Origin of the sequence: Pseudomonas sp. URIL14HWK12:I5 (genome assembly GCF_900176445.1) — a bacterium.
In the GTDB taxonomy this organism is placed as follows: domain Bacteria; phylum Pseudomonadota; class Gammaproteobacteria; order Pseudomonadales; family Pseudomonadaceae; genus Aquipseudomonas; species Aquipseudomonas monteilii.
Genome location: NZ_FWXQ01000012.1, coordinates 170,193 through 227,808, shown reverse-complemented (window position 1 = coordinate 227,808; position 57,616 = coordinate 170,193). Strand labels below are relative to the sequence as shown.

The following is a 57,616-nucleotide window of genomic DNA, read 5'->3' as shown; positions in this document are numbered from 1 at the left end:
TTGAGGAAGGACGAAGGAATGTCGTGGTTTTCATTCACGCATTTTTCGGGCAGTGATGCGGGGAGGCCCTCCGACGGCTCGTAGGGGTTGAAGCGGCGCAGGTGGCCCTGCTCGCTCACTTCGTAGGCATGCCAGACCTGCTGGTCGAGCAGCACGTACAGGTAGCCCATGCGCAAGGTGCGCACCCCTAGCTTCGCCGAGACATGCAGGCTGCCGGCCACGGTGCTGAGGCCCTGCGGGCGTGTGTCCGGCACCAGGGCGCGGCGCAGGGGCAGGATCGGCAGGCCTTGGCGTTCACAGGCCATGCACTGGTCGGAAGGGAGCCCGGCTTCGGCTGTCGCAATGGCAATTCGCTGGCTGATTGTCAAAAACGACCTCGCAATGAAAGGGACCGTGATGGTCCCTGAACACTAACGAGGAATCGCTTGCCGGAGGTTCATGGGGCGTCCTAATTCCTTGTAGGAAACGTCTGGGATTGAGCTTTTGGGCGATCAAAAACACAGCGCGGGCATGGCTCCGGCTTCGTCGGTGTTCGTGGGTGAACCCGCTCCTACAGGGTGCGCACCCGGCTATCGCGCAGCAGCCACTCGGATTGGCGCCACCGGCCACCGTGCACTAGCGTTGTGCTACCAGCCAGCCCCAACGTTCATGCGGAGCCCTTACCCATCATGCCGGACCTGCGCCCGAACCCGACGCTGTGCCTGGAGTACCGTGCCGAGCAGCCCATTCACCACGCCTTCCTCGAACAGGCCGGTCGCTGCCCGGATGCCATCGCCATTCATGCCCAGCACACCATCTGCAGCTATGCCCAGCTCGCGCAGATCAGTCAGGGCATTGCCGCCTATCTGGTAGAAAACGCTGCCAGCGGCACCGATCGTGTGGTCATCGTCGCCAGCCGCTGCGCCGCCCTGGTCTACGCCATGCTCGGCTGCCTGCGCGCAGGCCTGGCCTTTACCGTGGCCGACGCCGCCTACCCGCCTGCGCGCATTGCGCAGATCGTCCGCACATTGGGGCCGGCCGTGGTCCTGCGCTGTGACGAGGCAACTGTCGACACCGACTGCCCGCTTGTCGTTACGGTGCCGCAAGCCCCCGCTGACGCACTGCAAGCCTTCCCCAACCTGCCTGTGGCGCTGCCCGCCGTAACCCCCGAACACCCCGCCTACATCACCTTCACCTCGGGCAGCACCGGTGAACCCAAGGGCATCGTCACCCACCACGCGCCGCTGGTGCACTTCATCGACTGGCATGTAAGCCAGCATGGCTTCAGCCAGGCCGACACCTTCTCCCTGCTTTCCGGCCTGGGCCACGACCCGGTGTACCGCGACGTGTTCACGCCTCTGTCGATCGGCGCGACCATCGCCTGCCCTGCCCAGCCAACCCTGACCGACCCGTCCCGGCTGGCCAGCTGGATTCATCAGCACAACGTGAGCGTGATCCACCTCACCCCGCCACTGGGCAAGCTGATCGAAACCGGCGCACACCTGAATGGCCAGGTGCTCGACCGGCTGCGCTACCTGTTCTGGGGCGGCGATGCGCTCAGCCCGGCGCTGTACCAGCAGTTGCGTGCCATTGCGCCCAACGCCGTCAGTGTGAACTTCTATGGCACCACCGAAACACCACAAGCAATGGCCTTCCATACGCTTGACCCGCACGCCGACAATGCGCGTGTCCCGTTGGGCAAGGGCATCGCCAATGCACAGTTGCTGGTGGTCAACCCGGCCAACCAGTTGGTCAGCGAAGGGGAAACGGGCGAAATCCTGATCCGCAGCCCCTACCTGTCCCAAGGCTACTGGGGCGACCCGGCACTGACCGAGGCCAAGTTCGTCGCCAACCCGTTCACCGGCGACCCAAGCGACCGCTGCTACCGCACGGGTGACCTGGGCACCTACCTGGTCGATGGCAGCGCCCGTTTTCTGGGACGCGGCGACAGCCAGGTGAAAATCCGCGGCCATCGCATCGAGCTGGCGGAAATCGAAAACGCCATCACCCGCCACCCGCACATCGGGCAATGCGTGGTCGTGGCTAACCACGACAGCGCCTCGACCCGGCTGGTTGCCTATTGCGTCAGCCGCAAGCCCACCATCGCCGATGAACTGCGCCAGGCGCTCAGGGGCCAACTGCCAGACTACATGGTGCCGGCGCTTTTCGTGTTCCTCGATGCCCTGCCGCTCACCCCAAACGGCAAGCTCGACAAACGTGCACTGCCTGCGCCCTTTGACGACAGTGCCAACGTGCTCCTGTCCCCACTGGCGGAAAAGCTGAGCACCGCCTGGGCGCGCATCCTCCAGGTGCCACGCCTGGACGCCAGGTTGAGTTTCGTCGAACTGGGCGGCGATTCACTGTCGTTCGTGCAGGCTTCACGCGTGCTGGAGGAGCTGATCGGTCACCTCCCTGAACGTTGGGAAACCCTGCCGGTGAACCAGCTGGCCGAGCTGAGCGCACCGCCCAAGGGCCCTTGGCGGGTGATGGAAATGCCGGTGTTCGTGCGCATGCTCGCCATCATCCTGATCGTGGTCGGCCACCTGAGCGCGTTCGACCACTGGCTGATCGTGGGCGAAACGTCGGTGCTGTTCCTGGTTTCCGGCATCAGCCTGGCGCGATTCCAGCTCAAGGCCATCGAAGAACGTGGCGATGCGCGCACACTGCTCAGGTCGCTGGCAGCCATCGTGGTGCCAACGGTGCTGTACACCGCGCTGATCCAGCTGCTATTCGACCACCTGCACTGGCAATCGCTGCTGTTGGTTTCCAACTGGTTCCCGGCCAGCGAGGTCAGTGTGTTCAATTACTGGTACATCGAAGTGCTGGTGCAGATGATCCTGATCATCGGCCTGGTGTTGTCGATCCGGCGTGTGCGCCAGGTGGTCCTCGCCGACCCGTTCCGCTGCCTGATCATTGCGACCTGTGCGCTGGTGGCAGTGGATGTGCTGGTCAGCCGCTTCGTGTTCGACGCCGGTGCGCTGTTCAACCGGGTACCACAGCATTTCCTGGCCGTCATGGTGTTGGGCATGGCTGTGCACCATGCCGACACTACCGCGCGTAAATGGGTGGCCAGCGCGGTAGCGGTGCTGGTGGTCGGCGAGCTGGACCTGATGGCGATTGCCGGCGTGGGCTGGCAGGCATTCTCGCGCTATATCGATATCGCGCTGCCGGCGATGCTGGCCCTGATCTGGGTGCGCTCGGTGCCAGTGCCTGCCCTGGTGGCACGGGCAGGTGCGGTGATTGCCTCGTCAACCTTGTATATCTACCTGACACATTTCCAGTTCCTGTCGCTGGCAGACCGTATTTTCAATCACCCGCTGTTCGAGGTAACCCTGGCACTGGCCGGCGGGGTGCTGGTGGCCTACTGCTGGAACACCCTGTTGCGCCTTCTATTCAACCGCAAGAACAGGCAGAACCCGGCGCGCGGAGCAGATGCAGCCGAGCGCGCCACCTCCGCTTGAGGCTGGGCAATTTCGATACCACGTACTGTAGCGGGCGCTGTAGTCGACGTTGCCATCCTGCAACTTCACAGGTTTGGGAATCGCCAGCACATTGACCTGGCCCGGGAGCTCGAGGCGCCAGATGACGGCCAAGTGACTACATGCGTCAGGTCTGTCCGGCCAGTTCGGCCAGTACCTCTACCGAGGTAGTGACTTGACGGAAGTGATGCTGCCACAACGCGATGCCCAGCTTGCCAGAACGGTCCAGCGAAGAGCCTACGGTCATGTCCGTCACCAGGGTAGGCGTCAGCCCCGCATCGAACAGGGCAAAGCCAGCGGCCAGCACGCAGGTTTCGGTCTGCAGCCCGCACACCAGCACCCGCTCTACACCCAGCTGCCGAATGTACTCGATAGCTTCGACGCTCTGCCCGTAGCCATGCTTGATAAAGACCTGGTCGGCCTCGACCAGGCTCTCGTCCTCAGCCGCCGGGTGCCAGCCGAGTTGCCGCTCGAACGGTGTGACCTGTTCGTCATGCAACTCGACCGAAGCAATGGTAGGGATATTCGCTGACAACCGCCGCAAACCATCGACCAGCCACTCGGGCGGGCTAAAGGTGGACTGGACATCGACGATGAGCAAAACCTGGCGCATAGCGTACTCCGGCCATTGGCAAAATGGCGCGGAGTATAACGCGTGGCCAGGTCGGAAACCCTAGGCCACAATACTTCTGTTCATGCCCTGGGCCCACGCAGCAGCCATCTTCTCCCCTATGCGCTCAAATGCCGAATGGCTGTTGCGATAATCTGATAACTCCGCCATCGCACGGTTGATGCCGACTTCGACTCTGTTGAGCAACTCATCGCAGCGCGATTGCGTAAGGTTGCAGGCGGTGCGCCCGAACTGCACCAGCATCTTGCGTTTGGGCCAGGCCTTGGAGCCACCCAGCAACAGCCCCATGATATCGTGGCTGTTGTACACCGTCGTGGTCACCAAATCGTAAGCGGGTGCAAGCCGGATGTCGGCATCTTCCGCACAGTTCTCGTACAGCAGGCCGAAGTTCTTCAAGTGAGCATCGCCGTTCTGAATGCCCGCACAAAGCGCTACCAGCGTAAAGAAGCTTTCCAGCGCGTCCGGTACCCGGCCGGGGGTGACATAAAGTTTGATCAGTTGCGCGCAGCCTTGGTAACTGCCGTCGTACTTCTTGCGCGTCCCCCACCCGGAAAGCACACACATGTCTTCAAACCCGAGGTAGCTGTCGCTGCCGATGTCGAAGCGTCTCACAACCAGAAACTGCCCATGCTGGCTCAGTTGAAATTCCGGTACCTCAAGGCCACAGTGAAGGGCCGCCCGCATGCAGAAAAACTCGTTGGCGGCCAACTGCGGGAACTCTGCTTCATTGAATGCCTTCACCAAGTGCGTAGCACCTCGATGGGTGAACCGGCCAACTTCGGCTCCAACTTCATCGGTATCACGCACCAGCACCTTGGGTTGAACACCTGATACCCCTGAATAGGTCGCGTAAGTGCTCAAGAGGTCATTGAACAGGTCTGTGGCTCCGTCGTGAATCAGCAGGTTGGCGAGCTTGATGCCCGGTAGCGACTGGTCGCTGGCATGCTGGGCAATGCTGATGCGGCCTAGCTGGTGTGGACCGACGATACCCAGCAGCGCAAAGTCGTCAAAACCGCGCACCGACTTGCTGAAGCGGCGCATCAATTCCTCTTTGAGGTGCCCTTCCGGGATATGCATTTCGAACAGTGGGTGTATGCCGTACTCCCACTTGTAGCTTTCGAGGCGCACCGGCATGGTCAGGGAAACAGCCTGTTCCTCAGTGACCGCCGCGTTGTAAACAAAGACCGAATCACGCAGGTTATCCTCGCTGCGGCCAAGTGTTCCGACAGCCTCACCGCTGGCGCCAATGTACAAACGATCACGCTGACTGGTCATGGATACCCCCGGCCTTCAACTCGTCAAGGGTCTTGCGCCGACGCTTGGGCGTTGCCGTCAACTCGTAACCCAGGCCCTCAAGGATTGCGGCGACCTTGCGGATCCCGACTTCGGGAATCGTGTTGTTCTCGATGCCAGAGATGGTCGCCCGGCTCATACCATGCCGCTGGGCAAGTTGCGCCTGTGACAGGCCGGCCTCCTTGCGCAGTTTTTTTATCAGATTGCCTAATTCATTCATACTTGAGTGCATCGAATACAGTGCAAAAATAGAAAAACCTTAAAAATGCATCGTATTCGATTCATAAAACCTTGTATACCTCGTACCCCTCACGTCTTGCTGTGTTGATCATTACCGAAGCCGTGAGCTACACCGCTGGCGTGCACACCCACGTGTCCGGCAACAACCGGACCGACAACACCTTGATGGTGCGCGGGCAATGCGCCGGTACGTGTGTCGCGCCACCTGGCCTCGGTGTGCGTCGACTACACCCTGCAAGGCGGGCCACTGGCCGGACTGGGCGGCGGCCGGGGTGTGCGCTACATTGGTGGTACGTATTGGCGATGCACAGAACACCTTCGAAGTGCCGGGCGAGCGCGCCGTTTTTCTCTGTGCCAAAGCGCAGCGTGCGGCGGCGCTACTGCCACGCCGACTGGCTGTCGCCCTGTCGGAAGAACTGCCGCAAATGCTCGACAAAACACGACACCTTCGCCGACAGGTTCAAGCGCTCCAGATACACCGCATAGATGTCCGCAGGCGGCGTGTGGTAATCGCCCAGCACCTCCACCAGGCGCCCGCTGCGCAGGTGATCGGCCAGGTTCCACTCGGCCCGCAGCAGGATGCCCTGCCCGTCCAGCGCCCAGTTCAGCGCCACTTCGCCATCGTTGGTGCTGAGACTGCCATGCACCTTCACCGACTCGCCATGCTTCCCACGGCTGAGCCGCCAGATCCCGAACGCGGCATCGTTCTGGCGCAACACGATGCAGTTGTGGCTGGCCAGGTCCTTGGGGGCTTGCGGGGTGCCGTGAGCTTCCAGATAGCTGGGTGCAGCGCACAACCTGCGGCGGTTGGCAGCGATCTTGCGGGCGATCAGGCGTGAGTCGGGCAGTTCACCAAAGCGGATGGCCACATCGATGGCGTCGTTCGGCAACGCGATGGGACGGTCGGTCAGGTGCAGTTGCACCTCCACCTCCGGGAAACGTTTGGCAAACGATGAGACTGCCGGCCCTACATGGGTACGCCCGAACCCCAACGGCGCATTGACACGCAACAGCCCCTTCGGCTCGGCACGGCTGCTGGACACCTGCCGCTCCATTTCCTCGATTTCACCCAATATCCGCCGGGCATTCACCAGGTAGGTCTCGCCTTCGGCGGTAAGGCTGATGCTGCGCGTGGTGCGGTTGAGCAAGCGCACACCCAGGCGCTGCTCCAGTTGCGCCAGGCGCTTGGAGACGGCTGGCGGGGTCAGGTTCAGTTCGCGCGCGGTGCCCGCCAGGCTGCCCACCCTGATCAGTTGGGTGAAGAACGCCAGCTCCGATACCGGATTCATAATTAACCTGAGGGAAACAATGAGTTGAATTTCATTGTATTACAGCATTTCTGAAAAACCATTACCTTTTGCCCTGCGTGATTAACCACAAAAACGCTGGGCTCTTCGGCCGCCAAGGCCAGGTGTGACCTGCACCCCACGATCAGCCCGGCCGCCAGATAAATCCGACTCACAACAATAATTCGGAGACGGCAATGGCCAAGCGATTGTTCGGCAAGCTTTATGTACAGGTATTGATCGGCGTAACCCTCGGGGTGCTGATCGGGGTGTTCTGGCCACAGGTTGGCGCGGACTTGAAGCCCATCGGTGACGCCTTCATCAAACTGATCAAGATGGTCTTCGCCCCGATCATCTTCGCCACGGTGGTGCTGGGCATCGCCAAGATGGAAAACATGAAGGAACTCGGCCGCGTGGGTGTACGTGCGCTGATCTACTTCGAAGTGCTGTCCACCTTCGCCCTGGTGCTTGGGCTGGTGGTGGTCAACATCGTGCAGCCCGGCCAAGGCATGAACGTCGACCCTGCCACCCTCGACGCCAAGAGCATCTCCACTTACACCGCTGCGGCGGCCGGCAACAGTGGCGGCTTCATCGACTTCATGCTGCATGTGATCCCGGGCAGCGTGACCGACGCCTTCGCCAAGAACGAGATCCTGCCGATCCTGCTGTTCAGCACCCTGTTCGGCATCGCCCTTTCCCACCTCGGCCCGCGCGGCAAACCGATGGTGGATGTGCTGGAAGCCTTTTCCCACGGCATGTTCTTCATCGTCGGCATGATCATGCGTGTGGCCCCGCTGGCCGCCTGCGGCGCCATGGCCTTCACCGTCGGCAAGTACGGCCTGGGCTCGATCGTCTCGCTGGGCAAGCTGATGGCGACCATGTACCTGACCTGCTTCCTGTTCGTGGTGATCGTGCTCGGCGCCATTGCCCGGCTGTGCGGTTTCAACCTGTGGAGGTTCCTCAAGTACCTGAAGGAAGAGCTGTTCACGGTACTGGGCACCAGCTCGTCCGAGTCGGTGGTGCCGCAACTGATGAACAAGCTGGAAAAGGTCGGCGTGTCCAAACCGGTGGTCGGCCTGGTGATCCCCTCGGGCCTTACCTTCAACCCGGACGGCCAGTGCATCTACTACACCATGGCCGCCATCTTCATCGCCCAGGCCACCAACACACCATTGACCTTGATGGACCAACTGATCGTGCTGGGCGTGCTGCTGCTCACCTCCAAAGGCTCGGCAGGTGTGACCGGTTCGGGCTTCATCACCCTGGCCGCCACACTGGCGACCATGGACAACATCCCCGTGGCCGGCATGGTGCTGCTGTTGGGCGTGGACCGCTTCATGTCCGAGGCCCGCGCCATCACCAACACCATCGGCAACGCCGTCGGCACGGTGGCCATCGCCCACTGGGTGGGCGCGCTGGACAAGCAGCGCATGGCGCAGGCCCTGGACGGCCAGCTGCCGGCAGAACCGCAAGCCGCTACGCCGCACCCTGCCCTTGCACGCATGGAGGCCGACACACCCATACCCTGACCTTTCGATAACAGCAAGAACGAATCCGCCTTGTGATGCAGTGAGGAAATAATCATGGACAAAGAAACCGCCGTGTCATCGCTTACCGACGTGATGGCCAAGTTCACCGCCTATATCGGCAAGCGCCTGCCCAAAGACGTCAAGGAAAAGACCGCCAAGTTACGTGCTGCCGAAACCAACCCGCTGGCCATTGCCGTGTACGACTCGATGGCCGACAACCAGGAATACGCCGACAAACTCAACCGCCCCAGCTGCCAGGACACCGGCGTGATCCAGTACTTCGTCTCGGCCGGCGCACGCTTCCCGCTGCTGGGTGAGATGGAAGGCATCCTTGAGAACGCCACCAAGGAAGCCACCATCCAGGGGCCGCTGCGCCACAACGCAGTGGAAACGTTCATCGAGAAAAACACCGGCACCAATACCGGCTCGAAAATCCCGTGGCTGGACTGGGAAATCATCCCCGATGCCGATCACTGCATCGTCGATGTGTACATGGCAGGTGGCGGCTGCACCTTGCCAGGTTCGGCCAAGGTGCTGATGCCGGGTCAAGGCTATGAAGGGGTGACCGAGTTCGTCTTCGATGTGATCACCTCACGCGGGGTCAATGCCTGCCCGCCGTTGCTGGTGGGGGTTGGGGTTTCAACCTCGGTAGAAACAGCAGCACGCCTGTCGAAGAAAGCCATTCTGCGTGAAGTGGATTCCTGCCACCCCAACGAAAGCGCGGCCATGATGGAAAAGCTGCTGGAAGACGGCCTGAACGAAATCGGCATCGGCCCGCAAGGCCTGACCGGTAACAGCAGCGTGATGGGCGTGAACATCGAGTCCTCGGCCCGTCACCCCTCCACCATCGGCGTGGCTGTGTCCACCGGTTGCTGGGCCCACCGACGCGGCAAGATCCGCATCAACGCCGACCTGACCTACGACATCCTCTCCCACGAAGGGGTAGTACTGTGAAAAAGATCCTCAGCACCCCGATCAGCGACGAAGACCTGGCCAGCCTCAACGTGGGCGATGTGGTCTACCTCACCGGCCAACTGGTGACCTGCCGTGACGTGGCACACCGGCGTCTCATCGAGCTGGGTCGCGAGCTTCCGGTTGACTTGCGTGGCGGCGCCATTTTCCACGCCGGTCCCATTGTCAGGAAGAAAGACGATGGCAGCTTCGAGATGGTGTCCATTGGCCCGACCACCAGCATGCGCATGGAAAAGTTCGAGAAGCAGTTCATCGAGCAGACCGGCGTCAAGCTGATTGTCGGCAAGGGCGGTATGGGCCCGGAGACCACCACCGGGTGTCTGGAGAACAAGGCCGTACATGCGGTGTTTCCAGGCGGCTGCGCAGTGTTGGCAGCCACTCAGGTGGAAGAGATCGAGCGGGCAGAATGGCAGGACCTGGGCATGCCGGAAACGCTGTGGGTGAACCGCGTGCGTGAGTTCGGGCCGCTGATCATTTCGATCGATACCAAGGGCAACAACCTGTTCGAACAGAACAAGGCACGCTTCAACGAACGCAAGGGGGCCGTGATCGAGAAGATCAACAGCCAGGTGCGCTTTATCAAGTAAGCGGGCGATGGTCGGGCTGCAATGTGGCCCGACCTGTCAATTGTGCGCAAGCGCCTGGGCTGCTTTAGATTCAAGCCCATACAACGACTCTACGCCGAGACAGGCGGTGACAGGTCCTAAGGGCACATAATCTTTAACGCGAGGTGCGCATCATGGGAAACGACAACACCCCAAAACAGAGCGGTGTCATCATGTTCTGGCAAGAGAACAACGGTACCGGACCAAGCCAGGGTCTTAATTTACCAGCAGAGGGAAGTGGCGAGAGGGCAAGTAAAACGGTTGTCGCCAGCTACAGCAAAATTGCGATGAGCGACATCCCTTCAGCCTCGACCATCACCCTGAATTACAGGACGGCCCCAGACGACTGGACTGTGCGTTCCTCCATTAAATTCAGGACAACCCATAAGCCAGCTTCACTCAACCGCACCGAGTACAGCTATCTGCTCAATACCTACTCGGTTGGTGACTTCATCAGTGAGGGTCTGGGCCTGAAAGTGATTGCCAAGCAAGCGGGGCCTTCCCCTCAAGCTGATGTAAAGGCGGCCCACCAGATAGATTGCTACGTTCATCTTTCCGACTCGATACCTACAGACTGAACAGCTTTCACGCTTTTGTCAGCTCCCCGATCTTTTCCAGGCGCGCCCTGACAATGTTGCGACTGATGTTCAACAGCCTGCCGGTCTGCAGCTGGTTCCCATGGCAGTACCGATACGCGGCACGAAACACCGTCTCCTCTATGTGTTCGTACAGGTTCGGGACATTCTGCTCGAACAATGCCAGCAACGCACTCTCCAGGTCCGGTGGCGGCGCAAGTGCCACCGGAACATGGCTTTGGATTGCAGCCGGGCTCGTCGGCCTCATGTCCACCAAGTGCAGGTCCGCCGGCGCCACCACCTGATAGCGACACACCAGCAACGCATGGTGAATGGCGTTCTCCAGCTCGCGAATGTTGCCCGGCCAGCTATGCGCCAGCAGTTTGCGCTCGGCCTCCGGACTCAGCGAGGCGCGCTCGTAACCCAACCGTCGGCAATGCTCTTCGATGAAAAACTCCGCCAACGGCAGGATGTCCCCCGGCCGCTCGCGCAGCGGCGGCAGCCGGATTGTCGCGACGTGCAGGCGGTAGAACAGGTCCTCGCGAAAATGCCCCGCCACCACCGCATCGGCCAGGTTGACGTTGGTTGCCGCCACCAGCCGCACGTTGATCGGGATTGGCGTGCGTGAGCCCAGGCGCACCACTTCACGCTCCTGCAGCACCCGCAGCAACTTCACCTGCATGTTCAATGGCAGGTCACCGATTTCGTCGAGAAACAACGTGCCGCCATTGGCCGCCTCGAACCAGCCGGCCTTGTTGCTGGTGGCGCCGGTGAACGCGCCCTTCTCATGGCCGAACAGTTCGCTCTCCACCAGGGTTTCGGCAAAAGCACCGCAGTTCACCGCCACGAATGGCTCACGCCCACGGCGGCTGAGGTGATGGATATGGCGGGCGACCAGCTCCTTGCCGGTGCCGGTTTCGCCGATGATCAGGGTATTGGCCTCGCTGGGCGCCAGGCGCTCGATACGGCTGAGCAGTTCCTGGGAGCGCGGGTCCTTGAACACGAGCACGGTGGCACGTACCGACTTGGTCAGCTCGCGGGCATTGGGGTGGGTGATCAGCGACATGGGGCATTCCTGGCAGTTGACGCGCAGGCCCATAGTGCATGAAACAAATTAGATCAAAAAATTATTAATTAATATTTACATATACGAATAAGGAATATTCGATTTTCCAGCGGCCGACTGCTGCTGCAGCAGCAACCCGCCAGCACTCTCCTGCCCGCCGATCAGCAGGCCAAGCCCTTCACCGACAGGCAATCCCTCCCCGAAAGCCCCGCCAATCAAGCCCTGCAGGCCATTTTCAACTGGCTGGCATGCATTTCGCTCCAGGCCTGAGGAACCTTTGCCTGGAGCTGCACATGAACAATCCCTCGCGTCATGCCCTCAGCTTGGCGCCGCTGCCATGTCAGCCGGCAAAGTGGATGCCGCCGTGCTGCTCAACGAAACCGGCGCCCTAATAGGCGAACGCGGGGTGCACATCCTCTGGGCGACCAAGCAAGCCGCCAACGACTGGCCGTCCTCAAACGCTCAACTCAGCCATCAACCTTGAGACCCTGACTCATGAAACTGCCTGCTTCCCTCATCTTCGCCCTCAGCGCCCTGGCCCTGTCCGTGAGTGCGGTGGCCGCCGAAACCTACGCACCCAAGCCCGACCCGCAACAGGGCGATGGCCGCGTGTCGGCCTTCTACACCTGGACCAAGATCATCCCCGCCACGCCCGGCAAACTGCTGCGCAGCGAACCGCTGGAACAAGCCCTGAGCTTGCCCAGTGCGGCCAGTGCGCAACGCATCCTCTACACCTCGCTGGACGGTATCGACGGCAAGACCCCGGTTGTGGTTTCCGGCGCGCTGTTCATCCCGAAAGGCAAGGCACCGGCAGGCGGTTGGCCGGTTGCCAGCTGGGGCCATGGCACGGTCGGCGTGGCCGACATCTGCGCGCCATCCTGGGCCGGGCGCAGCTACCGCGACGTGCAATACCTCAACCGTTGGCTCGAAGAGGGCTACGCCATCGTTGCCACCGACTACCAAGGCCTGGGCGTCCCCGGCGGCCACCCGTTGCTGAACAACCGCATGGCCGCCTACGGCATTCTCGATGCGGCCAAGGCTGTGGTGGCCGGCGTACCGGGGCTGGCCGACAAGGTGCTGATCATCGGCCAGTCCCAGGGCGGTGCCGGAGCGTTTGCCGCTGGCGCCTACGCGGCCACTTATGCGCCCAAGCTAGGGGTCAAGGGCAGTATCGGCACTGGCGTGATCTATACCGTGGGCCCGAAAAACGTTGGCGAGCAGGACCAGGACAAAGTCGACCCGGCATTGGCTTACGGCTTCTACACCCTGCTGGCTGCGCAACAGTATGACCCGAGCATCGACCCGCGCGACTTCTATACCGACAAGGCCCTGCCGCTGTTCGAGCAGGCACGTACCAGCTGCCTGTCATCGCTGGTCAGTGATGTGGTCGGCACCGGCCTGACCCCGGCCAATGCCAAGAAAGACTACAAGGGCGACAAGCTCAAACCATGGCTGGCACAGGTGTCGTACCCGACCCTGAAACTGGCCCAGCCGATCTTCATCGGCACCGGTGCCGAGGACAAGACCCCCGCCGCCGCTACCCAGGTAGCGCTGATGCAGGACGCCTGCAAGGCCGGCTCTGTGGTGCAGGGCCACTTGTACAAGGGCCTGGGCCACAGCGAAACGGTGAATGCCTCGCTGAAGGACTCGATCCCCTTCGCCCGCCAGGTCATCAGCGGCCAGCCAGTCACCCCCAATTGCAGCCCAAGCGTCCAGTAAGGAGGCCGCCCCATGAGCATCGAATTCTTCACCCGCCTGCCCTTGCACGGCGAAACCCAGTTCCTGCCCGGCGACCCGCGCAACCGCGGCGACTGGCATGCGGGCGGGGCGAGTACCGGGGCGGTGTCGGGGTTTGCCGTAGGTGATCACTTCACCTATATCGACTACCTCGGCCAGATCGCCCGCGCGGCGGAAATCAACGGCTTCGGCGGCGCGCTGATGGTCAACGCGCCGACCGGAGAAGAACCGTGGACGGTGTGCTCACTGCTGGCCCGGGAAACGCGCACGCTGAAGTTCGTCACCGCGTTCCAGCCCTACCACTACACCCCGTGGGTGGCCGTGCAGCAGGCCGCGACCTACCAGCGCGCTACCGGCAACCGCCTGGTGTGGAACATCATCAACGGCGGCTCGGATGCCATCCAGCGTCAGGTCGGCGACTTCGAGGGCCATGACGAACGCTACGCTCGCGCCACCGAATTCATGGACGTGGTGCGCGGCTATTGGCACAACGAGCAGTTCCACTACGAAGGCACCTATTACCGTGCCGAAGGCGGCGGCCTTCGCGGCCCATTGAAAAAGGCCGAACTGCCGCTGATCTGCACGGCCGGCTCGTCGGTGGCAGCGCGGGAATTTGCCGCCAAGCACGCCGACTTCTACCTGATGCGCGCCGAGCACCCGGACGAGATCGCTGCGCTGATCGACGACATTCGCGCCCGCGCGTTGAAGTGGGGGCGCACCGATATCCGTTTTGGCCTGTCCATTGACGTGATCACCCGCGACACTGAAGCGGCAGCGCTGGCCGAAGCCAAACGCTTCTTCGACGAAGGCTTGGCCAAAGGCACGGTCAAGGCCCGCGCGGCCCACGCAGGCCTGCGCACGGCACGCAAGCTGAGCTACGAACATGGCTACAACGACAAGGACGAGCAACAGGCCTTCGACGACTTCTTCATCCACCCCAATGTGTGGACCGGCTTCGGCTACATCGGTATCCCGCCGGGCTGCGCGCTGGTAGGCAGCTACGCCAACGTGGTAGCGCGCATCCACGAGTACCACGGCATCGGCATCGACCTGTTCTTCCTGGCCGGCTACCCGCACCTGGAAGAGGCCTACCGCATCGGCGAGCACATCCTGCCGCACTTCCGTGCGCAGCGCGCAGCCCTTGCCCGCCCGGCAACCGAACCCGTGCAGCTGCACGCCAGCAACGGAGCCTGACGCCATGGCCAGGGACGGTTACCCATTGAGCCGGCGCAGCTTCCTTGGCCACGCTGGCGTGCTGGCCGGTGGTTTGCTGGCCGGCTGCGGCCCCGCCGACAGCCCAAGCCATGCCGTAGCCGACCAGCCGCGCCATGGCGGGCGCCTGCGTTTAGGCATCATCGACGGCAACCAAAGCGGCAACCTCGACGCCCACAAGCCCATCGGCAGCGGCATCGTGCGTGGCTTTGCGCTGTACAGCAAGCTGTGGGAATGGGACGAGCAGATGCAGCCGCGCCTGGCCCTGGCCGAGTTCGCCGAGCCCAACGCCGATGCCAGCAGCTGGACCCTGCGCCTCAAGCCCGGGCTGGAGTTCCACCATGGCAAGACCATCGACGCCGAGGACCTGATTTTTTCCATCCGCCGCCTCACCGACCCGCAGCTGGCCTCGCCCTATGCGGCGCTGCTGCACTGGGTGGACCGCGACAACCTGGTCAAGCTTGACGAGCGCACCGTACGCCTGAGCTTTCGCGACGGCCGCAGCTACCTGCCGCTGCCGGAGACCTGGGTCAACTTCGGCGGCATCGTGCCGGTGGACTACCACCCGGTCACCAACCCGGTCGGCGCCGGGCCTTACAAACTGAAAAGCTTCACCCCGGGCCAGCGCTCGCTGTTCACCCGCTTCGACAACTACTACAAACCCGGCAAGCCCTACGCCGATGAACTGGAGATCATCGACTTCAAGGACCAGACCGGCCGCCTGGCGGCACTGCGGGCCGGGCAGATCGACATGGCCAACGTGATGTCCACCGAGCACCTGCAGGTGCTGCAGGCCGACCCACGGTTGCGCCTGCTGAAGTCGGTGAGCGGCAACTGGCTGTCGTTCGACATGAACACCGCCAAGGCGCCGTTCAACGACCCGCGAGTACGCGAGGCATTCCGCCTGCTGGCCGACCGTGACGAGCTGGTGCGCCGTGCGCTGAATGGTCAGGGCCGTGTGGCCAATGACCTGTATGCACCCTTCGACCCCACCTTCGACCACAGCATTGGCCCACGCCCCTATGACCCGCAGCGCGCAGCGCAGTTGCTGCGTGAAGCCGGCCATGAGCAGTTGCAGGTGGAGCTGGTGACCACAGCCGGGCCGGGGCTGGCTTCGGCACTGGTGCTGGCCGAGCAGGCCCGGCGCATTGGCGTGACGATCAACGTGCGCCAGGTTGACCTGGCCACCTTCCAGGGTCCGCAACGGGATGACTGGACCCTGAGCACCGGTGGCAGCATCGGCGCGCCGTTCCTGGCCAGCGCGATTCATACCGACGCGCCGTTTGCCGTGGCCAACAAGACCCACTTCAACGACCCCGAATTCAGCCAGGCCTTTCTCGCCGCCATGGCCCAACCGGACCTGGAAAAGCGCAAGGCGCTGGTGCACCGGGCGCAACGCATCCAGTACGCGCGCGGCGGCATGCTGATCTGGGGCTTTGCCGACCTGCTCGACAGCGTCAGCACCCGCGTGGGTGGCGCGCAGGCGGAGCAGTCGCTGTTCAGTACCTGGCGATTCGAGCGTTTGTGGCTCAAAACCTGATCTCTGGGCCGGCATCGTTCTCTGTGGGAGCGGGCGCGCCCGCGAACCAGGGCAAAGCCCTGGCCATGCACCGCGGTGGATTCTTCGCGGGCATGCCCGCTCCCACAGGAACCGCGTCAGCGCCCCGCATCAACCTATAACCGCAGGCGCGGCTGCGCCCTCGTTTTTCCCCTATTCCTACTATCGGACGAGGCCCAGCCAATGCCCCGCGTTACCTTGCTCCACCCAAAATTCCAGCCCAGCGCCCTGGCGCTGGCCATCCTGGCCACCAGCACGTCATTGGCCCACGCCGAAGATACCCTGCTGCAAACCGTCACCGTGCAGGCCGAGCAGACCGACGACGACGCACTGCCCACTCGCCCGCCCGCCTCGATCTATGGCGGCCTGGAAGCCAAGGTGCTCGACACCCCGCGCTCGGTCACCCAGATCAACGCCGAACAGTTGGCCAACGACCCCATCCGCAGTTCCGACGACCTGGTCAAATACGCCCCCGGCATCACCCGAGGGGGTGGCCAGAACGCCGGGATCGCCCCGCAAATGCGCGGGCAGAACACCGAGGTGTTTCAGGACGGCCAGCGCGCCTACGGGGTTCGCCACCCCGCCAACTTCAACGCCTACGAAGGCGCCGATATCGTCGCCGGGCCATCGTCGGTGACCTATGGATCGGTCAGCGGCAGTGGCGGCTACGTCAACTACCTGAGCAAGAAACCCGACTTCAACCGATTCCGCACCAAGCTCAGCGGCGAAATCGGCAGCTGGATCCCCGATGGCGAATCACGCGATGCCACCAAGTTCAGCATCGACCACACCGGCCCGCTCACGGACAACCTGGCCTACCGGGTCAGCATCACCCGCCAGCGCCAGGAGGACTTCTACGACAACGTCGAGAACAACTTCGACGCCTTCTACGGCGCGTTGGCCTGGCGCAACGACAACGTGCGGGTGGACTGGAATGCCGCCTATGACGACTACTACGACTACAACATCACCCACGGCTGGAACCGCGCCACCCAGGACTTGGTCGACCACGGCAAGTACTACGCCGGCCGTGCCACGCCGATCATCCAGAACGGCAATACCCTGTGGTCGCCGGTGCTGTCCTCGGGCGCAGCCGACGCTCAGGTGCTCGGGTGGGTGCAACGCCAGCGCAATGCCCAGGGCCAGTACTCAGTGGTGGACGGCAGCTTTCAGGGCGCCTCGCCCAATACCCAGGCCAACCCCGGCAGCCTGCGCGGCTGGGTCTACGACCCGTCGCTGACAGGCAATGGCCTGACCTCGTTGTCGTCACAAACCGGCCAGCGTGCACAGGACGAAAACCGCTCACGGCGCTTTACCACGCAACTGCGCGTCGAAGGTGACCTGACCTCGTCGATCACCCTGGCCAACAGCACCTTTTACCAGCACTCCACCGATACAACCGACGCCGTGGGTGCGTTTCAGGTGCAAGGCAAGGACGATATCTTCGACAACCGCTTCGAGTTCCGCGCCCGTGGCCAGTGGCAGCTGGGCGAGCTGACGCTGGTCGATGACAGCAACAGCGGGCTGATCTATCGCCGCGAGCGCAACGAGTCGATCGCCGCCAACAACAGCTTTGGCAGCACCATCAACGCCTATGACCTGACCCTAGACCCCACCTTGAAAAACCCCGGTGACCTGCTCGGGCTCACCGGCCGCAACCCCGCAGGCGGCAACGCTGCGTGGATCGGCCAAGCCGGCGTGCCGCAGTTCTCCAGCTACTACGGCTGGCTCAACCTGCCGGCCATGTACCCGGCCGGGCATGGCCTGTATGCCGAGTCGGTGGCGCCGTACACCGCCGACAGCACCTGGACCACCAAGACCCTGTTCAGCCAGCACAACCTGCGGCTGGGCGAGCGCGTGGGCCTGAACGTGGGCGCCAGCCGCAGCTGGATCGATGCCCGTATCGAAAACCCCTTCGTGCTGCCAGGCGGCAACCCACGCAAGGACTCGGACAACTACCGGCTGTTCTCGGTGCAGGTCAGCCCCTATGTCAAACCCACGGAAAACAGCACGCTGTACTACACCTTCGACCGCTCGCTGGCGGTGAACACCGGCTTCTTCACCAACGGCCTGGGCTGGGGCAGCGGCACCGGGGCCAACCAGCTCAACCCGCTGGCCTTCGAGAGCCTGAGCGTGTTGCATGAGGTGGGTTTGAAAGTGGAGGCAGTGCCCGACCAGCTGTTCCTCACCCTGGCTGCCTACAAGCAGGCCCGCGACCAGTCGCCGGACAGCAACAACAACATCGCCCGGTTGATCGTCAAAGGGTGGGAGGCAACGCTGCGCTACCAGGACCAGAACCTGCGGGGTGGCCTTAACCTCAGCCGCATCAGCGCTTACAACGAGTTCACCAGCCAGGCCGGGTTCGCCTCGGCCGGGTTCATCCCCGACAACGGCACGGTATTCGGCGACAACAACAGCCTCAACCAGCGGCCATCCGGCAAATTCGATGCGGTGCAGATCCCTGAATACAACGCAGGCGGCTATGTCGACTACCGCTTCGATTCTGGGTTTGGCGTGGAGCTGTCAGGGTGGTGGACCAGCAGTTGGTACCTGAACCTGAGCAAGACGGTGAAAGTGCCGGACGAATACAACCTTGACCTGGCCGTTTACTACCGCCAGCCGCAATGGGGCGTGACGGTGCGCATGCTCAACGTCACCGACGAGCTGAATTTCGTCAGTGGCCTGGCCGGCTCTACCAACACCTTCCTGCAACCGATGCCGGGCCGGACCTTGTTGGCGCAGGTGGATTATCAGTTTTAGAGGTTTGTTGTCTGGGAGATCGAGCGCCGCCCGCGCGGGCGGCGCTCGATCTCCCAGGCGCCAAACTTCTTCAGACAAACCAACATCAAAACCGGGCAAGGCTCGGCGAGTGCGCCACCAGGTTGCGGGTATAGGCGTCCGCCGGCCGCTCCAGCACCTGCCCGGCACTGCCCTGCTCCACCACCCGCCCCTGGCGCAACACCAGCACGCGGTCGGCAATCGCCCGCACCACGCCCAGGTCGTGGGTCACGAACAGCAACGTCAACCCTTCGCCCTGCAAATGCCGCAACAGGGCCAGGATCGAGGCCTGCACCGACACATCCAGCGCCGAGGTGATCTCGTCACACACCAGCAACTGCGGTTCACAGATCAACGCCCGGGCAATCGCCACGCGCTGACGCTCGCCGCCGGAAAGCCCCTGCGGGTAAAGGTCGGCTACCCTTGCCGGCAATGACACCCGCGCCAACACCGCCTCGACCCGCTGCCGGGCCTCGGCACCGCGCACGCCAAAAAAGTGCGCCAAGGGCGCACTCAAGGTTTGCCCCACCGTTTGCCGTGGGTTCAGTGCCCGGTATGGGTTCTGGAACACATACTGAACCTGGTGCCGCAACCGTGCATCACGCTGCCGGGCAGCAAAAGCCAAGGGTTGCCCGGCATAGCGCATTTGCCCCTGCACGTTCTCGCCCAGCCCGGCTATGGCCCGGGCCAGGCTGGTCTTGCCCGAGCCGGACTCACCGACCAATGCCAGGCATTCGCCCTGGCGCACCTGCAGCGACACATCGAACAGCACCTGGCGGTCATAGGCGACATCCAGGCCCTGCACCTCCAGCAGCACTTCGCCGGGTGCGGCCAGCGCTTCGACCCGCACCTCACCCAAGGCCGCATGTTCGTGCTCTGGCACCAGGCACGCCACCTGATGGCTGTCTGCATGCGCCAGTAGCGACGGCGCGATCACTGAACACTCCGCACGGCGCCGGCCGCAGCGCGGCGCGAATGCACAACCATCCGGGCGCTGCCCTGGTGCCGGTGCATGCCCGGCGATCGCCTGCAACGGCTGGCGCCGGGCTATGTCGGGAATGGCTGCGAGCAAGGCGCGGGTATAGGGGTGCGCAGGCATGCGGAACAGCACCTCGCGCCCGGCCACTTCCACCAGCCGCCCGGCGTACATCACCATCACCCGGTCGACCAGGTCACGCACCACGGCCAGGTCATGGGTCACGTACAGCGCCGCCACGCCCTGGCCACGGCACAGACGCTTGAGGGTTTGCAGCACATGGGCCTGGGTGGTCACGTCCAGCGCGGTGGTGGGTTCATCAAGCACGATCAGCTTCGGTTTCAAGACGAACGCGAGGGCCAGCATGACCCGCTGTTGCTGCCCGCCGGACAGTTGATGCGGAAAACGCCGCAGGAAGGCGTCCTCATCGGGCAAACCCACATCCCGCAACGTTTCGCCGACACGCAAGCGCACGGCATCACGCGACAGTGCAGGCTGATGCGCCAGCAGGGTTTCACCCAGCAAGGCACCGATGCGCAGCGCGGGGTTAAGCGCCGTGGCCGGGTCCTGGGCCACGTAACCGACCAGCCCGCCACGGGCCAGGCGCAACGCCTCGCCTTCCAGTTCGAGCAGCGACTGCCCGGCCACCTGCACTTGCCCAGCCACAATGCGTGCGCCCTGCCGGGCATGGCGCAGCAAGGCCGTGGCCAACGTGGTCTTGCCCGAACCGGACTCGCCCACCAGGCCAACGATCTCCCCAGCCGCCAGGCTGAAAGAAACCTTGGCCAGCACATCGACCTGCCCGGCCAGTTCTACCCGCAGGTCACTGACCCGCAACACTTCACTCGCAACATTCAACGGCGCGTTCATGGCTGCTTCTCTCCTATCCGTGCACTGGCCCGTCCAATGCCTTCGGCCAGGATGTTGGTGCCGTAGGCAAACACCCCGATGAGCAAGGCAGGTGCCAGTACCGCCCAAGGCTGTACCAGCAGGCCTGCCTGGTTTTCGTTGATCATCAGGCCCCAGTCCGCCGCGGGCGGTGCCACCCCGTAGCCCAGGAAACTCAGGCCCGACAGCATGCCCACCGCCCAGGTGAGCATGTTGCCGAAGTGCACCAACAGCGGCGTGAGGATGTTTGGCAGGATTTCCTGAAAGAGGATGCGCCAACGCGGATAACCCATCATCTGCGCTGCCTCGACGAACTCCTGCCCTGCCACCGCCACCGCGCTGCCACGGGCCAGGCGGATGACGCCTGGCGTGAAGGCGATGGCCACCGTCAGCACGATCAGCCACGGCGCCCGGCCGAGCATGGACACGATCAGCAGCACCAGGATCAGGTCCGGGAACGCCAGCGACACGTCGGCCGCCCAGCTGATGGCCTGGTCCAGGCGCCTGCGCGAGAACCCGGCCAACAGGCCCAGGCTACCGCCGACCAGTAACGCGAGGGTGGCCGCCGCCACCGACATCCACAACACCGACAGGCCGCCAGTGAGCAACCTCGACAACAGGTCATGGCCCAGAAAATCATGCCCCAGCGGTGCCCCGGCAGCTGGCGGGCCATACACCGGCCCAACCATTGCCGTGGGCGCATGCGGCGCCAGCCAAGGGCCGAGTGCTGCCAGCAGGGCTACCAGCAACGTGATCACTGCGCCGCGCCGTACCTGCGGGTCGGCCAGCCAACGCGATTCAATCATGGATCGCCTCCTGGGCAGGGGTGCTGCGCGCGCGGCGCCACCACGGGCGGATACCACGCCGAACACGGCGGATCATCCGCACCCGGCGTGCAGTGCGCAGCTTGGGGGTAAGCAATACCGTCAGCAGGTCGGCCAGCAGGTTGATCAGCACCACCGCCAGGGTGATGACCAGCACCACGCCCTGGATCATCGGCAGGTCGCGCATCTGGATCGCCGCGTTCAGCGCGGTGCCAATACCCGGGAAACTGAAAATGACCTCGGCCAGCAGCGCACCACCGACCAGCGTGCGCAGGGTCAGCGCCACCCCTTGAATGGCCGGGGTCAGGGCATTGGGTAAGGTATGCCGCCAGACGATGCGCCGCTCGGCGATACCGCGCAGGCGCGCGGCAATCACATATTCGGACTCCAGCGCCTCGATCATCGAGGCGCGCACCATGCGCGTGAGGTACGGCAGTGCCGTCAGGCTCAGGGCCAGCACCGGCAGCACCAGCGACGGCCACTGCCGCCACAGCGGCAGCTGCGGGTCGAGGATCGATACCGCCGGCAACCAGCCCATGCCGGGCATGGAGAACAGCAGCACCAGGCCGATGGCCAACAGAAAGCCCGGTGTGGCCTTGAGCAGGATCAACGCCGACAGGCTCCAGCGGTCCAGCCGGCTGTCGCGGCGCAGGGCCAGGCTCACGCCCAGCAACAGGGCCAACGGCACCACCAGGGCGAGCACCCCGGCCAGCAAGGCCAGGGTGTGGCCCAGGCGGCCGAACAACAGCTGCGCCACCGGGACCTGGGAATCCAGCGATATCCCCAGGTCCCCGCGTAGCGCAGCGCCCAGCCAGCGTAGGTACTGCACCAGTATCGGCTGGTCGAGGCCCAGTTGCCGTTGCAGGGTGAGGATGCTTTCCAGCGGCGCATCAGGGCCAAGAATCACCCGTGCAGGGTCCGAGGGCAGCGCCTGGGTGGCGATGAACACCACCAGGCTGATCACCCAGGCGGTCAGCAGCCCGTAACCGAGGCGGCCGATGAACCAGGCCAGCCAGGCCGGCGTGCGGGGCGTGTGTCGGGTATCAGGCATTGGGGTTCAACCAAAGTTCGTCGAAGCGCCAGGAGGCGAAAGTGGTCTGTTCCGGCGTAAGTCCGCCAACCTTGGCCGACGCGGCGTCGAGCACGTCGGAGAAACCCCAGATCAGCAGCCCGCCACGTTCGTGCTGGATGGCCTGGGCCTCATGCACCAGGGCCTTGCGCTGCGCCAGGTCGGGCTGGGCCAGCGCCTGCTGGTACAGTTCGGTGAAGCGCGGATCGTGGAAGTTGCTGCGGTTGTAGATGGCCTGCGGCGCATCGTTGTGCAGTGCCGAGGCGAGAAAGCCGCGCGCTGGGGTCGAGCCCGGTGACAGTTGCCATTGCTCACGTTGCGGGCCATTGAAGACGGACCCGTCCACCTGATTGACCTTCACTTGCACCCCGGCCTTCAGCGCCTGCTGGGCAAACACCAGCGCGGCGTTGACGCTGGCCCCAGGCGTGGTGGTCAGCTCGACGCGTAAGTCGTCCTGCCCCGCCTGACGCAGCAGCGAACGGGCCTGCTCCAGGTCGTACGGACGCTGGGCAATGGCGTGGTTGTAAGTGGGGTCGTGGGGCGAATACAGGTCGTTGGCCACCCGGCCAAAGCCATTGAGCCCACGCGCCACCAGTTCCTGGCGGTCGGCCAGCAGGCGGAACGCCTGGCGCACACGCACATCCTGGAACGGTGCCTTGGCCAGGTTCAGGTTGAAGCCGGTGAACGAGGTGGTCGGCGAGGCATACAAGCGCAGCCGCGGGTCGGCCTTGAGCAACGCGCTGTGCTCGGCCTGCACGCCACTGGCCACGTCGATCTGCCCGGCGCGCAGGGCGGCGGCCCGCGATACCTGGTCCTTGAATTCGATGATTTCCAGCTCGTCCGCATAGGGGCGGTTGGGCTTGTAGTAATGCTCAAAACGGGTGTAGAGCGAGCGCTGGCCGGGGATGAAACTTTTCAGCCGATACGGCCCCGCCCCCACCGGGTTGGTCACCGGGTGGTAGTCGGTGGGCACGATGCCGCCGAAGCTGATCAGCGTTTCATCGAGTGGGTAGAAGCTTTGGCCCTGCTTGAAGCGGATCTCCACGGTGCGCTCATCCAGCTTGCGCAGCGCCTGGCGATCGATAGCGCCGACCAGCCCTGCGAATGGCGAAGCCAGTTGCGGGTCAGTCAGCCGCAGGATCGAGAACAGCATGTCGTCGGCGGTGATGCTTTTGCCGTGATGGAACTCCAGCCCCGGCTTGAGGCGGATGGTCCAGGCGCTGGCATCGGCATTCGGCTCGGCAAACTCGGCCAGTGCCAGGCGCGTGCTGACATCGGCATTCCACTCCCAGAACTTGGCGTAAAGTGCCCAACCGCGAATGATGCCGCCGCCTACCGGCTTGTGCGCATCGAGGTTGCCGGCCTGGTCGCCGTCGATAATGCCCACCCGCAAGCGCCCACCGCGCACTGGCGTACCTGGCAGCGCCGCACTGGCCACTGCCGGTGTGCCATTGTCACAGCCGCTGAGCAGCCCGCCGCCGAGCAGCAGGCCGCCACCGACAGCCAGGCTATTGCCGAGAAACACCCGGCGCGAAAACAGCTCGCTCATTACCTTCTCCTTATGCCGGCTGCACGGCAGCCGGTTTGCTCGCCGCACCCAGGCGCGGTACGTCGAAGCCGTGGTCCAGGTCCAGCAACGGGAACAGTAGGTCGGCCACCCTGTGCGCCTCGTCGATCAGCGGGAAGCCCGACAGGATGAACGCCGAGGTGCCCTGGGCTTCGTATTCACGAATACGCTCGGCCACCTGCTCGGCGCTGCCGACCAGGTAAGTGCCGGCAGCCGGGCCGAGAATGTTGAAGCCGAACAGGCTGGGGCCCAGCCAGACGTTGGGGTAGATCTCCAGCTCGCGGGCCGTGGGCAGACGCCCGGCGCGGATGCTGTCGAGGTTGCGCTGAATGCGCGGGTCGTCGCTGACATAGCTGTCGAAGGTCTGACCGGGAGGCAACTGGCGTTCGATGGCCGCGCGCGCGGTGGCCAGCGAGGTGCGCTGCAACAGGCGCTCGGCGTGGGCCCAGGCTTCCTCCTCGGTCTCACGCACGATCACCTGCAGGCGGGTGCCGTAGGTCAGCTCGCGGCCGATCTTCGCCGCCTCGGCGCCTACCCGGCGGAACTTGTCGCCCAGCTTTTGCGGGGTGTCGGCGAAGCTCAGGTACACATCCAGCAACTGCACCGAATGGGCTACGCCCGGTGCCGAGGTGCCTGCGCCCCACAACGGTACGCCGGGCTTTTGCTTCGGTGGGTGCCAACCGCCCAGCGGGTGATGGGCAGCCGCTGGCGAACGGGGTGAAAGCTTGACGTAGCGGCCATCGTAGCCGGCAGTTTCGCCTGCGTAGAAGCTTTGGAAAGCGCGCCAGTACTCCAGGCTGAAGTCGTAGCGTTCATCGTGCGGGTAATGCACGCCCAGGATGGCTAACCCTGCGTCGTTGCCGTTGACCACGTTGAACAGCAGGCGGCCGTTGGAGAACTGGTCGAAGGTGAGCGCCCACTTGGCCAGCACTGCCGGCGACAGCTCGCCGGGGTGCTGGGCGACCAGGAAGCGCAGGCGCTTGGTGGCGTCGATCAACGCTGCCGACACGGCCAGGCTTTCGTTAGGGCTGGAGCCGAGCAGCGAGCCGTAGAAGCCCAGGCGGTCGGCGGCGACGGCCAGTTGCTTGAGGTGTTCGAAATCGGTGTGCCAGCGGCCTTCGGGTTCCCAGGGATAGGGGCCGTCGGGGGTGGTGAGGTACCAGAGGATTTTTACTGCCATGGGGTGGGGTCCTTGTCTTTGGGTGGCGTTCAGGGGCGCACAGCGCCCCAAAGATCAGCCGCGTCGGTCGATGCCTGGCACCAGGCCCAACTCAGTAGCGCGCTCATACAACCCGCTCATCTTCCATTGCTGGGTCAGCACTCCCGGCCCGTAAGGGCGCGACCCACCCAGGGCATCAGCCAGCAATTGAATCTGCGCCCCCTCCTCCAGCAACAGGATGAACTCCGCCGTGGCGCGCAACCCCTGCTTGCCCCACACCGTGGAGCCGCCGTTAGCTTCCAGGATCGCCAGGTTGAATGGGTTCTCGGCAATTTTGTCGAGGATGAAATCCACCTCGGCCTGACGCCGGTCGATGTACACCGGCAGCTCGCGGGCCAGCTGGTAGCGCTGCACCGGCACGTAGTGGAACGGCAAGGTGCGATGGGTTTGTGCCCAGGCACCCAGGTACGGGCTGTGCACGTGTGACACGGTGGTGACATCGGCATGGGTCTGGAACAGCTTGGTGTAGCGGCCCAGGCCGCCTTTGCCCTTGCCGACGATGACGTTGCCGGAAAAATCAGTGACGGTGGCCTGCAACGGCTTGCGGTGGTTCCATGGCCCGCCGTAGTTCACCGATACCAGCAGCTCTTCACCAGGCACGCGCTCGATGAAGCCGACGGTGCCATTGGCGGTGATGGTGTTGGTTTCGCGAAATACGCTGAAGGCCGCTTCGGCTTCGGCCACCACCTCGTCGATGAAGGTTTGCAGTTCGGCAGTGACGGGGCGTTCGTTGATCAGTACGGTCATGTTCAATCTCCAGTCAGGTCAGGCGCGGCGCTGGGCCCGCAGTTCATGGGCAGCTTGCAGAGGCCGCGGGTCGACCCAGTCGGCGATGTCGAAATCGGCTTCGAGGAAGCCGTGCAGGTACAGAAAATCTTTTTGTGTGGCGAGGAAGGCCAGGCGTTGCGCGGACAGGTCCGGGGCCAGGGTGGTGTGGAAGTCGCCGCGATAGGCCTCGGCTACGCCCTGGCTGCCGGCGCGGGTTTCTTCTTCGAGGATGCTGTTGAGCGCGGCGCGGTTGCCGGCTGCCCACTCGGCGGCACGCAGCGTTTGTGCAAGGAAACGCACCACCAGGTCGAAATGATTGTCGAGCAGGCGCTGGTGCACGGTGATTGGCCGCGGCGTGCCGTTGTTGATGCGGTGGCGCGGGTCGGGCAGCAGATCGAGGTCGACGCCGACCACCAGCCCCAGCCGGCGCGCAGCATCGGCAGCGGCCGCGCCCTTCACGTACACCGCATCGACTTCACCGCGCGCCAGGTATTCAAGCCCCGACCACAGCCGTTGCAGGCCCAGTTGCGGGGTGGCAGCACCGGCCTGGTCGAGCAGCGCTACCTCTACCAGTTGCACGTCATCCAGGTGCAAGCCTGCCGAAGCCAGGGCGCCTTTGTAGCCATGCAGGCTCATGGCCCGGGCAATACTGCCAGGCCGGGTATCGGCCCAGGCCGGCAGCGCCAGGCGCTTGCCACGCAGGTCGGCGGCGCTGCGAATGCCGGAATCCGGGCGGACCAGAATGGTCTGCCATTCCTCGATCCAGGTCAGGCCGATCAACCGGCTGGGCGAGCCGGCCGCACGGGCAGCCAACGCCGGCACGTTGCCGCCTTCACGAAACAGCCCGGGCAGCTGATGATCGTAATGGTGGTGGCCAAGCTGGCGGGCCTCCTGCAGGGTCGAGACTGGCAGGCCGTCGGCAGCAAACTCCTGCTCCAGCCAGCCGAGCTTGTAGGCGATGCCTGAGGCAGTGGGCACGGGGCAGCGGGTGAACCAGATACGCTCCAGGGCGGACGGGTCGTCTGCCAGGCGTTTTGCGATGGGGGTTGCGAGGGTCATGGGGTGGCTCCTTGGGCGTCGTGAAGGCAGCATTGCAGTGTGCGTGCCAACCGCTGGAGGCCTTGATTTACGCGGGGTTTGCCTTTGGTTGCGGGCGCTGTTTGCTGGGCTGGGAGCAGGATTGCGGGCGGGGTGCTGCCAGATCAGCAAGGGAGGTGTTGCTGGAGCAGCAAAAAGTAGTGGAAGCCTTGCAGGATGGGGCCTGCGGAGGGCTGGCAAAGATATTGCTCAAGGGGTTGGGACCGCGGTGTGGCCATTCGCGGGCATGCCCGCTCCCACAAGGGCCAGCACAACCCTCAAGGGCAGTGCAGGTCCTGTGGAAGCGGGCAAGCCCGCGAAGGAGGCGCACTGGCCCCCTCAGACAAACCCGAGACCCCTCAATGAGCGCCATAGAACCCTCCCCCGCCCGCCGCCTGACCAGCGAGACCGAGGCCATCGAAGTAGCCCGCCAGGTCGCCGCGCAAATCGCCGAACTGGCCGCCGACCCGCGCAACAACGGCCAGCTCCCCCGCCGTCAGGCCGAGCTGTTGTCCAGCAGCGGCCTGACCGCCATCGCCGTACCCGCTCAGTTCGGCGGCCTGGGTGCTTCGGTACAGACTGTGGTCGAAACCGTACGCCTGGTCTCCACCGCCGACGGCGGCGTCGGCCAGCTGCTGCAGATCCACAACGTGATGCTGCGCGGTATCTTTACCGGCTACCCGGATGACGTGCGCGACCGGCTGATTGCCGATGTGCTGGCCGGCAAGCGCTTCGGCAACGCCTTGGCCGAAGTCGGTGGCAAGAACAAGTTCGCCCTCAAAACCCGCGTCGAGCGCCGCGCCGATGGCCAGTGGCTGCTCAACGGCAGCAAGTTCTACTCCACCGGTTCCTACCTGGCCGAATGGATCTCGCTGACCGCCGCCAGCGAAGACGGTGGCGTGGGCGTGCTGTTGCACCGCGACACCCCGGGGCTGACCCTGGTCGATGACTGGCAGGCCTTCGGCCAGCAGAACTCGGTGAGCGGCACAGTGAACTTCGACGACATCGTGCTCGACGAGCGCTACCTCACCCGCCGCAGCGGGCCGATGAAACGCACCGGCCTGACCTTCCCGCAAATCCTCCACGCCGCCATCGACACCGGCATCGCTGCGGGCGCCTTGCAGGCGGCTGTCGAGTACCTGCGCGAGCATGCCCGGGCCTGGGTAGAGAGCGGCGTCGAACGCGCCAGTGACGAGCCGCATGTGATTCGCCAGATTGGCGAGTATGCCGTGGCGCTACGCGGCGCCGAGTCGGTGTTGCGCGAGGCCGCGCTCGTGTTCGACGAACACGAGCGCGACCCCGAGAACAAGGCGCTGCAGGATGAGCTGATCTTGTCGGTAGCAACTGCCCGGGCGCATTCCGATGCCGCATCGCTAAAAATTTCCAGTGACCTGTTCTCGCTGCTGGGGGCCAGCGCTTCGCTGAGCAAATGGAACCTCGACCGTTTCTGGCGCAATGCCCGGGTACACACCACCCACGACCCGATCCGCTGGCGGCTGCACAACGTGGGCAACTACTACCTGAACGGGGTCGACCCGGGTGAGTACACAGCAGTGCTCAATGCCAAGGAAACCCAAGGCGCTACTCGCCGTTGAAATCGTTTGAGGGCCGGGGGCGCGTTGCGCCCCTTTCGCGGCACAAGGCCGCTCCTACAAGGGGCGGTGTCGCATTCTGATCGAGCACTTACATGAACCACCCGCTTCTTCGGGCATTGGCCATCTACCGGGAAATGCCTTGGCGTTTCGCGCTGGTCACGGCCTTGTACATCGCCGGCAACCTCGGCCTGGCCTGGCAGCAGTGGCTGATCGGCCATGCGGTCGATGATGTCAGCACCGGCCGCGCCGTGCAGCGCCTGGCCGACGGCAGTCTGGACGCCAGCGTGGGCTGGCACTGGCTTTGGTCGCTGCTGGCCATCGCCCTGGGCCGTGGCCTGCTGCAATATGCCGCCGCCGTGCTGTCGCTGGTACTCAGCCAGGCCCTGCTCACGCGCCTGCGTGAACGCATCCTCTGCCAGGTGCAGCGCCTGCACCTGGGGTATCACTGGCAACACGGCATGGGCGAACTGGTTACCCGCACCACCCGCGATGCCGACAAGGTGCGCGACGCGCTGATCACCTTCTGGCGGCAGATCATCGATACCCCGCTGGTGGTGATTGCCGCCGTGGGCCTGCTTGGCTGGTACGACCCGCTGCTGGGCCTGGTGCCCTTGCTGCTGACCGGTGCCGGGTTGTGGCTGTTCGTGGTGCAGACCGACCGCCTGGTCACGCTTGACCGCGCCGTGGGCGCCGCCTACGACCAGGTCAGCCAGGACCTGGCCGAAGGCATCGGCGGGGTGCGGGTGATCAAGGCGTTTGGCCTGGAACAACAACGCATCGCCCGTTTCGCCAGCCAGGTCGACGTCTTTAGCAGCCACGCCCGCGCCGCCCTCGCCTACGCCAGTTCGCGTATCCCGCTGCCACAGGCCGTAGTGGCGCTGGGGCATGTGTGGATCCTGGTGTACGGCGCCCACCGTGTGGCAGCCGGCGCGCTGGGCATCGGCGAGCTGGTGACCTCGCTGCTGGTGGCGACCACACTGGTGTTTCGCATCGAGGGCATTGGCCGGGTGATGCAGACCTTCGCCGATGCCCGGGCCAGTGCCGAACGCATCTGGCAACTGCTGGACGAACGCCCGGCCATCGTGGGCGGCCACGCCACCCTGCCTGTCGGGCCGCTGGGGTTGAAGCTGAACCAGGTGCAGGTGGGTGCCATTGAAGCTGGCCGGCCTGTTCTGCAAGGCTGCTCACTCACCCTGAGGCCCGGTGAAGTGGTGGCGCTGGTAGGCGCCACCGGCACCGGCAAGAGCCTGCTGGCCAGCCTGCTGCCGCGACTGACCGATGTGCAGCACGGCCAAGTGCAGGTCGGTAGCGAGGCCGGCGGTTGGCACGACGTACGTGACCTGGACCTGGCCGACCTGCGCCGCCGTGTGCAGGTGCTACCGCAGGAGAGCTTTCTGTTCTCCGACAGCCTGGCCAGCAACTTGCGCCTGGCCGCGCCGCAGGCCAGCGACGCCCAGTTACGAGAAGCGTTGCGCCTGGCCGCCGCCGAGGACGTGCTGGAGCGCCTGCCCCACGGCCTCGACACGCCACTGGGTGATCGTGGCGTGACTCTTTCTGGCGGCCAGCGCCAGCGCCTGTGCCTGGCCCGGGCACTGCTTGGCGCGCCCGACATCCTCTGCCTGGACGACGCCACCAGCGCCCTGGATGCCTTGGGCGAGCGCCAGGTGCTGCATAACATCCGCCGCCTGCACAGTACAGGCAGCCAGGGCCCGACCTTGCTGCTGATTACCAGCCGCCTTTCCACGTTGCTGTTGGCCGACCGCGTGCTGATGCTGGAAAACGGCCGCATCAGCGCCAGCGGCAGCCATGCCGAGCTGAGCGCGCACAACGCCCATTACCGCGACCTGCTGGGGATCGACCATGAATGATGTGCAGCACGCCCCTGCCAGCGATATCGACATCGAGCAACGCCTGGCTCGCCAGGCGCTGGACCGGGGCATGTTCCACCGCCTGTTGCCGCTACTGCGGCCCATTCGCCGGCAAATCGTGGCAGTGATCGGCATCGAGCTGCTGCTGGTGTTCACGGTTTTCCTGCGCCCATGGTTCGTGCGCGAACTGCTGGACAGGGGCCTGGTGCCCAGCGCCGACCATTGGCTGCTCGACGAACGCCTGGTGCTGTGGCTGGGCCTGGGCCTGGCAGCCAGCTGGCTGGGGCGTTTTCTGCTGGCGGGTGTGTCGCAGTTCATTGCCGGGCGCGCGGCGATCGGCGTGCTCAATGACCTGCGGGTTAACGTGTTCGCCCATGTGCAGGCGCTGTCGGTGAGTTACTTCGACCAGACCCGTGCCGGACGCATCATTGCCCGTGCCGACCGTGACGTGGACGCGCTGGAGCCCTTGCTGGTACAGGGCCCGCCCGAGCTGCTCGGCGCCTTGCTGCGCTGTGGCCTGGCGGCGGTGATGTTATGGCAAATCGAACCCGGCTTCTTCTACAGCCTGGCGGCCACGGTACCCCTGCTGGCCGTGGCCACCTGGCGCTTCAAGCGGGTGTCGCAGCGCAACTGGGCCAAGGTGGCCGAGCAACGCAGCCGCTTCACCGCGCACCTGGTGGAAAGTGTCAGTGGCGTGCGGCTGATTCAGCAGTGCGGCCAGGAGCAGACCAACCAGGCACGCTATCGCCGCCTGCTGGAAGACTTCAACCAGGCACTGATACGCGGCAGCCTGCGCGCTGGCTGGTTCGCACCGTTCACTGCGTTGCTGAGCACCACCGGCATGGCCGTGCTGTTGCTGGTCGGTGCCCATGGCCTGGCAGAGGGCAAGGTCACGGTCGGCCAGGTGGGTGAGAGCCTGTTCTATGTGTTCCTGTTCCTTGGCCCGTTGCAGGAGCTGTCGGACCTGTTCGAACGCTACGCCACCGGCAGCGCATCCGCCCAGCGCATCTTCCTGCTGCTCGACACCCGGCCACAGGTGCTCGACCCGCCCGCGCCACATGCTCTGGCCAGGGCACGCGGCCAGGTGGACTTTGACGCGGTCGGTTTTGCCTATGTGCCGAACAGCCCTCGGCCAGTGATCGACGGGCTGAACCTGCATATCCGCGCCGGTGAAGTGCTGGCCATCGTCGGCCCCTCGGGGCATGGCAAGAGCACCCTGGTGCAATTGCTGACACGCTTCTACGAAGTGCAGCACGGCGCGGTGAAACTGGACGGCATCGACCTGCGTGCGCTGGCCCAGCACGACTTGCGGCGCAACGTGGGTGTGGTGCTGCAGGACAATGTGCTGTTCAGCGGCAGCATCCTCGACAACCTGCGCCTGGCGGCACCGGCTGCCGACGATGCGCAGTTGATAGCTGCAGCCCGTGAGTTGGGCGCCGACGAGGTACTGGAACGGCTGCCCCAGCGCTACCACACCGAAGTCGGCCCGCTGGGCGCGCACCTGAGCCATGGCCAGCGCCAACTGGTGTGCCTGGTGCGGGCGTACCTCGCCGACCCGGCGGTGCTGGTGCTGGACGAAGCCACCTCGGCGGTGGACGTGCACACCGAACGGCGCATACAGCGTGCGCTGCGCCGGCTATGCCAAGGGCGCACGGCGATAATCATTGCGCACCGGTTGGCGACTATTCGCGATGCGGACCGGATTGCCGTGGTACGGCACGGGAAGGTGGTGGAGCAGGGAGCGCATGCCGAGTTGATCGGGCGAAGTGGTGCTTATGCGGCGCTTTACGACGCGTATCTGCGCAGTGCCGGGGAGGTTGTGGCCGAAGTGTAAGACTTGAGGTCTGCAGCGCTTGGGCGATCGAGCGCCGCGCGGGCGGCGCTCGATCTTCCAGCCACCACATCACCCAAGCCCTACACCTAGCGGCCCTCATGCTGCTGTCCCAGCATCCACTGCTGCCCGATTGCTGCCACAGCAGCATCCCTCACCCAGCCGCCCCCGCAACCCCCACCCCACCGGCCCTGCGTCGTCCATGGCACAGCCATTGCACCACCCTCCCCACTCGCACACTCTCCCCCCTCAGGAGCCCCCATGACCACCGAATTCTTCTGGCGCCTGCCGCTGGGCACCGACGGCCCGCAGCTGTCCACCGACCGCCACAACCGCGGCAACCCCGTGCATCGCCCCGGCAACATCGCCCCCGGCCGGCTGCCGGGTGGCCAGGCCGACGGTTTCACCTACATCGACTACATCGCCCAGGTAGCCAAGGCTGCCGAGCTGGCCGGCTTCGAAGGCGCACTGCTGCCCACCGGCCCGGAGCCATGGATCGCAGCCGCAGCGCTGGCCCGCGAAACCCGCCGCATCCGCTTTCTGATCGCCTTCCAGGCCACCTGGACGCTGCCCGCCTATGCCGCGCAGCAGGCAGCGATCCTGCAAAACCTCAGCGGTGGCCGGCTGGACTGGAACATCATCACCGGCGGCAACCCGGCCAGCCAACGGGCCAATGGCGACTTCCTGGAACACGACCTGCGTTACAAGCGCACCGGCGAATTCCTCGACGTGATCCAGGGCCTGTGGCAGAACGACACGTTCTCCTACGAAGGCGATATCTATCGTCTGGAAAACGGCAGCCTGCCGCCGGGCCTGCAACACGAACGCAAACCGGGCGTGTACTTCTCCGGCTTCTCCGATGCTGCGTTGGACGTGGCCGCGCGCCATGCCGATGTGTACCTGAACTGGGCCGAGCCGATCGACAAGCTCAAGCCGCACATCGAACGCGTGCGCGAGCTGGCCGACAAGCAGGGCCGCACCGTGCGTTTCGGCCTGCGGGTCGACGTGTTCGCCCGCGAGACCGAAGAACAAGCCTGGCGCGAACTGCGCCAACAGTTCGAGCGCCTGGAAGGCAAGGCCAGCGCCTCGGCCAAAGGCTTCATAACCGGCTCGGACTCCGTCGGCGGTGCACGCCAGGCAGCCTATCACCAAGGGTTGCAGGGCTTTGACGAACTGGTCCTGGCACGCAACCTGTGGGCCGGTTTCGCCAAGGCCAAGCCTGGCCCCACCGTAGGCCTGGTGGGCAGCCACCAACACATCGCCGAACGCCTTGCCGAGTACCGCGACGCCGGTTTCAGCACCTTCATCCTCGCCGCCAACCCGCATCTGGAAGAAGCCTTGCGCATCGGCCAGGAAGTGCTGCCGCTGGTGCAACAAACCACCCCAGTCCCCTTGCAGGCCAGCGCCTGAACCGACCGGAGCACACCATGAGCCAACCCCTCGATACCCTGTGGTACACGCGCTGTCCGGTGCCCACCGGCCTGGGCATCGCCGTGCAGCAAGGCTGGCTGCAGGACGACCTGGCCAGCCTTGGCACCCAGGTGCAGTCCTTGCGCGAAGCCGACCAGCAGGCCGTACGCGAATCGCACTTCGACCACAGCTTGCTCAATTCGGTACGCCACGGCGGCAGCATCCCCGCCATCTGGGCCCGCGCCCAAGGGCGTGACACCCGTGTGATCGGCCTGTCGTGGGCCGATGAAGCCCAGTTGATCCTGACGCGACCAGACAGCGGCATCCACACCGTAAAAGACCTAAAAGGCCGCCGCGTTGGCCTGCCTGACTGGGCCTCGGCACAGATCGACTTCACCCGCGCCCAGGCCCTGCGCGGGCTGGAAAACGCCCTGAAGCTCGAGGGCCTGCAAGTGGGCGACGTGGAGCTGGTCAACTACCGCTACGACGGCACATTCAGCGACCGCCCGGTGCGTAATGTAGCCGGTACGCCGGTGTCCAGCACCCAAAGCGAAGGCCGCAACCTGGAACTGGCCGGCCTGCTGCGCGGCGAGGTGGACGCAATCTTCCTCAAGGGCGCCAGTGCCGTGCAACTGGCCCATGCCTTTGCCCTGCGCACGGTGATCGACACCGGCAGCCACCCCGACCCGCTGATCCGCAGCAACAATGGCACGCCGCGCACGCTGGCGGTAGACAGCCACCTGCTTGAGCAGCATCCGCAGGTGGTGCGCACCCTGCTCGGCTCGGTACTGCGCGCCGAACATTGGGCCCACCAGCACCCGGATGAAACCCGCCGCTACCTGGCGCGGGAAACCAACAGCAGCGAGTACTGGGTGCAAGTGGCCTACGGCGCTGACGCCCACCTGCGCCTGAGCACCCGCCTGGACGAGCAGTCCATCGACGCCTTGCAAGACTTCGTCGAGTTTCTCAGGCGCTGGCGCTTCATCCCTGCCCGCTTCGAGGTGCGCGACTGGATCGCCCGCCACCCCCTGGACCAACTGCTGGCCCCCATTCCCATGGACAGGAAACCCGCGACCCCATGACCAAGCCCCTGGAAACCCTCTGGTACACCCACAGCCCCGTGCCCACCGGCCTCGGCATTGCCGTGCAGTCGGGGCGCCTGGCCGAGGCCTTTACACCGTTCGGCACCAATATCCAGTCGTTGCGTGAATCCAGCGAACGCGAAGTGCGCGAAGCCCACTACGACCACCACCTGCAGAACTCGGTACGCCATGGCGGCAACATCCCGGCGATCTGGGCCTATGCCAGCGGCGTCGAGACCCGCGTGCTGGGGCTGTCGTGGAGCGATGAAGTGCAGCTGATCCTCACCACGGAAGAAAGCGGCGTACGCAGCATTCGCGACCTGAAGAACCGCCGCTTCGGCCTGCCCAAATGGGCCAATGTGCAGATCGACTTCACCCGAGCCCAGGCCCTGCGAGGGCTGGAAAATGCCCTGAAGCTGGAAGGCCTGGCGGTGGCCGATGTCGAGCTGGTCGACTACCCCTACGGCGGCACCTACAGCGACGATGCCAAGCAGCATCTGTATGGCGCCGAAGTTAGCCTGGACACCAGCCGATTCAGCCGCCGCAACAACGAGCTGATCGGCCTGCTGCGTGGCGATATCGATGCCATCTTCCTCAAGGGCGCCCATGCGGTGCACCTGGCCCACGAGTTCGGCCTGCGCGTGGTGGTCGACACCGGCAGCCATCCCGACCCGCTGATCCGCAGCAACAACGGCACCCCGCGCACGCTCACCGTGGACCGGCACTTGCTGGAAAACCATTTCGATGCCAGCCGTACCTTGGTCGATACGGTGCTGCGCACCGAGCAGTGGGCCTGGGCCAACCCTGAGGAAACCCGGCGCTTTCTGGCACGTGAACTCAACACCAGCGAGTACTGGGTGGCGGCGGCCTATGGTGACGATGCGCACCGGCGTTTGCGCACGACGCTGGACAGCCGCTCGATCGAGGCGCTACAGGACTTTACCGAGTTTCTGTTCAGGTGGGGGTTCATACCGCGCCGCTTCGATGTACGGGATTGGATTGATTTTCGGGTGCTGGAGCATGTGATCGGGTCGACGTCCCGGTTGGCGGTTTGAATGCTGGGGCGCACCTTGCGCCCCTGAGCGGCACACGTGCGCGCCAGGCGCGGGTCAGTGCGCCAGTGCCTCGCGGAACCGTCGGGTGCTGGCAACCGCCAGCACCAGCCCGATGACTGCCACGCTACCGCCCACAAGGCCGATATCCGCCACGTCCATCTGGCTGCTGACGATACTGCCCAGCAGCGCACCACCACCAATACCGATGTTGTAGATGCCCGAAAACAACGCCATGGCCACATCGGTGGCGTCGGATGCCAGCTTCAACGTCTTCGACTGCAGCGACAAGCTGAAACTGAGAATCGCCACGCCCCAGAACATGCTCAGCGCAGCGAACGCATAGAAGTTGCCCGACAGCGGCAGCAACAACAGCAGGCACGCTGCCAACAGGCCGATCGACCCCACCAGGAAACCATGGGGGAAGCGGTCGCTGTAGCGGCTGAACAGCAACGAACCGAACACCCCGGCACCGCCAAACAGCAGCAGCAACAGCGTGGTGCGCTCACCGCCAATCTGCGCCACATGCAGCGCGAACGGCTCAATGTAGCTGTAGGCGGTGAACTGCGCCGTGATCACCAGCGTCACCAGCACATAGGTAATGACCAGCGCCGGGCGCTTGAACAGGATCGGCAGGCTGCGCAACGAGCCGGAGTTCTGGCTTGGCAGCAGCGGCAGCGATTTCATCAGGCACAGCATGGTGGCCAGCGCCACCCCGGCAATGCTCAGGAAGGTGATGCGCCAGCCCAGCGCCTCACCCACTACGCGGCCCAGCGGAATGCCCAGCACCATGGCCAGGGTGGTGCCGGTGGCCAGCAGGCCCAGCGCCTTGGCCTGCTGGCCCGGTGGTGCCACGCGCACCGCCAGCGAGGCAGTGATGGCCCAGAACACCGCATGCGCCAAGGCAATGCCGATACGGCTGACCAGCAGCATGGCAAAGCTCTGCGACAGCCACGACAACAAGTGGCTGACAATGAACACCAGGAACACGAGCAGCAACAAGCGCCGCCGTTCGACGTTACGGGTCAGCAGCATCATCGGCAGCGAGGCCAATGCCACCACCCAGGCATAGATGGTCAGCATCAGGCCGACCTGGGCGGTGCTCATGTCGAAGCTACGGCCAATGTCACTCAGCAGCGCCACCGGCACGAACTCGGTGGTGTTGAAGATGAAGGCTGCCAGGGCCAGGGCGATGACACTCAGCCAGCTGCCGCTGCCCGCCGTGGGTGGCTGGTGGGTGGGTATGGGTCCGTTCATGGGTGCAAACCGCTTCTCCGCAGACAAGGCAACAGATCGCACGCCAGCCACCCGCTTGCAGGGGCGCCAACGCACGCTTTGTTATTGATAGGAATGCCCGGCATGGTACGCGTCAAGCCGGAGCCTCACAACCGCGTGGCAGGCAGACGGAGTACCATGCGCGTTGTGTGTGAAACGCGAGTGCAACAAGGAGCCCGATCCGCTCATGGACAAGCAGCACCCCCAGCAGCAGTGGCAGCAGGCGGTCACCGCCTACGCCCAAGCCGTCAACGACTACGTCGCGCAGGGCCGTGCGCAAGGCTGGGATAACCTGAAAGAGCCACAGGCGCCAGCCACCGGGCACTTGCTGGACGCCTGGCTGGCTGCCCTGCAGGCCGCCAATCGCCCTGGCGTCGACGAACAACAGCACCGGGCGTTTCGCGAGGCCTGGCCACCCGCACACCACCCCTTGGTACCGTTGCTCGATGACCACGGCCAAGGGATCAGCAATGTCCTGCTGCTGGACGACGGCAGCCTGCTGGCCCGCATCGGCATGCCTTACGACAAGGGCCAGGTCGTGCGTATCGACCGCCATGAGGTGACACCGGTGATCGGCATCGAGCACTTCGGCCGCTGCCCTGCCCGCCGCTACTTCGCCCTGGCCAATGCCGAGGGCGTGCGCGTGACCGACGGCTGGGGTGGCCCGCAAGTACAGCGACTGGCATGGCCAAGTGGGCTGGAGGGGTTGCCGTCGGGGTACCCGTTCGAGCCGTTCGACCTGCCGCCCACGCCAACCGCGCTGATCCCCTTCCCCGATGGCCAGCGTGTGCTGCTGGTAAGCGCCGAAGGGATCTTCGTGCTGACCACTCAAGGTGCGACTCGCCTGCTGCCGCAACAAACGCGGGTGCTCGACGAGCTGGCCGAAGGCACCGACCCGGACGACATCAGCCTGGGGCTGAGCATGGCGCATGGCGCAGTGTCGGCGGATGGCCGGCTGATCGTGGTGGGCGAGCAAGGTACCCGTCACCGGGTGCTGGATGCCCAGCTCAGGCCGGTTGCCGAAATCGGCCCAGGCAGCGAGTACCCGCACTTTGCGTTGTTCAACCGCACGGATGACCAGTTGATCGTCAATGCCTGCCATTTCCATAGCGGTGCCACGCTGGCAGTGAAGGTGGCGGACTTGCCAGGGCTGGATACCGATTACTACAGCCAAGACCCGCGTACCCCGCTGGTGCAGGATGGCGCCAGGGTATATGCCGGGGTGGCGCGCGATGGGGAGTACATTGTGGGGGATGCCTATGGCTACCTGCGGGCGTTCGGCGAGGATGGCACCGAACATTGGCAGCATTACCTGGGGTCGACCATCAGTGCGATGGATATCAGCGCCGATGGACAAACGCTGGTGGCGGCGAGCCATGCGGGGGTTGTTTCGGTGATCGCGCTGGACAGCGGGCGGCCTGAATGGCAGATCGGCACCGGGGCGCATGGCGAGGTGCGGCGGTGGTTGTTCTGGAAGAGTTGGGACAAGGCGATGGTCTGGTAACAGCTACAGCCTCATTGCCTGTACTGGCCTTTTCGCGGGCTTGCCCGCTCCCACAGGGACCGCACAGACGTTGAAAACTGTGCAGTACCTGAGGGAGCGGGCAAGCCCGCGAAGAGGCCGGTACAGCCAACCGAATAATCAGCCCTGCAAAGTGGCCATGTCGATCACGAACCGGTACTTCACATCACCGGCAATCATCCGCTCGTACGCCTGGTTGATATTGCGAATATCCAGCATCTCGATATCGCAACGGATGTTGTGCTCGGCACAGAAGTCCAGCACTTCCTGAGTCTCGGCAATGCCCCCGATCAACGACCCCGCCAGCACCCGGCGCTTCATCACCAGGTTGGCCGCGTGCACCGCCGGGTCGATCGGTTCGATCAGGCCGACAAGAATGTGCACACCGTCGAACTTCAAGGTTTCAAGGTACGGGTTGAGGTCATGCTGCACCGGAATGGTGTCCAGCAGGAAATCGAACCGGCCGGCAGCGGCGCGCATCTGCTCGGCATCGGTGGACACGATCACGTGGTCGGCACCTTGGCGGCGGGCTTCTTCGGCCTTGGCCTGGGACCGGGTGAACAGCGTCACCTCGGCACCCAGGGCCTTGGCCAGCTTGATGCCCATGTGGCCAAGGCCACCCATACCGAGGATGCCGATTTTGTGGCCCGGGCCGACGCCGTGGTGCTTGAGCGGCGAATAGGTGGTGATACCGGCGCACAGGATAGGGGCCGCGCTGGGCAAGTCCATGCCGGCCGGAATGCGCACCACGAAGTGCTCGCTGACCACGATGCTGCTGGAGTAACCGCCCATGGTGTTGCTGCCGTCGACCCGGTCCGGGGTGGCGTAGGTCATGGTCGGGCCTTCCAGGCAATATTGCTCCAGGTCCTTGGCGCAGGCTTCACAGTGGCGGCACGAGTCGACCATGCAGCCGACGCCCACCAGGTCACCGACCTTGTGCGCAGTCACCTGGCCGCCCACCGCCGTGACGCGGCCGATGATTTCGTGGCCGGGCATCAGCGGGTACACGGCAATGCCCCATTCATTGCGCGCCTGGTGGATATCGGAATGGCACACGCCGCAGTAAAGGATTTCGATGGCGACATCGTCCGGGCGTGGGCTGCGGCGCTCGAAAGTGACAGGGGCCAGGGGGCTGGTGGGGGTTTGGGCGGCGTAACCGATGGCGGTATACATGCAGGGCCTCGCAGTAAAGTGAAACGATTCAGGCGGCGCATTTTGCGCGCTGTTTGCCGCCTGGCACACGGCTGATTCTCCGGCATGCATGCCTGATTCTCCGAAGATGCCAGCCAGCATCTGGCGCCAAACCCTCAATCTGCGATGATTAGGCTGTCCGATTCTCTGCTCCAGGTTCACCATGCAACTGACCCGCCACGTCGACGCCAACGCGCCGCTCTGCGCGCTGATCCGCAGCCTCGCCACGCACCCTGGCTTCGCCCCCACGCACCTGCCCCAGGTGCAGGTGCTGAGTTGGGACCATTATGTGGCCAGCAGCCCTCAGATCTACGAGCCCAGCCTGATGATCCTGGCCCAGGGCAGCAAGCTGGCGCGCCTGGGGCCGCGTACCCTGGAATATGGCGCCGGGCATTACCTGGTGCAGGCGTTGTCGGTCCCGTTCATGTGTGAAACCTTCGCCACCCGTGAAGCGCCCTTGCTGGGCGTGGCGGTAGACATCGACCGTGGCGTGCTGGGTGAACTGGTGCAGAGCATGGACCTGGCACCGGACGTTGCAGTGCAGGCACAAACCCCGCAATCGATGACCTCGGCAGCGCTGGATGCGCCGATGCGCGACAGTGTGGAGCGGCTGCTGCACTGCCTGCAGGACCCGCTGGATGCCAAAGTGCTGGGCCAGGCGCGCGTACGCGAAGTGCTGTACACCGCGCTGCGCGGCCCACAGGCCGGTGTGTTGCGGGCGCTGGTGGAGCAACAGGGGCACTTCGCCCGCATCGGCGCCGCCCTCGCCCACCTGCGCGCGCACTACAGCGAGCCGTTGAGCGTGGAAGCACTGGCTGCGCGGGCAAACATGAGCGTTTCGACCTTCCACGAACACTTCAAGCGCTGCACCGACATGGCACCGATGCAGTACCTCAAGCGCCTGCGGTTGTTAAAGGCGCAGCAGATGCTGATTGGCGAAGGCCTGGGGGTGGCGCAGGCCGCGCACCGGGTGGGCTACCAGAGCACCTCGCAGTTCAGCCGCGAGTACAAGCGCCAGTTCGACCGCAGCCCGGGGGATGAGTTGCCGTATCAGAGCTTGCCGGTGTAGCAGACCATTCCCGGATAGCGGCACGCTCGGTTCTGGGCGCTGCCCCATTGCGAGACAACGAACGACCCGGCTACTATTGAGAACGATTCACACTCACATGCGGATGCCAGGCGTTGGACAGCTCATCAACCCGTAAACTGGGCTTTTTCTTCAGCGACCACCATCGCTGGTTGCTCCAGCACATCCAGAAACGCCTGCGAAACCATGCTGACGCCGAGGACACCGCCGCCGAAACGTTCTGCCAGATGCTCGGCGCACGTGTCGACCCAGACAGCATTCAGCAACCTCGCGCCTACCTCACCATCATCGCCCGCCGGCTGATCTTCGACCGCCATCGCCGTCGCCAGCTCGAACACGCCTACCTGGAGCACTTGGCGCGGTTGCCGGAGGCTGTAGCACCATCGGTCGAGGAGCAACTGCTGCTGGTCGAGGCCCTGGTGGCCATCGACCAGGCACTGGACGGCTTGCCGGCAGTGGTCAAAGCCACCTTCCTGTATAGCCAGCTCGACGGCATGCACTACGCCGACATCGCCGCAAAACTGCAGATCAGCGAACGCTCTGTCAGCCGCTATATGAAACAGGCGCTGCGCCAATGTTACCTGTGCGAGGTGCAGGCGTGAGCCGGCCAGCCCTCGACCCGGTCAGCGAGCAAGCCATCGACTGGATGGTCGAGCTCAGGGCCGCCACGCCTGACGAAGCGCAACTGCAAAGGTTCAGTCTGTGGCTGCAGCAGGCCCCCGCTCACCAACAAGCCTGGAGCCGTCTGGAGCAACGCCTTGGCCATCCCCTGGCCGTGATGCACGCACTGGATCAACGGGCCCCTGGCCAAGCTGCAGAGGCGCGTCACTTGTTGATGCAGCCCACTCGCACACGGCGTGACGTACTCGGCGCCATGGCAAGCCTGGGGCTGTTCGGCGCGGCGCTTTGGGGGGGATGGCGCAGCGACACCACCCAAGGGTGGCTGGCCGACTTGCATACAGCCAGCGGTGAGCGACGTAGTTTTACCTTGGCCGACGGCAGCCGCCTGAGCCTGAACAGCGCCAGTGCGGTCGACGTGCAGTTCGATGCCGGGCAACGGCTTCTGGTGCTGCGCCACGGCGAGTTGCTGATCCAGGTTGCGCGCGATCCGCTGCGCCCCCTGCGGGTGCGAACCGCGCAAGGGCAAGTGCAGGCGTTAGGGACGCGTTTTCTGGTCAGCCAGGAAGAGGGCGCCACCCGGGTCGTGGTGCTGCAACACAGCGTCCGCGCCAGCTTGGCCAATGGGCAATGGACCGATCTGCAACAAGGGCAGGCGGCGCTGCTACGCAATCATTCCATCGAGCGGCTGGCGGGCGAACAACAGCAACGGGCGGCCTGGCTGGAGGGCCGCCTGGAGGTCCTCGACCAGCCTCTTCATGTGGTTGTCGATGCGCTGCGTCCCTATCAGCGCGGCTACATCCGGCTCGCCCCCGCGGCACGCGATCTGCGGGTACAAGGCGTATTCCCTCTGGATCAGCCACTACAAGCGTTGAAGGCATTGGCCGAGGCCCTGCCAATCAGCGTGGAGCATTACGGCCCGTGGTTGATGTTGATCGACCTGAAAAACGCTTGATAAAAATATTTCTAAAAATCATTCGCAATCGTGGCAAGTTTTTTTTGCTCGTCTCACATACCTCCTGACAGCCACTTCATTCGGGAGTAATCCGTGTACAACCCCTTGCCCCGCGCCCTGCCTCTGGTCGCTGCCCTGGCCAGCTTCAACGTGCTCGCCCAGCCGCAAAGCCAGATGTTCGACCTGCCAGCCGCCAGCCTGGCTCACACGCTCAACCGCATCGCCAGCCAAAGTGGCCACATCATTGCGCTGGAGCCTGAACTGGTGCGCGGCAAGCAGGCGCCTGCAGTGGTCGGCCGGATGAGTGCCGAGCAAGCCATGCAAGCCGCACTGGCCGGTAGCGGCTTGCAGTTGCGGGTATCTGGCGAAGGGCATTTCAGTGTGGCCCCTGCCAGCCTGGGCAGCGATGTCATGGAGCTGGGCAGCACCAGCATCACCGACAACTACGTGGATGCAACCAGCGAAGGCACAGTTTCCTATGCCGCCCGCGCTGTGACCCTCGGCAAAGGGACGCACACCCTCAAGGAAATTCCCCAGTCGGTTACCGTCATCACGCGCAAGCAACTGGATGACCAGGGCATCACCGACTTGCAGGATGCGCTCAACCACACCACGGGCATCGTCGGCGCACAGGGCATTGGCCCCGGCGTGGTCGTGACCTCGCGTGGTTTCCAGATTGATGACTGGCAATACGACGGCGTACCGATTCCGCGAAACAACTATTCGCTGGGGAACTGGGCAACCCAGGACCTGGTGTTCTTCGACCGGGTGGAAGTGCTGCGCGGTGCCTCGGGCCTCCTGCAAGGCACCGGCAGCCCAGGCGGGGCGATCAACCTGGTACGCAAGCGTGGCCAAACGGCGCCGACCGTTACGCTGACGGGCAAAGCGGGCTCCTGGGACCACTATGGCCTGCAACTGGATGCTGGCGGCCCGCTGACCGCCGACGGCCGGGTGCGCGGGCGGTTTGTGGCAGACGAAGACCAAAGTGACAGCTTCGTCGACTATGTCTGGAGCAAAAACCATTCGCTGTATGGTGCGCTGGACATCGACCTGAACGATGCGACCACAGTAGGCGGCGGTATCAGCTACAGCCGTCAACAGTCGCGGCCAATGCTGCGTGGCCTCCCACGTTACGCCAATGGCAAGCCCGTGGACCTGCCGCGATCGACCTACACCGGCGCCCGCTGGAGCCGTGCCGAAAACGACGTCACTACGTACTACCTGGACCTTGAACACCGCTTCAACGAGGACTGGACCTTCAAGGCCGCTGCCGTACGCATGGATGAAACCAATACATCCACCCACCAGCGGGTGCAAAGCACCGGCCAAGGCGTTGCGCCAGGCGGTAGCGGCATCACCTACGCCGACTGGCTCACTGACTTTCACTCGACCAAAGTGGGCTTGGACATGAACGTGGTGGGCCACTTCGATACAGGCCCCTTGGCCCATGAGATCACCGTGGGTGGCAACTATTCCAAACTGACCTCGGATGACGCCTACTGGCGCAACTTCGATGCAGGCGGCAACATCTTCGACATCGATCATGACCGCCCCGAGCCCAGCCGTGACAGCGTCTTCGATGGCGATCTCGCACGTTCCAACAGGGCTAGTTATGACATACGCCAGAAAGGCCTGTATGGCGCCTGGCGCGTCAAACCCACCCAGGACCTGACCGTGATCCTTGGCACGCGTGTGAGCTGGTTCGACTACAGCTGGGACTCGATCGACTTCAACAGCCTGACCGACCCGGGTACCCGCTACCCGACCAGCCGCATGACCGAAACGGGCCAAGTCACCCCTTATGCCGGCTTTGTCTACGACCTGACTCGCGAGTGGGCCTGGTACGCCAGCTACACCGACGTGTTCGTACCGCAGACCGAGCGCGCCGTTGGCAATGCGCCACTCAAGCCAGTGATCGGCAGCAACTACGAGACAGGCTTCAAGGGCGAACTGCTCGACGGCCGGGTCAACGCTTCGATCGCGCTGTTCCGTTACGACCAGGAAAACCGTGCCGTCACCGACGTAGCCTCAGGCTTCGCCTGCGATGATTGGTATTGCTCTACCGCCGCAGGCAAGGTACGCAGCCAGGGTGTCGAAGCCGAGATCAGCGGTGAAGTGCTGAGTGGCCTGCAACTGTTTGCCGGTTACACCTACAACACCACCAAGTTCCTCGATGACCCGGACGAAGAAGGCCGCACATTCAGCCAGTGGACGCCCAAGCACATGCTGCGCGCCTGGGCGGATTACACGCTGCCACTGGACGGCCAGCGCTGGAGCACTGGCCTGGGCTTCACCACCCAGAGCCATACCCTGGGCTACGAGCGCACCTACACCGTGCCTGGCTACACCGTGTGGAGCGCACGCCTGGCTTATCAGCTGACACCGGAAGTGAACGTTGCCGTCAACGCCAACAACCTGTTCGACAAGAAGTACTGGGTTGCAGGCTTCAATCAGCTCAATGGCAGCAACAACTATGGCGAGCCACGCAACTTCATGCTGACGGTAAAGTACACCCCGGAATTCTGACTCCGGGTCCGTCCGCCAGCGGCCACTGCGCCAAGGGCCAGTAAGCGCCCTTGCGCGACTCGTATAGCGTGAAATGGCGTGCCGCGAGGTAAAACTCCGGCGCGCTGCTGGCCTCGGGTGGCTGGCCGCGAAAATCCCTGGACAGCGTCAGGTGCGGGCGATACTCACGGCTGACTGCCTCCACCCCCAACGGCAGCAACGCCTGCTGCAACCCATACACCAGTTGCAACAGGGCCGGCGGTGTCTGGTGGGCCTCCAGCACCAAAGCGCTGGCCCGCTGCCACACCTGCAAGCGGTCGAGCAACAGCCGTGGCGCCGCAGCCGGCAGCGCCAGTTGATCGACCGCCGCACAGATCGCAGGCACCTGCGCGGCATCCACATCACCAAGAAACAGCAACGTGACGTGGAAGTTGGCCGCCGGCACCGGTTTGCCGCTGCGCAGGTTCAAACCCCGGCGCCACTGGGCCAGGGCACGGCGCTGTACATCGCTGACCGGCAGGGCGAAAAACAGCCGTTTGAAGGGGCTACCGCTGGGTCGTGCATCCTGAACCATACAAACTCCCGAACATGAAACGTTTGCGCAAGACTGTAGGGCATTACACCAATGTCGCCCCGTCGTTTCGTAACAATAAGTACAAACTGCCCCCATGATTGTTTATGCTGGCTGGCTTATGCCATGGCGCATGGCCATTTTTCGACAAGTAAACGTCCATGAAAATTGCACTCGTACTCATCTTCGTCCTCTCGATCGCCTATGTTCACCTGCGCGGTCGGGTTCGTCACAAGCTGACCCGCCAGCTGGGCGACCACTCCAGCTTCCTGGCCCCGGTCAACAGCTTCCTGTACCTGTTTTCCAAGCTCCCGGCCAAGCCTTACTTGCCGGTCGAGGCCTTCCCCGAACTGAAGCCGCTGCAAGACCACTGGCAGGAAATCCGTGAAGAGGGCCGCCAGTTGCTGCATGTGGGCGAAATCAAAAAATCCGAAAATTACGATGACGTCGGTTTCAACTCGTTCTTCAAAACCGGCTGGAAGCGCTTTTACCTGAAGTGGTATGGCGAAAGCCACCCATCGGCGATGGCCCTGTGCCCACGTACCACCGAGCTGCTGCAAGGCATCGGCACGGTCAAGGCCGCCATGTTCGCCACCCTGCCGCCGGGCGCCAAGCTGGTGCGCCACCGTGACCCGTATGCCGGCTCGTACCGCTATCACCTGGGCCTGGATACGCCAAACGACGACGGTTGCTACATCGACGTGGACGGCGAGAAGTACTCGTGGCGCGACGGTGAGGGGGTGATCTTCGACGAAACCTACATTCACTACGCGGCCAATACCACCGAACACAACCGCATCATCCTGTTCTGTGACGTCGAGCGCCCGCTCAAGTACCGCTGGGCAACGGCGTTCAACCGCTGGTTCAGCCGCAACGTCATGGCCGCCGCCGCCGCGCCCAACGGTGACGGCGACAAGACCGGTGGGATCAACCGGCTGTTCACCCGCATCTACAAGATCCGCGAGCGCGGCAAGGCACTGAAAAAGCGCAACCGCATGCGCTACTACCTGGAAAAATGGGCCGTGGTCGCGGCGTTGGTGCTGGTGTTCATCTACATCTGACCGATGTGGGAGCGGGCTTGCCCCGCGAACACCGGCGAAGCCGGTGCCATGTTCCGCGCAGCCTCCTTCGCGGGACAAGCCCGCTCCCACAAACAGCTCAGCAAACACCCACCAAAGTACAAGCCTCACACTTGCCACACTTCGACTAGCCTGAAAGCTCCACTCGCAACCCCCCCAAGGTGAAGACGATGAGCATGATGGACTGGGACGCCTACCGTAAGCAGTTGATGGCCGGCATCGGCGATCTCAAGCAACTCTCCCCCGACACCGTGGCCGGCTACATGACCGCCAGCGGTGCGGGGGCCAAGACCAACCACCTGGACGCCAAGACCCGCGAGCTGATCTCTCTGGCGGTGGCCGTGACCACCCGCTGCGACGGCTGCATCGCCGTGCATTCACAGCAGGCGGTCAAGCATGGCGCCAGCCGCGAGGAAATTGCCGAGGCGCTGGGCGTGGCCGTGGCGATGAATGCCGGTGCCGCGCTGGTTTACTCGGCGCGGGCCATGGATGCTGTCGGCAAGGCCAACGGCTGAGCACAAACGGCGCCGCCGCCCTTGCGCGACGGCGCCGCGCGACCCAGACTGGACGGCTTAGCCCGCGCAGGAACCCGCATGATCCACATTCGCCCCATGACGCCCGACGATTTCGACCGTTTCTGGCCCACCTTCCAGGCCATTGTCCAGGCCCGTGAAACCTATGCCTTCGAGCCTGCCCTGAGCTTCGAACAAGCCCGCCAGTTGTGGCTGGAACTGCCCTTGCACACGCTGCTGGCCGAAGAAGATGGCAAGCTGCTGGGTTCGTATTACCTCAAGGCCAATGCTGCCGGGCCTGGTGCGCATGTGGGCAATTGCGGCTACATGGTCTGCGAACAGGCGCGTGGCCGTGGCGTGGCGCGTCTGATGTGCGAGCACTCGCAGAAGCTGGCACGCCAGGAGGGCTTTCTGGCCCTGCAGTTCAACTCGGTGGTGGCCAGCAATGAAGTGGCCGTGGCGCTGTGGCACAAACTGGGCTTCGAGACCGTTGGCCGCTTGCCCAAGGCCTATCGCCATGCCCGCCTGGGGCTGGTGGACTGCCTGGTGATGTACAAATGGCTGGCGGACGAGCCGGTGGTGGAGAAGCCGCCATTGCTGATCGGGCGCAAGAACATCGAGGCACGGGTGTCGCGCCGTCGCGGACGCTGATGTTCTTGAGCAGGCCCGCGCAGCGGTCGGGCCTGCCAAGCGCTCAGCTTCAGAAAGCCAAGCCTACCTTCACACCAAACTCGTCACGCTTGAGCTTGGTGTTGTCTGCTACTGGGGAGTCTTCATCCAGCTTGTATTCGGTGCGGGTGTAGTAAACCCCGGCCTGTACCGGCATACCGCCTTGCTGATTCATCAGCAACGTCACCTCGGCATACGGGTTGGTGCGGTCTTTCAGGTCGACCGTGTCGCTGCCAAAGTCATCCACCTTCAGCCGCGCGCGGCCGTCCAGGGTATGTCGCGCGCCCACTTCCACCCGCAGTGTCGAGGCGTCGAACTGATGGTTGTAGCCCAGCGCTGCCTTGGCAAAGGGCGACTTCACGGTGAGCTTGGTATCAAGGTCGTTGATTTCCGGCTCGAAGCGCGACCAGCTGTAGCCGCCGCCCACAGTCACGTCGACAAAGTTGCGAGCGTCCAACGCCGCACGCCAGCCAAGATCAAGATCGGCCTGAGCCTCCTTGAGCTTGTTGTCGTTCTTTTTGCCGAATTTGGCCTCGGCGCCGAGTTGGTAGATGAAACCAGATTCGGCTGTCAGCTTGTTGCCGAATGTGGCGAACACGCCGCCTTGGCCCATGTGTTCCTTGTCGCTTTCACTGCCACCTTCAAACTTGAACTTGTCGTAGGCGCCCTGCAGACCGATTGTGAACAACGGATCGGTGCTGGGCGCGGCGGTGGCAGCCAGCGGCGCGGCGATCAGGGCGAGCAGGCAGGAGTGGCGCAACAGTTGACGAGCAGGCATGCGGGAAGTCTCCATGACTTGATAACGAAAGGCTAACGTGCGGTTCGAGACAAACGCCGCCAAAAAAGTTCGAAAAAAAATCAGTAAAAACGTGCAACCTTGTGATTTATCGCGGCATTCATGGCGTACCAACATTTGACGCCCCGGCGTTTCAATGGTCAGATGCGCGCCAGTTTCAGGTGCCCTGTACCGCCGCGTGCAGGGTGAAACGGGAAGCCGGTGCGTCGTATCGACCACGACAAGTCCGGCGCTGCCCCCGCAACGGTAAGCGAGCGAACCCTTCGACATACCACTGTGCTCAGGCATGGGAAGGTGAAGGTTTCATGCCCCTCGCAAGCCCGGAGACCGGCCTGAAGCTTCACTTGGCAACCCGCGGTGGGCGGGCGCAGGCCGGTATCCGTGCGCGCGCCTGCCTGCACGGTGCGCCTTTGCGTGTTTTCCACCGGGATCCATTCATTCCTGCAGCAGTGGAACGACATGTCCCGTATGTTCAAGCTTCACCCCCTGGCGGCCTGCCTGGCCGTCGCCCTGCCAGCCCTGGCCGATGACCAGGACCGACAACCCCTGGCCCTGCCCACCACGGCCATTACCGACACCCTCGACAACCACGCTATCGACCTGGTCACGCCGACCCAGGCCGGCTCGCGCCTTGGCCTCAACGCCCTGGAGACGCCGGCCAGCACCAGTAGCATCAGCACCGAGCAGATCCAGCAGCGCAACAACCTCACGGTGCAGGACGCCGTGACCCGTTCGCCGGGCATCACCTTCGTCGGCTCCCCGGGCGACGGCGGCACGGGCCTTTCTGCTCGCGGCTTTGCCGGGCACAGCTCGGTGATGACCCTGTTCGACGGCGCACGGCTGTACACCGGTGCCGGCACCCAGACCTTCCCGGTCGACCCGTGGATGGTCGAGCGCATCGACGTGATTCGCGGCCCGGCTTCGGTGCTGCATGGCGAGGGCGCCACCGGTGCGGTGGTCAACGTAATCCCGAAAAAGCCGTTTGCCGGCGAAGTGCGTAACCACCTGCGCCTGGGTTACGGTTCGTGGGACCGCCAGCAGCTCGGCCTGGACAGCGGTGGCAGCCTCAGCGAACGCCTGAGCTACCGCCTGACCCTGAACCAACAAGGGGGCAATGGCTGGGTCGACCGCACCCCTTCGCGCAGCCTGGCCCTGAGCGCCGCGCTGCGTTTCGATGCCAGCGACGACCTCAGTTTCACCCTCGCCCACGACCGTGGCGATGCGCAACCCGCCAACTACTACGGCACGCCACTGATCGATGGCCACTACCGCAGCAGCCTGCGCAAAAAAAACTACAACGTGCAGAACGACGTGCAGCACTACGTCGATGAATGGACCCGGCTGAACACCGACTGGACGCTGAACGACCACCTCAGCGCCAGCAACCAGCTGTACTACATCAAGAGCCGCCGCCACTGGCGCAACGCCGAAGACTACAGCTGGGACGCCGAACGCCAGCAGTTGCAACGCGGCAGCTACCTGGAGATCAAGCACAACCAGGAGCAGTTCGGCGACCGCCAGACCTTCACCTTCGACCACACCCTGTTCGGCCTGGCCAGCAAGACCGTGGTCGGCGCCGAGTACAACAAGGTGCGTTTCAACGTTGACAGCAATGCCCCCTACAACGATGTGGGCGGCGACTACATCCACCCGTGGCAGCCGCACCCTGGGTGGTTCCACAGCGCCTCGCCCCTGCGCCCGCAAACCTTGTCCACCACCCACACCTTTGCCTTGTTCGCCGAGAACCGCCTGCAGCTGAGCGATCGGTTGTCGTTGGTCACGGGCGTGCGCCGCGACCAGAACCACATCGACCGCGACAACCTGATCGATGGCAGCCGCAGCGACCACAGCCTGCAAGGCGGCAACTGGCGCGCCGGCCTGGTGTATGCGTTTACCGACGACCTGTCGCTGTACGGCCAGTACTCCACCAGCGAGGACGGGGTGAACAATCTCATCAGCCTCAGCCCGGCCCAGATGCACTATGAGCTGACCGAAGCGAAGCAGACCGAGGTGGGCCTGAAGCAACGCTTCTGGGACGGTCGCGGTGAATGGACGTTGGCGGCCTACCACATCGTCAAGAAGAAGCTGCTGGTGGACGACCCGATCACCCACGAGAAGCAGCAGGCCGGGCAGCAGACGTCCGATGGCCTGGAAGCGACCCTGGAACTGGCGCTGGCGCATCAATGGCAGGTGTCGGCGAACGCGTCGCTGGTGCGCGCCAAGTATGATGACTTTGACGAAATGGTCGGTGGAGCAGCGCAGGACCGTGCGGGCAATCGGCCGGCCAATGTGCCACGGCGTACTGCCAACCTGTGGCTGAGCAAAGGCTTCGGGCAGCAAGTGGAGGCCGGCATTGGTGCGCGTTATGTGGATGAGCGCTTTGCCAATACTGCCAATACCCAGAGCGCGCCTGGGTACACCGTGGTCGATGCCAACGTCGCCTGGCAGGTGCTGCCGGATGTGCGGCTGGGGTTGCAGTTGAACAACCTGTTCGACCGGGAGTATGTGCAGTCGGCGTTCAGTGGGCAGCAGTGGTTGATGGGGATGCCACGGTCGTATTTTGCGACGGTGGATTACAGCTTCTGATTGAGTTGCCTGTGCCCGCGAAGAAGCCGGAGCAGGCAACACAAAAACCTCTACCAACCGCTGACCAATTAGTTATAAGATAACGTTTCACATGACATTCATTCCTATCAGCGACCCTCCATGACAAGCGCCAGCGCCACCCCCACCCTGCTCACCCAGCGCCTGCAGAGCATCGACGCCCTGCGCGGCCTGGTGATCCTGTTCATGCTCCTGGATCACGTCCGCGAAACCTTCTTCCTGCACCGTCAGGTTAGCGACCCGATGGCCATCGACACCACCGAGCCGTCGCTCTTCATCAGCCGCACGCTGGCCCACCTCTGTGCGCCGGTGTTCGTCCTGCTGACCGGCCTGTCGGCCTGGCTGTACGGCGAAAAGCATCAGGGCCGTGGCGATGTGTCGGCGTTCCTGTTCAAACGCGGGCTGTTTCTGGTGGCGCTGGAGTTCACCCTGGTCAACTTCGCCTGGACCTTTCAGCTGCCGCCCAGCGTCATCTACCTGCAAGTCATCTGGGCCATTGGCATCAGCATGATCGCCCTGTCGCTGCTGGTATGGCTGCCACGCGCCGCCCTGCTCGCCCTGGGCGCAGCCATCGTCGCCGGCCACAACCTGCTCGATGGCCTGCACTTCGGCGTGGAATCGGCCTTGCATGTGCCGTGGGCGATCCTGCATGACCGTGGTTGGCTGGCGTTTTCCGACACCCTGCGCCTGCGCACGTCCTACCCGGTGCTGCCGTGGATCGGCGTCATCGCCCTGGGCTACGGCCTAGGCCCGTGGTTCGCCCGTGGCAGCGAGGCCGACCAGCGTCAGCACCGCCTGCTGCTGACCGGGCTGGTCGCGTTGCTGGGCTTTGCCGTGTTGCGTATGTTCAACGGCTATGGCGAGGCGCCCTGGAGCGGCTACCCAACCTTCACGCAAACCCTGATGAGCTTCTTCAACATCACCAAATACCCGCCGTCACTGCTGTTCCTGGCCCTGACCCTGGGCTGCGGCCTGCTGTTGCTGCGCGCCTTCGAACGCGCCGGCCAGGCCCGCTGGATCAGCGTGCTGGCGGTGTTTGGCGCTGCGCCGATGTTCTTCTACCTGCTGCACCTGTACGTGCTGAAGCTGCTGTACCTGGCCAGCGTGGCGCTGTTCGGCCTCAACCATGGCGACTATTTCGGTTTCGAGGGCATCGCCGCCGTGTGGCTGAGCGCCATCCTGCTGGCCGCGTCGCTGTACCTGCCGGTGCGCAAGTTCGCCCGCCTGAAAGCGCGCCGTCGCGACATCACCTGGCTGAAGTACTTCTGAAAAGCGTTTTCACCCGGCGGCGTGATGGTCTACCATGCGGGCCGCCGGTTTCCACCACGGAATTAATAGGGAATCCCAGGCCCGCCAACACGGGCCAAACGGAACTGCCCCCGCAACTGTAGGTGCCGAGCCTGCTCCATCGATGCCACTGGGCGTAACTGCCCGGGAAGGCTGGAGCCTGGCCATGACGCACCAGTCAGGAGACCTGCCGGCCTACCTATACCAACCGGCGGGGTGTCCGGGATTGGCCATCCGTGTTGCCCCTGCCAACGGCGGGGCGCGGCGATGCCTGTCCGTGCGTTCCTCACCCGAACTGTCCGATAGGAGATCGCCCAGCATGCTGCCCCGTTTCGCCACCCTGCTCGCCGGCCTCGGCCTCACTGGCCTGGCCCAGGCCGCCGCCACCCATTACCCGCTTACAGTCGAGAATTGCGGCAGGCCGCAGACATTCGCCCAGGCGCCGCAACGCGCCGTCACCATCGGCCAGGCCGGCACTGAAATGCTCTACGCACTGGGCCTGGGTGACAAACTGGCGGGCACCTCGTTGTGGTTCAACAACGTACTGCCCGAATACAAGGAGCAGAACGACAAAGTGCCGCGCCTGGCTGACAACGACCCGAGCTTCGAGGCCGTCGTAGGCAAGCGCCCGCAACTGGTGGCGGTACAGTTCGAATGGATGGTCGGCGCACAGGGTGTGGTCGGCACCCGCGAACAGTTCGACGAACTGCAGATACCCACCTACCTGCTGCCTTCGGACTGCGAAGGCAAGGACAACCTGGTCGGCGCCGACGGTACTCGCCTGCAAGCGTTCCAGGTAGGCAGCATCTACAAGAGCGTCAGCCAACTGGCCGAGATCTTCGATGTGCAAGACCGCGGCACTGCCCTGAATGCCGAGCTCAAAGGCCGCCTGGACAGCGCCAAGGCACAACTGGCGGGCAAGGACCTGTCCGCCACCTCGGCACTGTTCTGGTTCTCCAGCGCCGACCTCGACATCGACCCGTACGTGGCCGGCCGCCAAGGCGTCGCCGACTTCATGCTGCGCACCCTGGGCGTGCGCAACGTGGTCGAGTCCACGGAGGAATGGCCCACCGTAGGCTGGGAAACCTTGGCCAAGGCCAACCCCACCTGGCTGATCATCGCGCGCATGGACCGTCGCCGCTTCCCCGCCGACGACTACCAGAAAAAGCTCGAATTCCTGCGTAACGACCCGGTTACCCGCAACATGGACGCGGTAAAGCATGACCGCATCATCATCCTCGACGCCGATGCCATGCAGGCCGGCATCCGCCTTTTCAGCGGCCTGCAGACGTTGTCTGCAGCCTTTGCCAGCGGTAAAGCAGCCCAGTGATGATTCGCCTGTTACCTTGCATCGCGGTCGCCCTTGCAGCCCTGCTGGCCGCCTTGCTGGCCGGCACCGCCATTGGCGAAACCAACCTGTCGCCCCGTGTGGTTGGCCAGGTGCTGGCCAACCACCTGTGGCAGGCCGGCTACCCGGTCGACCCGATCGACGCCGGCATCGTCTGGAATTACCGCCTTACCCGCACCCTGGTCGCCGCTGCTTGCGGTGCCGGCCTGGCGACGTGTGGCGTGATCCTCCAGGCGCTGTTGCGCAACCCCTTGGCCGAGCCTTATCTGCTGGGGTTGTCTGCCGGCGCCTCGACCGGGGCGGTGCTGGTCGGCCTGCTGGGGCTGGGTGGCCTGGCATTGAGCATGTCCGCCGGGGCGTTCATCGGCGCACTGGCCGCATTCACCCTTGTACTGGTACTGGCCCGCGCGGCCGGCCCCGGCAACAACAACGCCCAGGTCATCCTTGCCGGCATTGCCGGCTCACAACTGTTCAACGCGCTAACTGCCTTTCTGATTACCAAGTCGGCCACTGCCGAACAGGCACGCGGCATCCTGTTCTGGCTGATGGGCAACCTCAGCGGGGTGCGTTGGCCATCGGTGTGGCTGGCCGTGCCGGTGGCACTGTTCGGCCTGGTGGTGTGCCTGTTGCACCGCCGCGCGCTGGATGCTTTTACATTCGGCGCCGATTCGGCTGCTTCGCTGGGCATCCCGGTGCGGCGCACTCAGCTACTGCTGATCAGCTGCGCGGCGCTGGTGACGGCGGTCATGGTGTCCATCGTCGGTGCCATCGGTTTTGTTGGGCTGGTGATTCCCCACGCCCTGCGCCTGCTGCTCGGCCCCGGGCACAGCCGCCTGCTGCCAGCCAGCGCACTGGGCGGCGCGCTGTTCCTGATTACCGCCGACGTGCTTTCACGCACCTTGATTGCGGGCCAGGTGATCCCTGTGGGGGTGGTCACCGCACTGATCGGGGCACCGGTCTTCGCGCTGATTCTGGTCAGCCGCCGGGGGCGCTCATGACCGTCATGACCGCTGTACAGATTTCGCCCCTGAGTTGCCAGGGCCTGGGGTTGCAACTGGCCGGCAATACCGTGCTCAGCGGTATCGAGCTGAACGTTGTCGCGGGCGAAACGCTCGGCATTGTCGGCCCTAACGGCTCAGGCAAGTCTTCGCTGCTCAAGTTGCTGGCCGGGCTGCGCAAGCCGGCCAGCGGCAGCGTGCAACTGTTGGGTGAACCACTGGCACAGCTGCCCCGCCGCCGTGTGGCGCAGGCCCTGGCACTGGTCGAACAACAGGCCGACACCCTCGATGCAATCCGCGTGTTCGATGCCGTGGCCTTGGGCCGTACACCTTGGCTCTCGGCACTGGCACCGTTCTCGCAAGTGGACCGCGCCATCGTCGAGCAGGCGCTGGCTGACCTCGACGCCCTGCACCTGCGCACACGGCTTTGGGGCTCATTGTCCGGTGGCGAGCGCCAGCGCGTGCACATCGCCCGCGCCCTGGCGCAACGGCCACAAGTACTCCTGCTGGACGAGCCGACCAACCACCTGGACATCCAGCACCAGCTGAGCCTGCTGCAACAGGTCCAGGCCCTGCCGGTCACCACATTGGTAGCGCTGCACGACCTCAACCAGGCACTCACCTGTGACCGCGTGGCCGTACTCGACAAAGGGCACCTGGTCGCCCTGGGCAACCCCTTTGAAGTGCTCACCCCCGAGCGCCTGCTGAACACCTTCGGCGTTCACGCCCATTACCTTACCGACCCCTTCGACGGCGCGCGCATCCTGCGCTTTCGCGCCCCCTGAACCAGGAAGTTCTACCGATGCCGCTGCGTCCTCTCGCCTTGCTGCTTGCCAGCACCCTGCTCGCCCCGGCCGCGCTGGCCGACGTGCACGAAGTGAAAATGCTCAACCGTGGCAGCGAAGGCGCGATGGTTTACGAGCCGGACCACTTGCGCATCGCGCCCGGCGACACCGTGCGCTTCCTGCCCACCCAGAACGGGCACAATGCGGCCAGCGTGGCAGGCCTGCTGCCCACCGGGGCCAAGCCCTTCAAGAGCAAGCTGAACCAGCCGTTCGAACAAACCTTCAGCGTGCCGGGCGTGTACGGCATCCAGTGTATTCCGCACCTGGCGATGGGCATGGTGATGGTCATCCAGGTCGGTGACGCATCGGCTCCCGAACTGCCCGCCAACTTGCCGGCCCGGGCCAAGGCCCGCTTTGCTGCCCAGGTGCAGAAGCTTGAGGCCGTGCAATGAGCCGGTTGTTGTTGGCGCTGCCACTGCTGGGGCTGGCGCCGTTCGCCCAGGCCGACTCTGCACAGTCGCAAAGCAACGGTTTTGTGGAGGATGGCAGCTGGAGCATCCTCAACCGCAGCGTGTTCGACCAGCGCGACTACACGCATGGCGGGCGCAACAGTTCCGCGCGCAATGCCTACAAACCACGCAGCGAACGCAGTGGCAAGGCTGAAGAATGGGCCTACGGTTTGATGGGCACCTTCCAGTCTGGCTTTACCCAAGGCCTGGTGGGTGTCGGCGTCGATGCCCACGCCTACCTGGGCGTGCAACTCGACAGTGGCGGCGGGCGTGCGGGCAAAGCGCGCTTGCTGGGGGTCGATAACGACGGGCACCCAAAGAACGAGTACAGCCGCGCAGGTGCGGCATTGAAACTGCGCATGGCCAATACCGTGTTGGCCTACGGTGAGCAGCGGGTCAAGACCCCGGTGTTCAGCTCTTCCGACAGCCGCCTGTTACCCGAAACCGCCACCGGTTTCTTCCTTACCAGCAACGACTTCGACACGCTCAAGCTGGTGGCCGGGCACTTCAACGAGAGCAGCGACCGCAATGCCACAAGCCACGATCAGGGCTTTGTGGTGAACTACTCCAATAGCAAACAGGGCAACAGCTTCGACCTGGCCGGCGTGGTCTGGAACCCGGGCGCCAGCTTCAGCGGCAGCCTCTATACCTCGCGCTACGAGGACAGCTGGAACCAGCATTACCTGGGCAGCACCCTCAGCCATGTGCTGGATAACCGCCGCAGCGTCAGCCTGGACCTCAACCTGTACCGCACCACCGACACCGGCAAGGCGCTGTCCGGGCGTATCGACAACACCACCTGGAGCCTGGTCTCGCGTTACAACCAAGGGCCGCACGGGTTCAGCCTGGGCTGGCAGCAAGTGGACGGAAATACGCCCTTCGACTACGTCACGCGGGGTGCGATCTTCATTGCCAACGCGGTGCAGATGTCGGACTTCAACGCACCGAACGAGAAGTCATGGCAGGCACGCTATGACCTGAACTTGGGGGCCTATGGGGTGCCAGGGCTGAACCTGACGGCGCTGTACGTGCGCGGGTTCGATATCGACGGCACGCATGTCGACCCGACTGGCGGGTATGCGTACCTGGGATATGGCAAGGGTGGCAAACATTGGGAACGCGACCTGGAGGCGCGGTAT

General features: G+C 64.1%; 47 protein-coding genes, 1 pseudogene and 2 riboswitches (1 of these 50 running past the window's edge). Of the genes and pseudogenes, 31 read left to right on the top strand and 17 right to left on the bottom strand.

Annotation, left to right across the window (positions count from 1 at the left end):
- A partial coding sequence (locus B9A31_RS24865) for a toxin VasX (RefSeq protein ID WP_371262075.1) occupies positions 1-368 on the bottom strand: 368 nt, incomplete at its 3' end.
- 300 nt (positions 369-668) lie between these two features.
- Here B9A31_RS24865 and B9A31_RS24860 point away from each other — a divergent pair.
- Entirely contained in the window at positions 669-3,440 is a 2,772-nt protein-coding gene (locus tag B9A31_RS24860; protein ID WP_025754346.1) for an amino acid adenylation domain-containing protein, read from the top strand.
- Positions 3,441-3,585: 145 nt separating this feature from the next.
- Here B9A31_RS24860 and B9A31_RS24850 read toward each other — a convergent pair whose 3' ends face one another.
- The 4 genes from B9A31_RS24850 to B9A31_RS24835 form a co-directional block, all read right to left on the bottom strand.
- The gene (locus B9A31_RS24850; RefSeq protein ID WP_019097994.1) at positions 3,586-4,071 is read right to left on the bottom strand and encodes an isochorismatase family protein; all 486 of its coding nucleotides are present in this window, start codon (positions 4,069-4,071) and stop codon (positions 3,586-3,588) included.
- A 60-nt stretch (positions 4,072-4,131) separates the two neighbouring features.
- Complete coding sequence (locus tag B9A31_RS24845) at positions 4,132-5,364, bottom strand: type II toxin-antitoxin system HipA family toxin (protein WP_025754347.1); 1,233 nt, start codon at positions 5,362-5,364, stop codon at positions 4,132-4,134.
- On the bottom strand, positions 5,348-5,602 hold the full coding sequence (locus B9A31_RS24840; RefSeq protein WP_019097992.1) for a helix-turn-helix transcriptional regulator: 255 nt from the start codon (positions 5,600-5,602) through the stop codon (positions 5,348-5,350). The genes B9A31_RS24845 and B9A31_RS24840 overlap by 17 nt, the downstream gene beginning before the upstream one ends.
- A 397-nt stretch (positions 5,603-5,999) precedes the next feature.
- Positions 6,000-6,911, bottom strand: coding sequence for a LysR substrate-binding domain-containing protein (locus B9A31_RS24835; RefSeq protein WP_019097991.1), 912 nt, complete (start codon positions 6,909-6,911; stop codon positions 6,000-6,002).
- A 194-nt stretch (positions 6,912-7,105) separates the two neighbouring features.
- Here B9A31_RS24835 and B9A31_RS24830 point away from each other — a divergent pair, with 194 nt between their 5' ends.
- The 4 genes from B9A31_RS24830 to B9A31_RS24815 all read left to right on the top strand — a co-directional run bounded on the left by B9A31_RS24830 (position 7,106) and on the right by B9A31_RS24815 (position 10,592).
- Positions 7,106-8,437: a dicarboxylate/amino acid:cation symporter gene (locus tag B9A31_RS24830; RefSeq protein WP_019097990.1), complete on the top strand. Its 1,332-nt coding sequence runs from the start codon at positions 7,106-7,108 to the stop codon at positions 8,435-8,437.
- A gap of 54 nt (positions 8,438-8,491) precedes the next feature.
- Positions 8,492-9,391, top strand: coding sequence for a L(+)-tartrate dehydratase subunit alpha (ttdA, locus tag B9A31_RS24825; RefSeq protein ID WP_025754348.1), 900 nt, complete (start codon positions 8,492-8,494; stop codon positions 9,389-9,391).
- Positions 9,388-9,996: a L(+)-tartrate dehydratase subunit beta gene (gene ttdB, locus B9A31_RS24820; protein ID WP_019097988.1), complete on the top strand. Its 609-nt coding sequence runs from the start codon at positions 9,388-9,390 to the stop codon at positions 9,994-9,996. The genes ttdA and ttdB overlap by 4 nt, the downstream gene beginning before the upstream one ends.
- Before the next feature lie 152 nt (positions 9,997-10,148).
- Positions 10,149-10,592, top strand: coding sequence for a hypothetical protein (locus B9A31_RS24815; protein ID WP_025754349.1), 444 nt, complete (start codon positions 10,149-10,151; stop codon positions 10,590-10,592).
- 7 nt (positions 10,593-10,599) lie between these two features.
- Here the strand turns inward: B9A31_RS24815 and B9A31_RS24810 are convergent, their stop codons facing one another.
- On the bottom strand, positions 10,600-11,655 hold the full coding sequence (locus tag B9A31_RS24810) for a sigma-54 interaction domain-containing protein (protein WP_019097986.1): 1,056 nt from the start codon (positions 11,653-11,655) through the stop codon (positions 10,600-10,602).
- A gap of 316 nt (positions 11,656-11,971) precedes the next feature.
- On the opposite strand from B9A31_RS24810, the pseudogene B9A31_RS27220 reads away from it, so the two are divergent.
- The 5 genes and pseudogenes from B9A31_RS27220 to B9A31_RS24790 form a co-directional block, all read left to right on the top strand.
- Positions 11,972-12,103 (top strand): annotated as a pseudogene (locus B9A31_RS27220) (nitrate ABC transporter substrate-binding protein); the annotation flags it as partial.
- A gap of 47 nt (positions 12,104-12,150) precedes the next feature.
- On the top strand, positions 12,151-13,374 hold the full coding sequence (locus B9A31_RS24805) for a lipase family protein (protein ID WP_019097984.1): 1,224 nt from the start codon (positions 12,151-12,153) through the stop codon (positions 13,372-13,374).
- Positions 13,375-13,386: 12 nt separating this feature from the next.
- Positions 13,387-14,586, top strand: a complete 1,200-nt coding sequence (locus tag B9A31_RS24800) for an LLM class flavin-dependent oxidoreductase (protein ID WP_084297487.1) — start codon at positions 13,387-13,389, stop codon at positions 14,584-14,586.
- 4 nt (positions 14,587-14,590) lie between these two features.
- Positions 14,591-16,144 carry an ABC transporter substrate-binding protein gene (locus tag B9A31_RS24795; RefSeq protein WP_084297486.1) on the top strand — a complete coding sequence of 518 codons (1,554 nt, stop codon included), beginning with the start codon at positions 14,591-14,593 and terminating at the stop codon, positions 16,142-16,144.
- A gap of 201 nt (positions 16,145-16,345) precedes the next feature.
- Positions 16,346-18,922 carry a TonB-dependent receptor plug domain-containing protein gene (locus B9A31_RS24790; RefSeq protein WP_019097981.1) on the top strand — a complete coding sequence of 859 codons (2,577 nt, stop codon included), beginning with the start codon at positions 16,346-16,348 and terminating at the stop codon, positions 18,920-18,922.
- Positions 18,923-19,007: 85 nt separating this feature from the next.
- Here the strand turns inward: B9A31_RS24790 and B9A31_RS24785 are convergent, their stop codons facing one another.
- From B9A31_RS24785 to B9A31_RS24755, 7 genes are read right to left on the bottom strand one after another with little or no spacing between them, the layout of a single operon-like run.
- A complete protein-coding gene (locus tag B9A31_RS24785; protein WP_025754353.1) occupies positions 19,008-20,786 on the bottom strand; it encodes a dipeptide ABC transporter ATP-binding protein in 1,779 nt (592 codons plus the stop codon).
- Positions 20,783-21,610: an ABC transporter permease gene (locus B9A31_RS24780; RefSeq protein WP_025754354.1), complete on the bottom strand. Its 828-nt coding sequence runs from the start codon at positions 21,608-21,610 to the stop codon at positions 20,783-20,785. Before B9A31_RS24780 ends, B9A31_RS24785 begins: the two co-directional genes overlap by 4 nt.
- A complete protein-coding gene (locus tag B9A31_RS24775) occupies positions 21,603-22,679 on the bottom strand; it encodes an ABC transporter permease (RefSeq protein ID WP_025754355.1) in 1,077 nt (358 codons plus the stop codon). The genes B9A31_RS24780 and B9A31_RS24775 overlap by 8 nt, the downstream gene beginning before the upstream one ends.
- Complete coding sequence (locus tag B9A31_RS24770; protein ID WP_025754356.1) at positions 22,672-24,246, bottom strand: ABC transporter substrate-binding protein; 1,575 nt, start codon at positions 24,244-24,246, stop codon at positions 22,672-22,674. The genes B9A31_RS24775 and B9A31_RS24770 overlap by 8 nt, the downstream gene beginning before the upstream one ends.
- A 10-nt stretch (positions 24,247-24,256) precedes the next feature.
- A complete protein-coding gene (locus B9A31_RS24765; protein WP_025754357.1) occupies positions 24,257-25,444 on the bottom strand; it encodes an LLM class flavin-dependent oxidoreductase in 1,188 nt (395 codons plus the stop codon).
- A 54-nt stretch (positions 25,445-25,498) separates the two neighbouring features.
- Positions 25,499-26,230 (bottom strand): class II aldolase/adducin family protein, encoded by a 732-nt coding sequence (locus B9A31_RS24760; RefSeq protein ID WP_019097618.1) that lies wholly within the window; start codon positions 26,228-26,230, stop codon positions 25,499-25,501.
- An 18-nt stretch (positions 26,231-26,248) separates the two neighbouring features.
- The gene (locus B9A31_RS24755) at positions 26,249-27,310 is read right to left on the bottom strand and encodes an ABC transporter substrate-binding protein (RefSeq protein ID WP_019097617.1); all 1,062 of its coding nucleotides are present in this window, start codon (positions 27,308-27,310) and stop codon (positions 26,249-26,251) included.
- Between the two features lie 380 nt (positions 27,311-27,690).
- Here B9A31_RS24755 and B9A31_RS24750 point away from each other — a divergent pair, with 380 nt between their 5' ends.
- The 6 genes from B9A31_RS24750 to B9A31_RS24725 all read left to right on the top strand — a co-directional run bounded on the left by B9A31_RS24750 (position 27,691) and on the right by B9A31_RS24725 (position 36,169).
- Positions 27,691-28,923, top strand: a complete 1,233-nt coding sequence (locus B9A31_RS24750) for an acyl-CoA dehydrogenase family protein (RefSeq protein ID WP_025754358.1) — start codon at positions 27,691-27,693, stop codon at positions 28,921-28,923.
- A 92-nt stretch (positions 28,924-29,015) separates the two neighbouring features.
- Positions 29,016-30,791 carry an ABC transporter ATP-binding protein gene (locus B9A31_RS24745; protein WP_019097615.1) on the top strand — a complete coding sequence of 592 codons (1,776 nt, stop codon included), beginning with the start codon at positions 29,016-29,018 and terminating at the stop codon, positions 30,789-30,791.
- Positions 30,784-32,625, top strand: a complete 1,842-nt coding sequence (locus B9A31_RS24740) for an ABC transporter ATP-binding protein (protein WP_019097614.1) — start codon at positions 30,784-30,786, stop codon at positions 32,623-32,625. Before B9A31_RS24745 ends, B9A31_RS24740 begins: the two co-directional genes overlap by 8 nt.
- Before the next feature lie 258 nt (positions 32,626-32,883).
- Positions 32,884-34,032, top strand: a complete 1,149-nt coding sequence (locus B9A31_RS24735) for an LLM class flavin-dependent oxidoreductase (RefSeq protein ID WP_025754359.1) — start codon at positions 32,884-32,886, stop codon at positions 34,030-34,032.
- A gap of 17 nt (positions 34,033-34,049) precedes the next feature.
- Positions 34,050-35,114 (top strand): ABC transporter substrate-binding protein, encoded by a 1,065-nt coding sequence (locus B9A31_RS24730; protein WP_019098442.1) that lies wholly within the window; start codon positions 34,050-34,052, stop codon positions 35,112-35,114.
- Positions 35,111-36,169 carry an ABC transporter substrate-binding protein gene (locus B9A31_RS24725; RefSeq protein WP_019098441.1) on the top strand — a complete coding sequence of 353 codons (1,059 nt, stop codon included), beginning with the start codon at positions 35,111-35,113 and terminating at the stop codon, positions 36,167-36,169. Before B9A31_RS24730 ends, B9A31_RS24725 begins: the two co-directional genes overlap by 4 nt.
- Before the next feature lie 54 nt (positions 36,170-36,223).
- Here B9A31_RS24725 and B9A31_RS24720 read toward each other — a convergent pair whose 3' ends face one another.
- A complete protein-coding gene (locus tag B9A31_RS24720; protein WP_019098440.1) occupies positions 36,224-37,423 on the bottom strand; it encodes a sugar transporter in 1,200 nt (399 codons plus the stop codon).
- A 205-nt stretch (positions 37,424-37,628) separates the two neighbouring features.
- On the opposite strand from B9A31_RS24720, the gene B9A31_RS24715 reads away from it, so the two are divergent.
- Positions 37,629-38,945 (top strand): PQQ-binding-like beta-propeller repeat protein, encoded by a 1,317-nt coding sequence (locus tag B9A31_RS24715; protein WP_019098439.1) that lies wholly within the window; start codon positions 37,629-37,631, stop codon positions 38,943-38,945.
- Between the two features lie 138 nt (positions 38,946-39,083).
- Here B9A31_RS24715 and calA read toward each other — a convergent pair whose 3' ends face one another.
- Positions 39,084-40,136: a vanillin reductase gene (gene calA, locus B9A31_RS24710; RefSeq protein ID WP_016714652.1), complete on the bottom strand. Its 1,053-nt coding sequence runs from the start codon at positions 40,134-40,136 to the stop codon at positions 39,084-39,086.
- 181 nt (positions 40,137-40,317) lie between these two features.
- Between calA and B9A31_RS24705 the strand changes: the two genes are divergently transcribed.
- From B9A31_RS24705 to B9A31_RS24690, 4 genes are all read left to right on the top strand, one after another.
- A complete protein-coding gene (locus B9A31_RS24705; RefSeq protein WP_027609701.1) occupies positions 40,318-41,223 on the top strand; it encodes an AraC family transcriptional regulator in 906 nt (301 codons plus the stop codon).
- A 113-nt stretch (positions 41,224-41,336) separates the two neighbouring features.
- Positions 41,337-41,843, top strand: a complete 507-nt coding sequence (locus tag B9A31_RS24700; protein ID WP_019098436.1) for a sigma-70 family RNA polymerase sigma factor — start codon at positions 41,337-41,339, stop codon at positions 41,841-41,843.
- Positions 41,840-42,814, top strand: a complete 975-nt coding sequence (locus B9A31_RS24695) for a FecR family protein (protein ID WP_084297485.1) — start codon at positions 41,840-41,842, stop codon at positions 42,812-42,814. The genes B9A31_RS24700 and B9A31_RS24695 overlap by 4 nt, the downstream gene beginning before the upstream one ends.
- Before the next feature lie 93 nt (positions 42,815-42,907).
- A complete protein-coding gene (locus B9A31_RS24690; protein ID WP_084297484.1) occupies positions 42,908-45,340 on the top strand; it encodes a TonB-dependent siderophore receptor in 2,433 nt (810 codons plus the stop codon).
- Here B9A31_RS24690 and thpR read toward each other — a convergent pair.
- Positions 45,306-45,893, bottom strand: coding sequence for an RNA 2',3'-cyclic phosphodiesterase (gene thpR, locus B9A31_RS24685; RefSeq protein ID WP_027609703.1), 588 nt, complete (start codon positions 45,891-45,893; stop codon positions 45,306-45,308). The two genes, B9A31_RS24690 and thpR, sit on opposite strands and share 35 nt — an antisense overlap.
- Before the next feature lie 158 nt (positions 45,894-46,051).
- Between thpR and lpxO the strand changes: the two genes are divergently transcribed.
- The 3 genes from lpxO to B9A31_RS24670 all read left to right on the top strand — a co-directional run bounded on the left by lpxO (position 46,052) and on the right by B9A31_RS24670 (position 48,132).
- Positions 46,052-46,951 carry a lipid A hydroxylase LpxO gene (gene lpxO, locus B9A31_RS24680; RefSeq protein ID WP_016714655.1) on the top strand — a complete coding sequence of 300 codons (900 nt, stop codon included), beginning with the start codon at positions 46,052-46,054 and terminating at the stop codon, positions 46,949-46,951.
- Positions 46,952-47,139: 188 nt separating this feature from the next.
- On the top strand, positions 47,140-47,484 hold the full coding sequence (locus tag B9A31_RS24675) for a carboxymuconolactone decarboxylase family protein (RefSeq protein WP_013973174.1): 345 nt from the start codon (positions 47,140-47,142) through the stop codon (positions 47,482-47,484).
- 78 nt (positions 47,485-47,562) lie between these two features.
- A complete protein-coding gene (locus tag B9A31_RS24670) occupies positions 47,563-48,132 on the top strand; it encodes a GNAT family N-acetyltransferase (protein WP_025754363.1) in 570 nt (189 codons plus the stop codon).
- A gap of 49 nt (positions 48,133-48,181) precedes the next feature.
- Here B9A31_RS24670 and B9A31_RS24665 read toward each other — a convergent pair whose 3' ends face one another.
- Positions 48,182-48,928: an outer membrane beta-barrel protein gene (locus tag B9A31_RS24665; RefSeq protein WP_016714657.1), complete on the bottom strand. Its 747-nt coding sequence runs from the start codon at positions 48,926-48,928 to the stop codon at positions 48,182-48,184.
- Between the two features lie 160 nt (positions 48,929-49,088).
- Positions 49,089-49,297: riboswitch (cobalamin riboswitch) on the top strand.
- Positions 49,298-49,405: 108 nt separating this feature from the next.
- Here B9A31_RS24665 and B9A31_RS24660 point away from each other — a divergent pair.
- The 7 genes from B9A31_RS24660 to B9A31_RS24630 form a co-directional block, all read left to right on the top strand.
- Positions 49,406-51,532, top strand: a complete 2,127-nt coding sequence (locus B9A31_RS24660; protein WP_025754364.1) for a TonB-dependent receptor — start codon at positions 49,406-49,408, stop codon at positions 51,530-51,532.
- A gap of 120 nt (positions 51,533-51,652) precedes the next feature.
- A complete protein-coding gene (locus B9A31_RS24655; protein ID WP_025754365.1) occupies positions 51,653-52,819 on the top strand; it encodes a DUF1624 domain-containing protein in 1,167 nt (388 codons plus the stop codon).
- A 28-nt stretch (positions 52,820-52,847) separates the two neighbouring features.
- Positions 52,848-53,047: riboswitch (cobalamin riboswitch) on the top strand.
- A 109-nt stretch (positions 53,048-53,156) separates the two neighbouring features.
- Positions 53,157-54,167: an ABC transporter substrate-binding protein gene (locus B9A31_RS24650; protein ID WP_019098430.1), complete on the top strand. Its 1,011-nt coding sequence runs from the start codon at positions 53,157-53,159 to the stop codon at positions 54,165-54,167.
- Positions 54,167-55,183, top strand: a complete 1,017-nt coding sequence (locus tag B9A31_RS24645) for a FecCD family ABC transporter permease (protein ID WP_025754366.1) — start codon at positions 54,167-54,169, stop codon at positions 55,181-55,183. Before B9A31_RS24650 ends, B9A31_RS24645 begins: the two co-directional genes overlap by 1 nt.
- A complete protein-coding gene (locus B9A31_RS24640) occupies positions 55,180-55,968 on the top strand; it encodes an ABC transporter ATP-binding protein (protein ID WP_019098428.1) in 789 nt (262 codons plus the stop codon). The genes B9A31_RS24645 and B9A31_RS24640 overlap by 4 nt, the downstream gene beginning before the upstream one ends.
- Positions 55,969-55,985: 17 nt before the next feature.
- Complete coding sequence (locus B9A31_RS24635) at positions 55,986-56,420, top strand: pseudoazurin (protein WP_084297483.1); 435 nt, start codon at positions 55,986-55,988, stop codon at positions 56,418-56,420.
- On the top strand, positions 56,417-57,616 hold the 5' portion of the coding sequence (locus B9A31_RS24630) for an OprD family porin (protein WP_084297482.1). 138 nt of this gene lie beyond the right edge of the window; the window shows 1,200 of its 1,338 coding nt (coding positions 1-1,200); it begins with the start codon at positions 56,417-56,419; its stop codon lies off the right edge, out of view. Before B9A31_RS24635 ends, B9A31_RS24630 begins: the two co-directional genes overlap by 4 nt.

What these genes read in the sequence shown, in the direction of transcription:
- lpxO (WP_016714655.1), top strand. Translation starts at nt 46,052, where the DNA reads ATGAAAATTGCACTCGTACTCATCTTCGTCCTCTCGATCGCCTATGTT.
- B9A31_RS24725 (WP_019098441.1), top strand. Translation starts at nt 35,111, where the DNA reads ATGACCAAGCCCCTGGAAACCCTCTGGTACACCCACAGCCCCGTGCCC.
- B9A31_RS24780 (WP_025754354.1), bottom strand. Translation starts at nt 21,610, where the DNA reads ATGATTGAATCGCGTTGGCTGGCCGACCCGCAGGTACGGCGCGGCGCA.
- thpR (WP_027609703.1), bottom strand. Translation starts at nt 45,893, where the DNA reads ATGGTTCAGGATGCACGACCCAGCGGTAGCCCCTTCAAACGGCTGTTT.
- B9A31_RS24735 (WP_025754359.1), top strand. Translation starts at nt 32,884, where the DNA reads ATGACCACCGAATTCTTCTGGCGCCTGCCGCTGGGCACCGACGGCCCG.
- B9A31_RS24765 (WP_025754357.1), bottom strand. Translation starts at nt 25,444, where the DNA reads ATGGCAGTAAAAATCCTCTGGTACCTCACCACCCCCGACGGCCCCTAT.
- B9A31_RS24705 (WP_027609701.1), top strand. Translation starts at nt 40,318, where the DNA reads ATGCAACTGACCCGCCACGTCGACGCCAACGCGCCGCTCTGCGCGCTG.
- B9A31_RS24795 (WP_084297486.1), top strand. Translation starts at nt 14,591, where the DNA reads ATGGCCAGGGACGGTTACCCATTGAGCCGGCGCAGCTTCCTTGGCCAC.
- B9A31_RS24760 (WP_019097618.1), bottom strand. Translation starts at nt 26,230, where the DNA reads ATGACCGTACTGATCAACGAACGCCCCGTCACTGCCGAACTGCAAACC.
- B9A31_RS24840 (WP_019097992.1), bottom strand. Translation starts at nt 5,602, where the DNA reads ATGAATGAATTAGGCAATCTGATAAAAAAACTGCGCAAGGAGGCCGGC.
- B9A31_RS24635 (WP_084297483.1), top strand. Translation starts at nt 55,986, where the DNA reads ATGCCGCTGCGTCCTCTCGCCTTGCTGCTTGCCAGCACCCTGCTCGCC.
- B9A31_RS24830 (WP_019097990.1), top strand. Translation starts at nt 7,106, where the DNA reads ATGGCCAAGCGATTGTTCGGCAAGCTTTATGTACAGGTATTGATCGGC.
- B9A31_RS24860 (WP_025754346.1), top strand. Translation starts at nt 669, where the DNA reads ATGCCGGACCTGCGCCCGAACCCGACGCTGTGCCTGGAGTACCGTGCC.
- B9A31_RS24815 (WP_025754349.1), top strand. Translation starts at nt 10,149, where the DNA reads ATGGGAAACGACAACACCCCAAAACAGAGCGGTGTCATCATGTTCTGG.
- B9A31_RS24715 (WP_019098439.1), top strand. Translation starts at nt 37,629, where the DNA reads ATGGACAAGCAGCACCCCCAGCAGCAGTGGCAGCAGGCGGTCACCGCC.
- calA (WP_016714652.1), bottom strand. Translation starts at nt 40,136, where the DNA reads ATGTATACCGCCATCGGTTACGCCGCCCAAACCCCCACCAGCCCCCTG.
- B9A31_RS24745 (WP_019097615.1), top strand. Translation starts at nt 29,016, where the DNA reads ATGAACCACCCGCTTCTTCGGGCATTGGCCATCTACCGGGAAATGCCT.
- B9A31_RS24720 (WP_019098440.1), bottom strand. Translation starts at nt 37,423, where the DNA reads ATGAACGGACCCATACCCACCCACCAGCCACCCACGGCGGGCAGCGGC.
- B9A31_RS24740 (WP_019097614.1), top strand. Translation starts at nt 30,784, where the DNA reads ATGAATGATGTGCAGCACGCCCCTGCCAGCGATATCGACATCGAGCAA.
- B9A31_RS24790 (WP_019097981.1), top strand. Translation starts at nt 16,346, where the DNA reads ATGCCCCGCGTTACCTTGCTCCACCCAAAATTCCAGCCCAGCGCCCTG.
- ttdA (WP_025754348.1), top strand. Translation starts at nt 8,492, where the DNA reads ATGGACAAAGAAACCGCCGTGTCATCGCTTACCGACGTGATGGCCAAG.
- B9A31_RS24655 (WP_025754365.1), top strand. Translation starts at nt 51,653, where the DNA reads ATGACAAGCGCCAGCGCCACCCCCACCCTGCTCACCCAGCGCCTGCAG.
- B9A31_RS24810 (WP_019097986.1), bottom strand. Translation starts at nt 11,655, where the DNA reads ATGTCGCTGATCACCCACCCCAATGCCCGCGAGCTGACCAAGTCGGTA.
- B9A31_RS24850 (WP_019097994.1), bottom strand. Translation starts at nt 4,071, where the DNA reads ATGCGCCAGGTTTTGCTCATCGTCGATGTCCAGTCCACCTTTAGCCCG.
- B9A31_RS24845 (WP_025754347.1), bottom strand. Translation starts at nt 5,364, where the DNA reads ATGACCAGTCAGCGTGATCGTTTGTACATTGGCGCCAGCGGTGAGGCT.
- B9A31_RS24775 (WP_025754355.1), bottom strand. Translation starts at nt 22,679, where the DNA reads ATGCCTGATACCCGACACACGCCCCGCACGCCGGCCTGGCTGGCCTGG.
- B9A31_RS24660 (WP_025754364.1), top strand. Translation starts at nt 49,406, where the DNA reads ATGTCCCGTATGTTCAAGCTTCACCCCCTGGCGGCCTGCCTGGCCGTC.
- B9A31_RS24785 (WP_025754353.1), bottom strand. Translation starts at nt 20,786, where the DNA reads ATGAACGCGCCGTTGAATGTTGCGAGTGAAGTGTTGCGGGTCAGTGAC.
- B9A31_RS24670 (WP_025754363.1), top strand. Translation starts at nt 47,563, where the DNA reads ATGATCCACATTCGCCCCATGACGCCCGACGATTTCGACCGTTTCTGG.
- B9A31_RS24665 (WP_016714657.1), bottom strand. Translation starts at nt 48,928, where the DNA reads ATGCCTGCTCGTCAACTGTTGCGCCACTCCTGCCTGCTCGCCCTGATC.
- B9A31_RS24755 (WP_019097617.1), bottom strand. Translation starts at nt 27,310, where the DNA reads ATGACCCTCGCAACCCCCATCGCAAAACGCCTGGCAGACGACCCGTCC.
- B9A31_RS24675 (WP_013973174.1), top strand. Translation starts at nt 47,140, where the DNA reads ATGAGCATGATGGACTGGGACGCCTACCGTAAGCAGTTGATGGCCGGC.
- B9A31_RS24650 (WP_019098430.1), top strand. Translation starts at nt 53,157, where the DNA reads ATGCTGCCCCGTTTCGCCACCCTGCTCGCCGGCCTCGGCCTCACTGGC.
- B9A31_RS24645 (WP_025754366.1), top strand. Translation starts at nt 54,167, where the DNA reads ATGATTCGCCTGTTACCTTGCATCGCGGTCGCCCTTGCAGCCCTGCTG.
- B9A31_RS24770 (WP_025754356.1), bottom strand. Translation starts at nt 24,246, where the DNA reads ATGAGCGAGCTGTTTTCGCGCCGGGTGTTTCTCGGCAATAGCCTGGCT.
- B9A31_RS24800 (WP_084297487.1), top strand. Translation starts at nt 13,387, where the DNA reads ATGAGCATCGAATTCTTCACCCGCCTGCCCTTGCACGGCGAAACCCAG.
- B9A31_RS24730 (WP_019098442.1), top strand. Translation starts at nt 34,050, where the DNA reads ATGAGCCAACCCCTCGATACCCTGTGGTACACGCGCTGTCCGGTGCCC.
- B9A31_RS24835 (WP_019097991.1), bottom strand. Translation starts at nt 6,911, where the DNA reads ATGAATCCGGTATCGGAGCTGGCGTTCTTCACCCAACTGATCAGGGTG.
- B9A31_RS24805 (WP_019097984.1), top strand. Translation starts at nt 12,151, where the DNA reads ATGAAACTGCCTGCTTCCCTCATCTTCGCCCTCAGCGCCCTGGCCCTG.
- B9A31_RS24750 (WP_025754358.1), top strand. Translation starts at nt 27,691, where the DNA reads ATGAGCGCCATAGAACCCTCCCCCGCCCGCCGCCTGACCAGCGAGACC.
- B9A31_RS24640 (WP_019098428.1), top strand. Translation starts at nt 55,180, where the DNA reads ATGACCGTCATGACCGCTGTACAGATTTCGCCCCTGAGTTGCCAGGGC.